This is a genomic window from Klebsiella sp. X1-16S-Nf21 (assembly GCF_002837615.1).
In the GTDB taxonomy this organism is placed as follows: domain Bacteria; phylum Pseudomonadota; class Gammaproteobacteria; order Enterobacterales; family Enterobacteriaceae; genus Klebsiella; species Klebsiella variicola.
Genome location: NZ_PJDK01000005.1, coordinates 1 through 57,671, shown reverse-complemented (window position 1 = coordinate 57,671; position 57,671 = coordinate 1). Strand labels below are relative to the sequence as shown.

At 58.0% G+C, this 57,671-nt stretch carries 52 protein-coding genes and 2 pseudogenes (1 of these 54 running past the window's edge); 29 read left to right on the top strand and 25 right to left on the bottom strand.

The features are described from left to right. The 5 genes and pseudogenes from CW267_RS04020 to CW267_RS04000 all read right to left on the bottom strand — a co-directional run. A pseudogene (locus tag CW267_RS04020) lies at positions 1-281 on the bottom strand (integrase core domain-containing protein) (it extends 319 nt beyond the left edge of the window). A gap of 537 nt (positions 282-818) precedes the next feature. Continuing rightward, positions 819-1,139 (bottom strand): TonB family protein, encoded by a 321-nt coding sequence (locus CW267_RS04015; protein ID WP_100781038.1) that lies wholly within the window; start codon positions 1,137-1,139, stop codon positions 819-821. Between the two features lie 81 nt (positions 1,140-1,220). Then, positions 1,221-1,484: a hypothetical protein gene (locus CW267_RS04010; RefSeq protein WP_023297562.1), complete on the bottom strand. Its 264-nt coding sequence runs from the start codon at positions 1,482-1,484 to the stop codon at positions 1,221-1,223. A gap of 62 nt (positions 1,485-1,546) precedes the next feature. Further along, positions 1,547-1,672: pseudogene (locus CW267_RS04005) on the bottom strand (DNA polymerase III subunit theta); the annotation flags it as partial. A 41-nt stretch (positions 1,673-1,713) separates the two neighbouring features. After that, positions 1,714-2,214 (bottom strand): hypothetical protein, encoded by a 501-nt coding sequence (locus CW267_RS04000; protein WP_044649705.1) that lies wholly within the window; start codon positions 2,212-2,214, stop codon positions 1,714-1,716. A 145-nt stretch (positions 2,215-2,359) separates the two neighbouring features. Here CW267_RS04000 and CW267_RS03995 point away from each other — a divergent pair, with 145 nt between their 5' ends. Next, positions 2,360-2,863: a tyrosine-type recombinase/integrase gene (locus CW267_RS03995; RefSeq protein ID WP_224347701.1), complete on the top strand. Its 504-nt coding sequence runs from the start codon at positions 2,360-2,362 to the stop codon at positions 2,861-2,863. Between the two features lie 147 nt (positions 2,864-3,010). On the opposite strand, the gene dcp is transcribed toward CW267_RS03995, so the two are convergent. Next, on the bottom strand, positions 3,011-5,056 hold the full coding sequence (gene dcp / locus CW267_RS03990; protein ID WP_100781039.1) for a peptidyl-dipeptidase Dcp: 2,046 nt from the start codon (positions 5,054-5,056) through the stop codon (positions 3,011-3,013). Between the two features lie 130 nt (positions 5,057-5,186). On the opposite strand from dcp, the gene ydfG reads away from it, so the two are divergent. Beyond that, positions 5,187-5,936 (top strand): bifunctional NADP-dependent 3-hydroxy acid dehydrogenase/3-hydroxypropionate dehydrogenase YdfG, encoded by a 750-nt coding sequence (ydfG, locus tag CW267_RS03985; protein ID WP_023322556.1) that lies wholly within the window; start codon positions 5,187-5,189, stop codon positions 5,934-5,936. 91 nt (positions 5,937-6,027) lie between these two features. Next, positions 6,028-6,714: a GntR family transcriptional regulator gene (locus CW267_RS03980; protein WP_008805006.1), complete on the top strand. Its 687-nt coding sequence runs from the start codon at positions 6,028-6,030 to the stop codon at positions 6,712-6,714. Between the two features lie 51 nt (positions 6,715-6,765). Here CW267_RS03980 and CW267_RS03975 read toward each other — a convergent pair whose 3' ends face one another. The 4 genes from CW267_RS03975 to CW267_RS03960 form a co-directional block, all read right to left on the bottom strand. Next, positions 6,766-7,197: a universal stress protein gene (locus tag CW267_RS03975; protein ID WP_008805007.1), complete on the bottom strand. Its 432-nt coding sequence runs from the start codon at positions 7,195-7,197 to the stop codon at positions 6,766-6,768. A 266-nt stretch (positions 7,198-7,463) separates the two neighbouring features. Next, entirely contained in the window at positions 7,464-8,927 is a 1,464-nt protein-coding gene (locus CW267_RS03970; protein ID WP_048267884.1) for a mannitol dehydrogenase family protein, read from the bottom strand. Between the two features lie 286 nt (positions 8,928-9,213). Next, positions 9,214-10,497 carry an MFS transporter gene (locus CW267_RS03965; RefSeq protein WP_032735518.1) on the bottom strand — a complete coding sequence of 428 codons (1,284 nt, stop codon included), beginning with the start codon at positions 10,495-10,497 and terminating at the stop codon, positions 9,214-9,216. 114 nt (positions 10,498-10,611) lie between these two features. Beyond that, entirely contained in the window at positions 10,612-10,974 is a 363-nt protein-coding gene (locus CW267_RS03960) for a YnfA family protein (RefSeq protein WP_162493261.1), read from the bottom strand. A gap of 108 nt (positions 10,975-11,082) precedes the next feature. On the opposite strand from CW267_RS03960, the gene CW267_RS03955 reads away from it, so the two are divergent. After that, positions 11,083-11,424 carry a DUF1283 family protein gene (locus CW267_RS03955; RefSeq protein ID WP_004206035.1) on the top strand — a complete coding sequence of 114 codons (342 nt, stop codon included), beginning with the start codon at positions 11,083-11,085 and terminating at the stop codon, positions 11,422-11,424. Positions 11,425-11,502: 78 nt separating this feature from the next. Beyond that, entirely contained in the window at positions 11,503-12,063 is a 561-nt protein-coding gene (gene speG, locus CW267_RS03950; protein WP_008805012.1) for a spermidine N1-acetyltransferase, read from the top strand. Here the strand turns inward: speG and CW267_RS03945 are convergent. Continuing rightward, complete coding sequence (locus CW267_RS03945) at positions 12,057-12,767, bottom strand: YnfC family lipoprotein (RefSeq protein ID WP_008805013.1); 711 nt, start codon at positions 12,765-12,767, stop codon at positions 12,057-12,059. The genes speG and CW267_RS03945 overlap by 7 nt on opposite strands. 101 nt (positions 12,768-12,868) lie before the next feature. Between CW267_RS03945 and CW267_RS03940 the strand changes: the two genes are divergently transcribed. The 6 genes from CW267_RS03940 to clcB all read left to right on the top strand — a co-directional run bounded on the left by CW267_RS03940 (position 12,869) and on the right by clcB (position 19,290). Further along, positions 12,869-13,138: a DUF1161 domain-containing protein gene (locus tag CW267_RS03940; RefSeq protein WP_100781040.1), complete on the top strand. Its 270-nt coding sequence runs from the start codon at positions 12,869-12,871 to the stop codon at positions 13,136-13,138. A 150-nt stretch (positions 13,139-13,288) separates the two neighbouring features. Then, positions 13,289-15,724 carry a selenate/tellurate reductase subunit YnfE gene (gene ynfE / locus CW267_RS03935; RefSeq protein WP_032739849.1) on the top strand — a complete coding sequence of 812 codons (2,436 nt, stop codon included), beginning with the start codon at positions 13,289-13,291 and terminating at the stop codon, positions 15,722-15,724. 10 nt (positions 15,725-15,734) lie between these two features. Then, positions 15,735-16,352: a DMSO/selenate family reductase complex B subunit gene (locus tag CW267_RS03930; protein WP_008805016.1), complete on the top strand. Its 618-nt coding sequence runs from the start codon at positions 15,735-15,737 to the stop codon at positions 16,350-16,352. A gap of 1 nt (position 16,353) precedes the next feature. Next, positions 16,354-17,211 (top strand): DmsC/YnfH family molybdoenzyme membrane anchor subunit, encoded by an 858-nt coding sequence (locus CW267_RS03925; RefSeq protein ID WP_100781041.1) that lies wholly within the window; start codon positions 16,354-16,356, stop codon positions 17,209-17,211. A 41-nt stretch (positions 17,212-17,252) separates the two neighbouring features. After that, positions 17,253-17,861, top strand: a complete 609-nt coding sequence (gene dmsD / locus CW267_RS03920) for a Tat proofreading chaperone DmsD (protein WP_008805018.1) — start codon at positions 17,253-17,255, stop codon at positions 17,859-17,861. Between the two features lie 133 nt (positions 17,862-17,994). Continuing rightward, entirely contained in the window at positions 17,995-19,290 is a 1,296-nt protein-coding gene (gene clcB, locus CW267_RS03915) for a voltage-gated ClC-type chloride channel ClcB (RefSeq protein ID WP_100781042.1), read from the top strand. Here clcB and bioD read toward each other — a convergent pair. The 3 genes from bioD to CW267_RS03900 form a co-directional block, all read right to left on the bottom strand. Then, positions 19,243-19,938, bottom strand: a complete 696-nt coding sequence (gene bioD, locus CW267_RS03910) for a dethiobiotin synthase (RefSeq protein WP_012541855.1) — start codon at positions 19,936-19,938, stop codon at positions 19,243-19,245. The genes clcB and bioD overlap by 48 nt on opposite strands. 127 nt (positions 19,939-20,065) lie before the next feature. Continuing rightward, entirely contained in the window at positions 20,066-21,286 is a 1,221-nt protein-coding gene (gene mlc, locus CW267_RS03905) for a sugar metabolism global transcriptional regulator Mlc (RefSeq protein WP_032691385.1), read from the bottom strand. Between the two features lie 124 nt (positions 21,287-21,410). After that, on the bottom strand, positions 21,411-22,313 hold the full coding sequence (locus tag CW267_RS03900) for a LysR family transcriptional regulator (RefSeq protein WP_008805022.1): 903 nt from the start codon (positions 22,311-22,313) through the stop codon (positions 21,411-21,413). Between the two features lie 130 nt (positions 22,314-22,443). On the opposite strand from CW267_RS03900, the gene CW267_RS03895 reads away from it, so the two are divergent. Further along, on the top strand, positions 22,444-23,694 hold the full coding sequence (locus tag CW267_RS03895; protein ID WP_008805023.1) for an MFS transporter: 1,251 nt from the start codon (positions 22,444-22,446) through the stop codon (positions 23,692-23,694). 30 nt (positions 23,695-23,724) lie between these two features. Here CW267_RS03895 and CW267_RS31205 read toward each other — a convergent pair whose 3' ends face one another. After that, positions 23,725-23,817 carry a KPN_01571 family protein gene (locus CW267_RS31205; protein WP_004206050.1) on the bottom strand — a complete coding sequence of 31 codons (93 nt, stop codon included), beginning with the start codon at positions 23,815-23,817 and terminating at the stop codon, positions 23,725-23,727. Positions 23,818-24,033: 216 nt separating this feature from the next. On the opposite strand from CW267_RS31205, the gene CW267_RS03890 reads away from it, so the two are divergent. Further along, a complete protein-coding gene (locus CW267_RS03890) occupies positions 24,034-25,521 on the top strand; it encodes a carboxypeptidase M32 (RefSeq protein ID WP_012968311.1) in 1,488 nt (495 codons plus the stop codon). 175 nt (positions 25,522-25,696) lie between these two features. Continuing rightward, positions 25,697-26,116, top strand: a complete 420-nt coding sequence (gene asr, locus CW267_RS03885; protein WP_043875352.1) for an acid resistance repetitive basic protein Asr — start codon at positions 25,697-25,699, stop codon at positions 26,114-26,116. Positions 26,117-26,289: 173 nt separating this feature from the next. Here the strand turns inward: asr and CW267_RS30305 are convergent, their stop codons facing one another. Then, on the bottom strand, positions 26,290-26,427 hold the full coding sequence (locus CW267_RS30305; RefSeq protein WP_153690771.1) for a hypothetical protein: 138 nt from the start codon (positions 26,425-26,427) through the stop codon (positions 26,290-26,292). Between the two features lie 626 nt (positions 26,428-27,053). On the opposite strand from CW267_RS30305, the gene CW267_RS03880 reads away from it, so the two are divergent. Then, positions 27,054-27,866: a trypsin-like serine peptidase gene (locus tag CW267_RS03880; protein WP_165787420.1), complete on the top strand. Its 813-nt coding sequence runs from the start codon at positions 27,054-27,056 to the stop codon at positions 27,864-27,866. Here CW267_RS03880 and CW267_RS03875 read toward each other — a convergent pair whose 3' ends face one another. The 3 genes from CW267_RS03875 to kpnE all read right to left on the bottom strand — a co-directional run bounded on the left by CW267_RS03875 (position 27,867) and on the right by kpnE (position 30,809). Further along, the gene (locus CW267_RS03875; protein ID WP_086893131.1) at positions 27,867-30,023 is read right to left on the bottom strand and encodes a putative bifunctional diguanylate cyclase/phosphodiesterase; all 2,157 of its coding nucleotides are present in this window, start codon (positions 30,021-30,023) and stop codon (positions 27,867-27,869) included. Between the two features lie 107 nt (positions 30,024-30,130). Next, positions 30,131-30,460, bottom strand: coding sequence for a multidrug efflux SMR transporter subunit KpnF (gene kpnF / locus CW267_RS03870; protein WP_008805028.1), 330 nt, complete (start codon positions 30,458-30,460; stop codon positions 30,131-30,133). Next, positions 30,447-30,809: a multidrug efflux SMR transporter subunit KpnE gene (gene kpnE / locus CW267_RS03865; protein ID WP_008805029.1), complete on the bottom strand. Its 363-nt coding sequence runs from the start codon at positions 30,807-30,809 to the stop codon at positions 30,447-30,449. The genes kpnF and kpnE overlap by 14 nt, the downstream gene beginning before the upstream one ends. Positions 30,810-31,250: 441 nt before the next feature. Between kpnE and CW267_RS03860 the strand changes: the two genes are divergently transcribed. The 9 genes from CW267_RS03860 (at position 31,251) to mdcH (ending at position 39,570) form a co-directional block, all read left to right on the top strand. After that, positions 31,251-32,285 (top strand): AI-2E family transporter, encoded by a 1,035-nt coding sequence (locus CW267_RS03860; protein WP_100781043.1) that lies wholly within the window; start codon positions 31,251-31,253, stop codon positions 32,283-32,285. A gap of 225 nt (positions 32,286-32,510) precedes the next feature. Further along, the gene (gene mdcA, locus CW267_RS03855) at positions 32,511-34,166 is read left to right on the top strand and encodes a malonate decarboxylase subunit alpha (protein ID WP_032735509.1); all 1,656 of its coding nucleotides are present in this window, start codon (positions 32,511-32,513) and stop codon (positions 34,164-34,166) included. After that, positions 34,166-35,008, top strand: coding sequence for a triphosphoribosyl-dephospho-CoA synthase (locus tag CW267_RS03850; protein ID WP_032735508.1), 843 nt, complete (start codon positions 34,166-34,168; stop codon positions 35,006-35,008). The genes mdcA and CW267_RS03850 overlap by 1 nt, the downstream gene beginning before the upstream one ends. Positions 35,009-35,025: 17 nt before the next feature. Then, positions 35,026-35,325, top strand: a complete 300-nt coding sequence (mdcC, locus tag CW267_RS03845) for a malonate decarboxylase acyl carrier protein (protein ID WP_032735506.1) — start codon at positions 35,026-35,028, stop codon at positions 35,323-35,325. Further along, a complete protein-coding gene (locus CW267_RS03840; protein ID WP_012541866.1) occupies positions 35,318-36,151 on the top strand; it encodes a biotin-independent malonate decarboxylase subunit beta in 834 nt (277 codons plus the stop codon). Before mdcC ends, CW267_RS03840 begins: the two co-directional genes overlap by 8 nt. Next, a complete protein-coding gene (mdcE, locus tag CW267_RS03835; protein WP_022066046.1) occupies positions 36,151-36,951 on the top strand; it encodes a biotin-independent malonate decarboxylase subunit gamma in 801 nt (266 codons plus the stop codon). The genes CW267_RS03840 and mdcE overlap by 1 nt, the downstream gene beginning before the upstream one ends. A 136-nt stretch (positions 36,952-37,087) precedes the next feature. Further along, the gene (locus tag CW267_RS03830) at positions 37,088-38,047 is read left to right on the top strand and encodes an AEC family transporter (protein WP_012541868.1); all 960 of its coding nucleotides are present in this window, start codon (positions 37,088-37,090) and stop codon (positions 38,045-38,047) included. Positions 38,048-38,050: 3 nt separating this feature from the next. Then, the gene (locus tag CW267_RS03825) at positions 38,051-38,668 is read left to right on the top strand and encodes a malonate decarboxylase holo-ACP synthase (RefSeq protein WP_022066048.1); all 618 of its coding nucleotides are present in this window, start codon (positions 38,051-38,053) and stop codon (positions 38,666-38,668) included. Further along, entirely contained in the window at positions 38,668-39,570 is a 903-nt protein-coding gene (gene mdcH / locus CW267_RS03820; protein ID WP_012968320.1) for a malonate decarboxylase subunit epsilon, read from the top strand. Before CW267_RS03825 ends, mdcH begins: the two co-directional genes overlap by 1 nt. Here mdcH and CW267_RS03815 read toward each other — a convergent pair. The 4 genes from CW267_RS03815 to CW267_RS03800 form a co-directional block, all read right to left on the bottom strand. Then, positions 39,560-40,486 (bottom strand): LysR substrate-binding domain-containing protein, encoded by a 927-nt coding sequence (locus CW267_RS03815; RefSeq protein ID WP_072045575.1) that lies wholly within the window; start codon positions 40,484-40,486, stop codon positions 39,560-39,562. The two genes, mdcH and CW267_RS03815, sit on opposite strands and share 11 nt — an antisense overlap. Positions 40,487-40,656: 170 nt before the next feature. Then, entirely contained in the window at positions 40,657-41,841 is a 1,185-nt protein-coding gene (locus CW267_RS03810) for a multidrug effflux MFS transporter (protein WP_032732935.1), read from the bottom strand. 186 nt (positions 41,842-42,027) lie between these two features. Beyond that, the gene (gene mqo, locus CW267_RS03805) at positions 42,028-43,638 is read right to left on the bottom strand and encodes a malate dehydrogenase (quinone) (RefSeq protein ID WP_240615445.1); all 1,611 of its coding nucleotides are present in this window, start codon (positions 43,636-43,638) and stop codon (positions 42,028-42,030) included. A 307-nt stretch (positions 43,639-43,945) separates the two neighbouring features. Continuing rightward, complete coding sequence (locus CW267_RS03800) at positions 43,946-44,869, bottom strand: N-acetylmuramic acid 6-phosphate etherase (protein WP_100781045.1); 924 nt, start codon at positions 44,867-44,869, stop codon at positions 43,946-43,948. A gap of 373 nt (positions 44,870-45,242) precedes the next feature. Between CW267_RS03800 and CW267_RS03795 the strand changes: the two genes are divergently transcribed. Both CW267_RS03795 and dcuR read left to right on the top strand, forming a co-directional pair. Beyond that, on the top strand, positions 45,243-46,859 hold the full coding sequence (locus tag CW267_RS03795; protein WP_100781046.1) for a sensor histidine kinase: 1,617 nt from the start codon (positions 45,243-45,245) through the stop codon (positions 46,857-46,859). Continuing rightward, a complete protein-coding gene (gene dcuR / locus CW267_RS03790) occupies positions 46,856-47,575 on the top strand; it encodes a two-component system response regulator DcuR (RefSeq protein WP_008805043.1) in 720 nt (239 codons plus the stop codon). Before CW267_RS03795 ends, dcuR begins: the two co-directional genes overlap by 4 nt. On the opposite strand, the gene CW267_RS03785 is transcribed toward dcuR, so the two are convergent. Continuing rightward, the gene (locus CW267_RS03785; RefSeq protein WP_072122441.1) at positions 47,556-48,506 is read right to left on the bottom strand and encodes an FAD:protein FMN transferase; all 951 of its coding nucleotides are present in this window, start codon (positions 48,504-48,506) and stop codon (positions 47,556-47,558) included. The genes dcuR and CW267_RS03785 overlap by 20 nt on opposite strands. Before the next feature lie 66 nt (positions 48,507-48,572). After that, positions 48,573-51,350: a flavocytochrome c gene (locus CW267_RS03780; protein WP_100781047.1), complete on the bottom strand. Its 2,778-nt coding sequence runs from the start codon at positions 51,348-51,350 to the stop codon at positions 48,573-48,575. Between the two features lie 641 nt (positions 51,351-51,991). Between CW267_RS03780 and CW267_RS03770 the strand changes: the two genes are divergently transcribed. From CW267_RS03770 to CW267_RS03760, 3 genes are all read left to right on the top strand, one after another. Next, the gene (locus tag CW267_RS03770; protein ID WP_012968326.1) at positions 51,992-53,503 is read left to right on the top strand and encodes an anion permease; all 1,512 of its coding nucleotides are present in this window, start codon (positions 51,992-51,994) and stop codon (positions 53,501-53,503) included. A 54-nt stretch (positions 53,504-53,557) separates the two neighbouring features. Beyond that, the gene (gene fumA, locus CW267_RS03765) at positions 53,558-55,210 is read left to right on the top strand and encodes a class I fumarate hydratase FumA (RefSeq protein WP_023340075.1); all 1,653 of its coding nucleotides are present in this window, start codon (positions 53,558-53,560) and stop codon (positions 55,208-55,210) included. A gap of 164 nt (positions 55,211-55,374) precedes the next feature. Then, complete coding sequence (locus tag CW267_RS03760; protein WP_165787419.1) at positions 55,375-56,991, top strand: mechanosensitive ion channel family protein; 1,617 nt, start codon at positions 55,375-55,377, stop codon at positions 56,989-56,991. The last annotated feature ends 680 nt before the right edge of the window (positions 56,992-57,671 follow it).

Sequence of the window (57,671 nt, the reverse complement as noted above, 5' to 3'; positions counted from 1 at the left end):
CGTTATCGCTAGTTTTAAAGCTTTTTTTCAATAACGTCTTTCAGGGCGCGGCATTCGAGGCTCAGGTCCGCAAACATCTGTTTCAGCCGGCGGTTTTCATCCTCAAGGTCCTTCATCTTTTTGATATCAGAGGCTTCCATACCGCCGAACTTCGCTTTCCAGTTATAATAGCTGGCTTCGGAAATACCGGCTTCGCGGCAGACATCCTTAACGGTACGTCCGGCTTCGACAGACTTCAGAACAGCGATGATCTGGTGTTCGGTGAATCGGGCTTTGCGCATGGCGATCTCCTCCAAGGATATATTCAGTATGCCGGAAGATCTCTAAATGTGAATGGTCCGGTTTACCGGGATGCTTACACTTATATCTCTTGAACCATTATCCCCTCCAGACATTATGTTACGCTCACTCCTTGGATCAACTGTGGAGTTATATGCCCCTTAACTTTCTCTTCAATCTCGCTATGTATGCAACATCGAAAGCGTCGAGAACGTCGTGACCTTGGTCTGCTCGTCTTTAGTTTTGTCTGCAATTTTCCACAGTGATATAACCCCCCCTCTAATGTTGAGGGGATTATAATTTATTTTTGATCAGGAGGGTCGCCTTTGATAAGCAAACTTTCGGGTATAGGTTGAGGTTTTAACCTGTCAATAAGAGCATTAATCTGTACTGAATCTGATGATGCCCCGATAGCAATTGCATATATTTTCCCGTCATACTTATGTTGAACAACGTCAAAACCAAGACTGGCCTAACGATGGCTGGCTCGTTGGCAGACTCAACAGTTAACTCAGTAACCCGTAATTTATCAGGAGCACTTACGGTTGAGACGGCCTAAATCTTATGGTTCCACGGGCAATGCCCGGTCTTCCTGGCTCAAACTTGCATTGCCTGATTGCTGATCTAGTTTCTCTAAAAAAGATCTCAGTACCGGTTGTCTCAACAGAAGTAACCTCCCCTTTTTCATTTACTGTGGCAAAATATGTTACAGTACCGCTAATCTTATTAGCCATAGCAGAAGCTGGATAATAAGGGAAAGGGCAACTTATGCGCACAGGCGATATTTCTTCTTTATTTTCAACAGCAAACGCTACATTTGATATTAGAACAGCACAAACCAGAGGTAATGTTTTTTTCATAAACGATACCAACTTTTGTTTTCCTTGTATCCATAGGCTACTGGAAGTTGAGAGTTCCTGGGCGTTTAGTTGCACGATATTTTATTTAACCCCATACCGTTTTTCCTTGACAAATTCAGGTTCTCTCCAGTTAGGGCCTTTATCGGGAAGAGGTTGACCTGTATGTTTTAGTTTTCCTTCCTTGAACAGTCTCTCATGAGTCCTTAGTAACTCACCATTAGCAACAGCATCAAAGTTATACCTAACATACATACGGTCGATGCTAGGATATGGAGTAATAGGTGAAAAATACAGAAGAACATCTTCCACACTTACATTTTTATAAATGCCTTCAAGATCTAGCATGATTTTTCCTCCCCTGTACTTCCTCACTCGAAATTATAAAACGCCCTTCCCTACCTGATTATCGCTACTTCTTCGGCGACAACCGGCATGTTCATGCGATCTTTGTAGGCGACGCCGGAAGCCACGAGGTCGACGTTGACCTTATCCTGCTCGTCCTTGGTTTTTGTTGCGATGTTATGCTTTGACATAGGCTATATCTCTGATGTAGATGCAGTTATCTTTCAATTCTTCAATCTGCCAGATCAGCATCCGTCGCTATCATTAGGCTGAAAAAATTAATGGCATCATCCCAATGATCTTTAAGCTCAACTGCAGCGTCCCAATCTCCTTTTCCCTTAAATAAAGCTCTAGGAGCATCGTTATGATTCAGCTCTTCGAATAGTTCCATATTAATTTGATTTATAAAGTATTCTTTTAATTCTTCCCTTTCCTTGTTATCACTGTACTCACTATAATCTTGTATTATTTTCATCGCCTGTCGCAGGCTTCTAACAATGTTTGCTCCATCATGGAATGTCCAATCAGAACCTTGCTTCCCTTTGGCATATCCATTAGCCCTCTCTGCACAGTTCTTTAATGACTCATAAGCATTCATTCTGCTTTGCAGTTGAAGAGATTTCGTTGCTGTCTGTCTACTTAAGAATGCTGCATATGCCGCAGCCAAGCCACCAAATGCCGTAACTGCTGCAATAGCCATGTTCCAGTCGGCACTAGTAAATTCCCAATTCATAATTACTCCAAAAACTCCCCTCAGTTTGTGAAGGGAGTATACATCACTGCGCGGCTTTGCGTTTTGCGGGGGATTTAAGCATGCTCCCGTTACTTCTCGTGCTCGTCTTCATTGCTGAAGTCGTCGTCGATGGGCATCAGATACTGTGCCTTCTCCAACGCCTCTACCAGCGCATCAATGCGGTCTTGCTGATAGTTCCACGCTGTTACTACGTCAGACCCATGCGCGCCCCAATCGGCAATACCTGCACGTTAAGCAGCGAAAGACAGGTGTGAAACTTGCTATTCCACTCAATTTGCGCAGTGAGGTGCTGGACATTAGCCTGGCACAAGTGATCAAGCGCTGTAGGGATCGGGTTGTTAGCCCGTGGCTTCTTCACCACGTAACGTCCAGCGGGAAAGTAAAAGCCAGCGATCAGGTTGGCGAGAACAGCCTTAGCGTTTCCTTCAAACTCGCAGTGGATAGCACCAACCTTTCCATTGAAAGAGGGAAAACAATACCTACTTTCCATGAGCAGCGCTCACTGTCCGAACGTCTGTATGAGGCACAGGGAATCAATACCCAACAGCTGTTAGGACACTCATCAGAAAAAATGACAGCACAGTATCACAACGATCGGGGTCTCGATTGGGTGAAAGTAAAGGTGTAGCTACGTGAAAAATTGGGCCGTACCCCCAGGCAAATTTAGCAAAATTTAAAGATTCTTTTTGGGGAAAAGTTTTGGAGGGATTTTGGGGAAGAAACAATCGAAAAAACCGGGCATCGCGCCCGGTTATCTTGTCAGCCCGAAATGGCCCTACGCATTCAACCCGCGATTTTTCAGCATCGGCTCAATCTGTGGATCGTGCCCGCGCCACTGGCGATAAAGTTCAGCTAAATCAGTGCTATTGCCGCGCGACAGAATCGCTTCCCGGAAGCGCTGACCGTTCTCACGGGTCAAACCGCCCTGCTCCACGAACCACTGATAGCCGTCGTCGGCCAGCATCTGGGTCCACAGATAGGCGTAATAGCCTGCCGCATAGCCGCCGCCAAAGATATGGGAGAAATAGCTGCTGCGATAGCGCGGCGGAACGGCCGCCAGATCCAGGTGTTCTTCCTGCAATATCTTCTGCTCAAACCCTTCCACGTCCTCCGGTATTGCCGAGGTCGACAGGCTATGCCAGCGCATATCGAGTAACGCAGCAGCCAACAGCTCGCTCATGTCGTACCCTTTATTGAAGGTTGCCGCACGCAACATATTGTCGCGTAGCGCCTCCGGCATCGGCTCCCCGGACTGGTAGTGCTTCGCGTAGTGGGCAAACACCTGCGGCTGGCTGGCCCAGTGTTCGAAGATCTGCGAAGGAAATTCGACAAAATCGCGCGGGGTATTGGTTCCGGAGAGACTGGCGTAACGCTGGCTGGCGAACAGCCCATGCAGGGTATGGCCAAACTCATGGAACAGAGTGATCACCTCATCCCACGACAACAGCGCGCTCTGCCCTGCCTGCGGCCGGGCGTAGTTGCAGACATTGTAGATAACCGGTCGCTGCTCCCGCAGGGTAGACTGTTCGACAAACACATCCATCCAGGCGCCGCCGCTTTTTGAGTCGCGTGCGTAGTAGTCACCGTAAAACAGCGCCATCCCTTCTCCGTTGTGATCGAAGATCTCCCAGACCCGAACATCCGGGTGATAGACGGGGATATCGAAGCGCTCGACAAAGCGGAGGCCAAAGAGCTGCGTGGCCGTCCAGAAGACGCCATCCTGCAGCACGCGCTCGAGAGCAAAATAGGGTTTAAGCTGCGCATCATCAATGGCAAAGGCAGCTCGCCGCACCTGTTCGCTGTAATAGAGCCAGTCCCATGCTGCGGCGCGAAACGTCCCGCCCTCGTTGTCAATCACCTGCTGGATGTCAGCCAGCTCTCGTTCCGCCCGCGCCCGCGCTGCCGGCGCGATCCGGCGCATAAAAGTTAATGCCTCCGCCGGAGAGGCTGCCATTTGATCGGTCAGCGCCCAGCTGGCGTAATCGGCCGCGCCCAGCAGTTCCCCCTGCTGCGCGCGGATCGCCGCCAGTCGCAGCACCAGGCGACGTGTATCATGCTCATCGCCCTGCTGATTGCGCGTCCAGCCGGCGGCAAAGAGATTCTCCCGCGTCTGTCGGTCGCGCAAAGAGAGCAGCGGCGGCTGCTGGGTGGTATTGGTCAGCGTCAGCAGCCAGCAGTCACTGAGCCCTTTTTCCCGCGCCGCGTCGGCGGCCGCCGCTATCTCCTCATCCGCCAGGCCATCCAGTTGATGTCGGTAATCAACCACCAGTCCACCGCTTTTGGCCGCCCCCAGCAGCCGCTGCTGGAACTGACTTTGCAGGGTCGCCGCTTCGGTGTTCAGCGTGCGCAGCACCGCCTTCTGCGCCGGCGCCAGCGTCGCCCCGGCATGGACAAAACGTTGCCAGGTGAGGGTCAGGAGACGATGAGATTCGCTGTCTAACGCCAGCGCGTCACGCTGCTCATAGACGCTGTTCACTCGCTGAAATAAGGCCTCGTTAAGCCAGATGTCATTCCCCAGCTCGGCGAGCTCAGCAGAAAATTCTTCATCCAGAGACTGGATGAACGGGTTGGTGTGGGCGCCAGCCATGGCGAAAAAGACCCGCGTCACTCGAGCCAGCAGCTGTCCGCTCTGTTCAAGGGCCTCAAGCGTGTTGGCAAAATTCGCCGGCTCCGGGTTGTCGATTATCGCGCGGATCTCCGCGCGCTGCTGCCGGATACCCTCATCAAACGCCGGGCGATAGTGGCAGTCCAGGATGAGATCAAACGGGGGTGCCTGGTAAGGCAGCAAACTGACGCTAAAAAAGGGATTTTGTTCAGACATCTTTCTCTCCTGCACAGGCTAATCCTGTAAGATTAGGCTTATCCTTAAGGGGTCGCAATGATTTCCGTTACCGGTCGCCGTCTGTGCGTGCTATGGTATGAAAACACAAAAAGCGTTGAGGAACAGTAAGATGATTATCATGGTTACCGGTGCCACCGCCGGTTTTGGTGAAAGTATTACTCGCCGTTTCGTCGCTAACGGCCATAAAGTGATTGCCACCGGACGTCGTGAAGAGCGCCTGAAGACGCTGAAAGACGACCTCGGTGATAACCTTTTTATCGCCCAGCTTGACGTCCGTAACCGCGCCGCCATTGAGACGCTGATTGCCGATCTGCCCGCCGAGTGGCAGGCGATTGACGTCCTGGTGAATAACGCCGGTCTGGCGCTGGGTCTGGAGCCGGCGCACCGCGCCAGCGTGGAAGACTGGGAAGATATGATCGACACCAATAATAAAGGGCTGGTGTACATGACCCGCGCGGTCCTGCCGGGTATGGTGGAGCGCAATCGCGGGCATATCATTAACATCGGCTCCACGGCAGGCAGCTGGCCTTATGCCGGGGGCAACGTCTATGGGGCGACCAAAGCCTTCGTCCGTCAGTTCAGTCTGAATCTACGCACCGACCTGCACGGCACCGCCGTGCGCGTCACCGACATCGAGCCGGGTCTGGTGGGTGGCACCGAGTTTTCCAACGTCCGCTTTAAAGGTGATGACGCCAAGGCCGGGAAAACTTATGAGAACACCGAAGCCCTGACGCCGGAAGATGTGACCGAGGCGGTCTGGTGGGTGGCCACCCTGCCGAAGCACGTCAACATCAACACCCTGGAGATGATGCCGGTGAGCCAGAGTTTTGCCGGACTCAGCGTTCACCGCCAGGGCTAACCGTCAGCCACCCGGCCTGCGGGCCGGGTATGGGCGGAACCGCAAAAAACGCGTAAAATAGTGCGCATAATCCCTTAAAAAGTAATCATCAATGGCCGCAGAATCGCAACTGAATCCGACGCAACCCGTTAATCAGCAAATTTATCGCATCCTCCGCCGGGATATCGTTCACTGCCTGATCCCGCCTGGCACACCGCTGTCTGAGAAAGAAGTCTCCGTGCGTTTCGATGTGTCGCGTCAGCCGGTGCGCGAGGCCTTCATCAAGCTGGCGGAAAATGGGCTTATCCAGATACGTCCCCAGCGCGGCAGCTACGTCAATAAAATTTCCTTGTCGCAGGTGCGCAATGGTTGCTTTGTCCGCCAGGCGATTGAGTGCGCGGTGGTCCGCCGCGCCGCCGGCATGATTAACGATGAGCAGGTTTATCAGCTGGAGCAGAATCTCCATCAGCAGCGTATTGCCGTCGACAGACAACAATCAAACGACTTTTTCCTGCTTGATGATGAGTTTCACCAGAAGCTGTCGATCATTGCCGATTGTCAGCTGGCATGGGATACGGTGGAAAATATTAAAGCCGCCATCGACCGCGTGCGCTATATGAGCCTGGACCATATCACCTCGCCGGAGATGCTCCTGCGTCAGCACCATGAGATTTTCACCGCGCTGGAAAAACGCGACGCGGAGGCAGTAGAGCAGGCAATGAATGTCCATCTGCATGAAATCAGCGAGTCCGTGTTACTGATCCGCCAGGAGAACCGCGACTGGTTTAGCGAAGATTAATGGTCAGACGGCTGCCCAGGGTGGCTGACGCAGCCGTCGTCATTGAGGGGATTAACGGACGACCAGCACCGGCGTTTTGGCGTAGCGCAGAATCGACTCGGCGTTGGAGCCCAGCAGATGGGTGGAGATGCCCGGTTTGCGGGAGCCAACCACTATCACATCGAACTCTTCGTTATTACTGATAGCCAGAATTTCGTCGCGCACGTTACCAAAGACCACCCGGGTATGGATCCGCGACATCGGGATGTCGAACAGTCGCGCCACCTCGCGCATCTTTTTCTCCGACTCTTCTTTCATATAGGCTTCAAATTTACGAATATCCGCCGTAAAGCCGCGTAATAGTGAACGACTGCTGTTCGGCAGAACGTTGAGCAATGTGATTTCACCGTTTTCTGCAGTGGCGAGGAATTCCGCGTGACGCACAGCTTTATCGCTTAAATCCATTTCAAAGACATCAACAGGCAATAAAATTTTTTTATACATGGCCCGTACTCCTTTTCCAGAGAAAGTTCTTTTTCAATGACTTAACTATGCCATTATGGCAGTAAATTACCAGCCATTATTCGGAAAAATAACAGCTAATTATCTTTAGTAAATCAGGGAAATATAGAGTTATGTATAGACATTGCGTTCGATCATCTTTTCAGCGCGCCAAAACCGATCGACAGCAAAAAAAAGAAATATCAGCGGAAGGTGGCAGAGATAACAAAATAGCCGGTGCCGACGACGAGGCCGACACCGGAAGCGGATTATTGCTCGGCAGCCCACGCGGCGACAGTGGCTTTGGCCCCCTGCCGCTGCAGCGCCAGATAGGCGCGGGTCACCGCCGAGACGAAACGGGGCTCCTGCGGCAACGCCAGGCCGAAGATCGCCTCAATACCCAGCAGCGCTTTCACCCGCGCTTCACCCTCGGCGCTGGCCGCCACCGCCTGTTGGATAACCGGCAACAGCGGATCGCAAATCTCAATCGCCTGGCCGGCATCGTCAACGCCGCCGACATAGCGCATCCAGCCCGCCACACCGAGCGCCAGCAGCGTGAAATCTTGCTGGTGCGCCAGATGCCAGCGTACGGAGTCCAGCATGCGCTGCGGCAACTTCTGGCTGCCGTCCATGGCTATCTGCCAGGTACGGTGCTTCAGCGCCGGATTGCAGTAGCGGTCAATTAGCAGACTGGCATAGCGCGGAAGATCCACCCCCTGCACTTTCAGCGTCGGCGCCTGTTCGTCCAGCATCAGCGCCAGCGCCGCGCGGCGGTAGTTGTCATCCTGCATACAGTCGTTGATGTGCTGATAACCGGCCAGATAGCCCAGGTACGCCAGGAACGAGTGGCTACCGTTGAGCATCCTCAGCTTCATCTCTTCAAAAGGCACTACATCGGCGACCAGTTCCGCTCCCGCTTTTTCCCACTGCGGACGTCCGGCAACAAAGTTATCCTCAATCACCCACTGACGGAAAGGTTCGCAGGCCACCCCGGCCGGGTCGCGCACGCCGGTCAGTTGCTCAATTTTATCGAGGGTTTCCGCGGTAACGGCCGGGACAATGCGGTCCACCATGGTCGATGGGAAGGTGACGTTCTGTTCAATCCAGGCCGCCAGCTCCGCGTCCAGCGCCCGGGCGTAGGCGCAGACGACATTGCGCATCACGTGACCGTTTTCCGGCATGTTGTCGCAGGACATCACGGTAAAAGCCGGCAAGCCTGCCGCCCGACGGCGAGCCAGAGCCTCCACCACCACGCCCGGCGCCGATTTTGGCTGGTGCGGGTTGTGCAGATCGGCGACGATCAGCGGGTGATCGAGCTGCAGCTCGCCGCTGGCCGGCGAATGACAATAACCTTTCTCGGTAATGGTCAGGGAGACAATGGCTACCTGAGGCTCACACATCGCCGCCAGCACCGCGTCGAGGCCATCAACCTGGGCGTGCAGCGCCTGCTTCACCACCCCAACCACGCGTGCGGTCCAGGCGTCGGCGGACATTTCGGCCACAGTGTACAGCCGATCCTGCTGGCGGAGGTCGGCGATCTGCTGCTCGCCGCCGATGAGATTGACTTCGGTATAGCCCCAGTCGCTGCCATGTTCACTGGCAAGAATATCGGCATATACCGCCTGATGGGCGCGGTGGAATGCGCCAAAACCAAGGTGCACGATACGGGGGATCAGCGCGCTGCGATCGTAGCCTGGCAGCATGGCGTTGGCGGTTAAAAGGGTGTTTTCCATGATGACTCTCGTTGTTATGTGTCTCATCAACCATTCTCGGGGAGAACTCTCGAGGAGAATGCCTTTGTGTCCCAACCATCGCACGCAATTGGTATAACATCTTTGATTTCTGTCAACTACCATACAAGAAGATATGACCGGTTCGCTGCCGGGAGTGAACCGTCACAAGATCATCGCTGATGGAATGGGAAACAGGCGCCGCGAGGAAATAAAAGAAGTCGACGAATGACACACCGGCCACGCGTCCCTGCGGGCCTGTCACTTAACCGGCAGTCCGGTCTGGCGGTTAGTCGATACGGGTTTTAACGATAAAGAAGTAGCACAACGCCCCGGTGAAGGTCACGCCGGCGGCGATCACCAGCGCCAGATTAAAAGAATGAGTGGTATCCACCACCCACCCGGTGACGATCGGCGCAAAGGAGGCAAACACAAAGCTGCCAAAGTTCTGGATCGCTGCCACCGAAGCCACTTTATGCTCTGCCACCAATACCTGCACCAGCCCCCAGGCCGACGTCCCGGCAAAATGGACGCAAAACAGCGCCATGGAGATAAAAGCCACCGCCTGGGTCGGCGTGGAGGATTGCACCACCAGCAGGGTGCCCAGGGCCGACAGCACCAGACCGATCACGATCGCCATTTTCCGGGTTTTCGCCAGATCGTAACCTCTGCGCGCCAGGGCATCGACCACCAGGCCATTGACCCACATCCCCACCGCCGCCGCAAGGAACGGGATCGCCGCCACCCAGCCGGTACGGGCCAGGCTTAACCCCTGCTGTGCCTGCAAATAGCCGGGCAACCAGGCGATATACAGCCAGCCGGTGTAGTTCACACCGGAAAAGCCCAGAATCATCCCCCAGGTGGTGCGCCGTTTAAACAGAGCCAGCCATTCGCTAAATTTCAGCGCCGGGCGGGCCACCTCCTCGCTGGCCAGATACTGCTGCTCCTCTTCCTGAAGGGTGAAGTGCCGGCGATTTCGGTAGCCCACATACCAGCACAGACCGACCAGGATACCGGCTAAGCCAATCACCACAAACATCGTTCGCCAGCCCCAGGCCAGTTGCATAATAACCAGAGCCGGTGGCGCAATGGCCTGCCCCAGCACCGTCGAGGAGTTAAATATCCCCACCGCCGTACCGCGCTCTCTTTGCGCATACCAGTCATTGATTGATTTCACACCGGCGGGCATAAATGGCGCTTCACCAATCCCGAGGCCAATGCGCAGCAGAATAAAATGCGAGAACGAATTGACCATCCCGGTCAGGGCCTGCATTGCGGACCAGAAAATCAGTCCGGCGCCGAGCACAATGCGCGGTCCAACGCGATCCAGCAATATTCCCGACGGCAATTGTGCGAAGCCGTAGGAGAGCGAAAAGGCGGAGAGCAGCACCCCAAACTCGGTGGCGCTGAGTCCCAGGTCGGCGCGTATCGCCTCCCCGGCGACGCTCAGCGAAGAGCGGTCAAGAAAGTTGACGATACCGGCGATAAACAGCAGCGTCAGGGTGATCTTCTGCACCCGACGGATACGCAGCGGCGTCGCCCCCGTCCGGGCGGCAAGTGTCTCGATAGCCATCGTTGTTCCTTACAGAGTCATAACAAAAGAGAATGTCTGATAAGTAAGGCAACAGGTCGACTACCATACAAGAATTAAGGTTTAAAAAAGTGGCAGCGATCACACAAGGCGAGCTCAGGCCCGCCCCCAGCCCGCTACGATGATCAGCATGCCGCACAGGGCGATGATCGCCCCGGCCCAGTCGTAATGGCTGAGCTTGACGCCATCCACGACCCGCAGCCAGAGCAAGGCGGTACAGACGTACACCCCACCGTAGGCGGCATAGACCCGCCCGCTGGCGGCAGGATGGAGCGTCAGGAGCCAGACAAACAGCGCCAGCGCCAGGCCGGTGGGGATCAACAGCAGCGGCGTGGCCCCGCGCTTTAACCATAGCCACGGCAGATAGCAGCCGATGATTTCGCACAGGGCGGTGGCAAAGAACAGGAGCGTTGTTTTGAGCATTAAAAGATTCGTAAATGAGACAAAGCGTTGAACCATTCTACGCGATAATGGCTTCTGCCCCACGCTGTTTTGTCGGCTATGCCCGGCAAAAGAGCTGTAGTAAACTTAGCCTGAGGGTTAACCTATCACTTAAAGGAAATCGTGATGAACATGACACTGAACAAACGCTGGTGCCTGACCGCCATTCTGGCGTTGAGCGCCGTGGTCTATACCTCCAGCTCCTTCGCCGCCACCGACCGGCTGGTGATTGAATCTGGCGACAGCGCGCAAAGCCGTCAGCAGGCGTCGATGGAAAAAGAGCAATGGAACGACACCCGCAGCCTGCGCCAGAAGGTCAATAAACGGGCGGAAAAAGAGTGGGACAAAACCGATGTCGCCTTCGACGCGCAGGATAACTGCCAGAAGAGCGCCAACGTCAATGCCTACTGGGAGCCGAACACCCTGCGCTGCCTTGACCGCCGCACCGGCCGGGCAATCAATCCCTGATCCGCTTCCTGTCAACGCTGGCGCCTGCGGGCGCCGCCTTTCACAACGCTCTGTTCAGCTTTAACCACAGGATTACCCATGACCGACGCGCTACACGTCAAACTTCGCCCCCTCGAACGGGAAGATTTGCGCTTTGTCCACCAGCTCGATAACAACGCCAGCGTCATGCGCTACTGGTTTGAAGAGCCGTACGAGGCCTTCGTTGAGCTCTCCGATCTGTACGACAAACATATCCATGATCAAAGTGAGCGTCGCTTTGTCATCGAATGCAATGGCGATAAAGCCGGGCTGGTAGAGCTGGTTGAAATCAACCATGTTCATCGGCGGGCCGAGTTCCAGATCATTATCTCACCGGACTTCCAGGGAAAAGGCCTTGCCACTCGCGCGGCGCGGCTGGCCATGGACTACGGTTTTACGGTTCTTAATCTGTATAAGCTGTATTTGATTGTCGATAAAGAGAATGAAAAAGCGATCCACATTTACCGCAAGCTCGGCTTTATCGTCGAGGGTGAACTCATCCATGAGTTTTTCATTAACGGCGAGTACCGCAACACCATTCGCATGTGTCTGTTCCAGCACCAGTATCTGGCCGAACACAAAACCCCAGGACCGGCGCTGCTGAAGCCGACGGCTCAGTAATAATCAATGCGGTTCTTGATGGTGTAATGGCGTGTCAGCGGCGGCTGCACGCTTTCATCAATCACCTGCAGCTCACAGCTCAGCGGATTGTCGTGGCGATCGTAGTCGCAGGTCTGGCGTACCGTGCCCAGCGTGCGTTCGTTGAAGGTGCTGATGGCGGTGTAGTCCATTTTCTTGCGCGGATCTTTCGACGGCGTGGAGGCGACGGTAAATTGCTCTTCTTTGGCGGTGGTGGTTTTTCCCAGCGGATAGCCATCGCTGTCATAGCGGTAGGTGGCGGTGGTCTCTTTGCCACGGGCGCGAATAATAAAACCGTTATCATCCGTCTCCCAACTCACCCCCGTGGCGGGCATCTCTGCCAGCTGACACTTGCCCTGCAGGCGCAGTCGCTTCTCGTGGGTGCGCCCATCGACGTAATAGTTGGCATCCAGCAGCAGCGTGGCGCCGGTATTGTTCTCCACATCTTCCAGGGTCAGCAGATCGAAACATCCCTCTTTTGACAGCTGAGCGCTCACCTTCTTGACCACCACATCGTGTTCATCCAATAGCGTCTGGCTAAAATCTTTCACCGGCCCGCGCAGCGGATCGAACTCAAACTCATTGGAAAAACTCGCCATCTCCGGGGTGAAGGCTTCCGGGGCGCTTTGGCGGTCGCACGCCGTCAGCAGCAGCGCTGCCGGGATCAGCCAATACAATCTTTTCACAGGCGATTCCTTTTGTGTACATCAGATCATATTAGCAAATACAATTGTTTACACCAGTTCTGCTATGCTTAATTCTGGATAACATCGATAAGGAGTGTAAGATGAAACTATCCCTCTGGACAGGCGCTGCGCTACTGCTGTGCTCCACGGCCGTGCTGGCGGCCCCCGACTCTTGTGAACGGGTCAAAAGCGACATCCAGCAGAAGATCATCAACAATGGCGTACCGGAAACCGCCTTCAACCTGGCCATTGTGCCAAACGATCAGGCAGACCAGCCCGGGGTTCAGGTGGTAGGTCATTGCGCCAATGACACCTTCAAAATCACCTATACGCGTAACAGCGACAGTCCCGCCGAAAACGACGCTCAGTAAGCCCACTTCGGTTTCAAATGAAAGATCTTATCCCTGCATTGACCAGGGATAAGATCTGCTGGCTACCCATAACGTATTATCGCTCACCCCTGCGTCTGTTAATGACGTGGCGGCCCTTCTCCGCACAGCATAACTATCATGGAGTGAGCAATGTCGAATCAGGAATCCCCCGGCGGCGTCTCCCGACGCGCGCTACTCAAATCCACAGCCCTCAGCTCTCTGGCGCTGGCCGCCGGCGGGCTTACCCTGCCCTTTACACTGCGCAGCGCCGCGGCAGCAGTACAACAGGCTACTGGCGACAACACCCGCATTGTCTGGGGCGCCTGTTCGGTCAACTGCGGTAGCCGCTGCGCCCTGCGGCTGCACGTGCGGGATGATGAAGTGGTTTACGTCGAAACGGATAATACCGGCGACGACCGCTACGGCGACCACCAGGTCCGCGCCTGCCTGCGCGGGCGCTCTATTCGTCGGCGCATCAATCATCCGGATCGCCTTAACTATCCCATGAAGCGCATCGGCAAGCGTGGGGAAGGCAAATTTGAACGCATCAGCTGGCAGGAGGCGCTGGATATCCTCGCTGACCGTCTGAAAAGCACCGTTGCCCAGTATGGCAATGAAGCCGTGTACATTAACTACTCTTCGGGGATCGTCGGCGGCAACATCACCCGTTCGTCGCCTTCAGCGTCGCCGGTAGCGCGGCTGATGAACTGCTACGGCGGCTCGCTTAACCAGTACGGTACCTACAGCACCGCACAGATTGCCTGCGCGATGCCCTATACCTACGGCAGCAACGACGGCAACAGTACTTCGGATATTGAAAACAGCAAGCTGGTGGTGATGTTCGGCAATAACCCGGCGGAAACCCGGATGAGCGGCGGCGGCATTACCTGGTATCTGGAGCAGGCTCGCGAGCGCTCTAACGCGCGGATGATCGTTATCGACCCGCGCTACACCGATACCGCCGCCGGTCGGGAAGATGAGTGGATCCCTATTCGTCCCGGCACGGACGCCGCGCTGGTCGCCGGTATCGCCTGGGTGCTGATAAACGAGGATCTCGTCGACCAGCCATTCCTCGACAAATACTGCGTTGGCTACGATGAGAAAACGCTGCCGGTCGGGGCGCCGGCAAACGGCCACTACAAAGCGTATATTCTTGGCGAGGGTGACGACGGCGTCGCCAAAACACCGCAGTGGGCCTCGCGTATTACCGGCATCCCCGCCGATCGCATCATTAAGCTGGCGCGCGAAATCGGCATGAGTAAACCGGCTTATATTTGCCAGGGCTGGGGACCGCAACGCCAGGCCAACGGCGAACTCTCCGCCCGGGCGATCGCCATGCTGCCGATCTTAACCGGCAACGTCGGCATCAACGGCGGCAACAGCGGCGCCCGCGAATCAACCTACACCATCACTATCGAACGTCTGCCGGTGCTGGAAAATCCGGTGAAGACCGCCATCTCCTGCTTCACCTGGACCGACGCCATCGCTCGAGGCCCGGAGATGACCGCCACCCGCGACGGCGTGCGCGGCAAAGAGAAGCTGGATGTGCCGATCAAGTTCCTGTGGAACTACGCGGGCAACACCATCATCAACCAGCACTCCGACATCAATAAGACCCACGAGATCCTGCAGGACGAAAGCAAGTGCGAGACCATTGTGGTTATCGACAACTTTATGACCTCGTCGGCGAAATACGCCGACCTGCTGCTGCCCGATCTGATGACCGTTGAGCAGGAAGATATTATTCCCAACGACTACGCCGGCAATATGGGCTATCTCATTTTTATCCAGCCTGCTACCTCGGCGAAGTTCGAACGCAAACCGATTTACTGGATCTTAAGTGAAGTGGCGAAACGGCTCGGCGACGACGTGCATCAACGTTTTACCGAGGGGCGCACGCAGGCGCAGTGGCTGCAGCATCTGTATGCCAAAATGATGGCGAAAGACCCCGCGCTACCTGGCTACGACGACCTGAAACAGATGGGCATCTACAAGCGTAAAGATCCGAACGGCCACTTCGTCGCCTATCGCGACTTCCGCCGCGATCCTGAAGCGCATCCGCTCAAAACCCCGTCCGGAAAAATTGAAATCTACTCCAGCCGGCTCGCCGAGATTGCCGCCCACTGGCAGCTGGAGAAAGACGAAGTTATCAGCCCGCTACCGGTCTACGCCTCCACATTTGAAGGCTGGGACGATCCGCTGCGCAGCCAGTATCCGCTGCAGCTGTTTGGTTTCCACTATAAAGCGCGCACCCACTCCAGCTACGGCAACGTCGATGTATTACAAGCGGCCTGTCGCCAGGAAGTGTGGCTCAATCCGCTTGACGCAGAAAAACGCGGGATTAAAAACGGCGATATGGTGCGCGTCTTTAATCAGCGCGGCGAAGTCCGTCTTCCGGCGAAAGTGACGCCACGCATCATGCCGGGCGTGTCGGCGATGGGCCAGGGCGCCTGGCACGACGCGAATATGGCCGGAGACCGGATCGACCATGGCGCCTGCATGAATACGCTGACCACCCACCGCCCATCGCCGCTGGCGAAGGGGAATCCACAGCATACCAACCTGGTCGACATCGAAAAGGTTTAAGGAGTAAACCATGAGCACGCAATATGGATTCTTTATCGATTCCGCTCGCTGTACCGGGTGTAAAACCTGCGAACTGGCCTGTAAGGACTACAAGAATCTCACCCCGGAGGTCAGCTTCCGCCGCATCTATGAGTATGCCGGCGGCGACTGGCAGGAGGACAACGGCGTCTGGCAGCAGAATGTGTTCGCCTACTACCTCTCCATCGCCTGTAACCACTGCGAAGATCCGGCCTGCACCAAGGTCTGCCCAAGTGGGGCGATGCACAAGCGCGACGATGGTTTTGTGGTGGTCAACGAAGCGGTGTGCATTGGCTGCCGCTACTGCCATATGGCCTGCCCGTACGGCGCCCCGCAGTACAACGCCGACAAAGGCCACATGACCAAGTGCGACGGCTGTCACGAGCGCGTCGCCGAGGGGAAAAAGCCGATCTGCGTCGAGTCCTGCCCGCTGCGCGCGCTCGATTTCGGGCCGATTGCCGAGCTGCGCGCCAAGCACGGCCAGCTGGCCGCAGTGGCCCCGCTGCCGTCGGCGCACTTTACCAGGCCGAGTATCGTTATTAAACCTAACGCCAATGCCCGTCCGTGTGGCGATACCACCGGTTATCTGGCAAATCCAAAGGAGGTGTGAGATGGGAAGCGGATGGCATGAATGGCCGCTGGTGCTGTTTACGGTACTGGGGCAATGCGTGGTCGGCGCGACCCTCGTCAGCGGGCTGGGCTGGCTATCGCTGACAAACCAGCGCGAAGCGCAGCAACGGCTGGTGCGCAGCATGTTTTTTATCTGGCTGCTGATGGGCATTGGTTTTCTGGCTTCGGTGATGCATCTCGGTTCGCCGCTGCGCGCGTTTAACTCGCTGAACCGCGTCGGCGCCTCGGCGCTGAGCAATGAAATCGCCAGCGGCGCCTTGTTCTTCGCCGTGGGAGGATTCTGGTGGCTGCTGGCGGTAGTGGGCAAAATGCCGGCGGCGCTGGGTAAAGTCTGGCTGGTGATCGCCATGCTGTTGGGGCTGCTGTTTGTTCTGGCGATGACCCGGGTTTACCAAATCGATACCGTGCCAACATGGTACAATGGCTACACTACCAGCGCGTTCTTCCTGACGATGCTCCTCAGCGGGCCGCTGTTCGCCGCCCTGCTGCTGCGGCTGGCGAAAGTCAACTTTAACGGCTGGTTTTTTGCCGGACTCAGCGTGGCCGCGCTGGCGATCGGCGCTGTCGTTATCATCATGCAAAGCGCCGGACTCAGTACCATTCACAGTTCAGTCCAGCAGGCAGCCACCCTGCTGCCAGATTACGGCAAACTCCAGGCGTTACGCCTGATACTGCTGGCTCTCGGTCTTGGCTGCTGGTTGTGTCCGCTGATCCGCCGCCAACCGCCGCGCGCTACGGCGCTGCTGATCGGCCTGCTGTTGGTCTTGATCGCGGAATGTATTGGTCGCGGCCTGTTTTATGGTCTGCATATGACCGTCGGTATGGCGGTTGCCGGTTAATGAGACGGCGCGCTGGCGCGCGCCGCAGAAAGGAATAAGTAATGATGCCGATCCCAAACCGCGACGCTGTCGCGTTAAGCGCCCGCACCCTGGGCGCGCTGTTCTCTTATGCGCCGAATAGCGCGCACATTGCGCCGCTGGTCGCCGCCTTCCAGGACGGCAGCTGGCAGCAACAGTGGCCCTTCCCGGTAACCGCCCCACTGGCGTCAGCCTTTGCCGCGTCGACGGAAGAGTCATTACCGGAAGCCTGGCAACGCCTGTTTATCGGCCCGTGGGCCCTGCCGGCGCCGCCATGGGGATCCGTCTGGCTGGATAAAGAGTCAGTGCTGTTTGGCGATTCCACGCTGGCCCTGCGCGAGTGGATGCGCACGAACGGCATCGCACTGGACGCCGAGCGTAACGAACCGGAAGATCATTTCGGCACCCTGCTGCTGCTGGCGGCATGGCTGTGCGAGACAGAGCAGGATGCGTTGTTTGCCCAGCTGCTGGCCTGGCACCTGCTGCCGTGGTCCGGGCGCTTCCTGAGCGTCTTTGTCGACCATGCCGCCCACCCCTTCTACCAGGCGCTGGGTCAGCTGGCGCAGGCAACGCTGGCGCAGTGGCAGGAGAATCTGCCGATCGCCGTGGCGGAAAAAGCGCTCTATCGTTAACCCTTCACCGCGCCGGTATCCGGCGCGGTTTTATTTCGTCGCATCCCAGCCCATCACCCGCACTTATCGCTTTTGCATCTAAGGTTATTCCCTATCACAATAAGACCATGTTTTCCGAACCTCGCCGTGACTGATGCACCGTCTTCATCCCTATCCTGATGTGCAGGTGATGTTTCGCCGCCTGCTGATCGCCACCCTGATTGGCCTTCTCGCCGCCCTGGCGGTGGCGCTGTTTCGCCATGCGATGGTGGTGCTGGAAACGCTGTTTCTTGGCAATGACAGCGGGAGCCTGGTCAACGCGGCGCAGTCGCTTCCGGCGTGGCGGCGGCTGATTACCCCGGCGCTGGGCGGCCTGGCGGCAGGGACACTTCTCTGGCTGTGGCAGCGACGCAGCATCGCGCGCCCGCATGCCGCCACCGATTATATGGAAGCCCTGGAGACCGGCGACGGTTGCTTCGATACGCCGGCAAGCCTGGTGAAATCGCTGGCGTCATTGCTGGTCGTGGTCACCGGCAGCGCGATTGGCCGGGAAGGCGCCATGATCCTGCTGGCCGCGCTGGCGGCGTCGCTGTTCGCCCGCCGCTTCACGCCGCAGACTGAATGGAAGCTGTGGGTCGCCTGCGGCGCCGCTGCCGGGATGGCCAGCGCCTATCATGCCCCGCTGGCCGGCAGCCTGTTTATTGCTGAAATTCTCTTTGGCACGCTGATGCTGGCCTCGCTCGGGCCGGTCGTTATCTCGGCGGTGATCGCCCTGCTGTTGACGCAGTTTCTCAACGGCGGCGCCACGCCGCTGTACCACGTCGTCCTGCAGCAGAACCTCAGCGCGCTGCACTATGGTTTAATGCTGGCGACTGGCCTGCTGGCCGGGGTATGCGGCCCGCTGTTTATCTGGCTGATGGACTCCAGTCATCGCGGCTTCGTCAAACTGAAACTGACGCCGCCGTGGCAGCTGGCGCTGGGTGGGCTGATTGTCGGCGGCTTATCGCTCATCACCCCGGCGGTGTGGGGCAACGGCTACAGCGTGGTGCAAAGCTATTTGCAGATACTGCCGTCCGGCGTACTGCTGGCCGGCGTTTTCCTGTGCAAACTGCTGGCGGTGCTGGCCAGCAGCGGCTCCGGTGCGCCGGGCGGGGTCTTTACCCCCACGCTGTTTGTCGGCCTGGCGATGGGCATGCTGTTTGCCAGCGTCAGCGGGCTATGGCTGCCGGGGAATGAAGAGATGGCTATGATGATCGGTCTGACCGGCATGGCGGCGTTTCTGGCTGCCACCACCCATGCGCCAATCATGTCGACCCTGATGATTTGTGAGATGACCGGGCAGTATGCGCTGCTGCCCGGCCTGCTGATCACCTGCGTGGTGGCGTCGGTGCTGTCGCGGACGTTACGCCGGGATTCGATCTATCGCCATCACGTTGCCGAGCATGTCTAAGTCGACGTAGCGGCTCAGCTCACGCTGTTCGGCGCGCGGCAGGTACGGCAGCTCGCCAATCAGCGGCGCCGGCAGCTTCTTACTGAGGACATCGATGATTTCAGCGTAGTGCGCGAGACCGGGGTTGATGCGGTTGGCCACCCAGCCGATCAGCGGCAGCCCGTCATTGGCGATCGCCTGGGCCGTCAGCAGCGCATGGTTGATACACCCCTCCTGGATCCCCACCACCATCAGCACCGGGAGCTGCTCCTGTACCACCCATTCGGAGAGCGGTCGCAGGTCGTTCATCAGGCTGCGCCAGCCGCCGGTGCCTTCAACCACCACGTGATCGACCTGACCGGCCAGTCGCTGCAAACCATCCGACAGCAAACCGTAGTTGATCGGGCAGCTGTGCGCCACGCTGCTTTCGTCTTCACTTAACGCTATGGGATTGACAGCCTCATACGGCAACGCCAGCGTGGAGACGCTCTGCAGCACCAGCGCGTCTTTGTTACGCAAACCGTCTGGCGTCTCTTTGCTGCCCTTCGCCACAGGCTTGTACCCGGCCACGCTTTTGCCTCTGGCAGCAAGTGCCTGCAACAGCGCACGGGAAACCACTGTCTTCCCGACAGAGGTGTCTGTACCTGTAATAAAGAAACGCTTAAACATCACTAACCCCACAGTTTTGTCGATGAAATATACGGGAGAGAAATAATCAACAGTGGGCAAAGTCTACGTGATGCCGCCAGAGGTCGGCTTGAGATAGCGCAATTTTTGGTGCGACTATGAAAAAATGTTAACCCTGTAACAGTCGTATGAGTAAGGATCCGTTATAGAGCGCATCCTTGACCAGCGCCGCGCCAGCCATCGTGCCACGATTGGAAAACTGGGTGCTTTCAACCGCGATATGCTGGCTGTAGGCCGGGAGCGATTGTTGCCGAATGCAGCTGGAAATTGCCGGAAAAAGGATATCTGCCGCCAGATTAAACGGCGAGCCAATCAGAATTTTCTGCGGGTTAAACAGATTGACCATGATCGCCAGAATCCGGCCGACGTGGTTACCCACGCCGCTGATAATGTCTCTGGCCAGCAGATCGCCCTGCAGCGCGGCCTGGCACAGCCACTCCACGCTCAGCGGACGCTGGTGCAGCAGCGAGCTCATCGACTGGGCCATGCGCATCTGCGCCAGCTCCAGCACGCTCTCTACGCTGGCAATGGTTTCCAGACAGCCATGGTTGCCGCAGTAGCAGCGCTTGCCGTAGGGATCGACCTGAGTATGGCCGATCTCCACCAGGCTGCTGCTGCCAGCATGCAGCAGGCGTCCGTCGGTGATAACCCCGGCGCCGACGTTATGATCGATGACCACCTGAATGACATCCCGGGCGCCGCGCGAGGCGCCGAACAACGATTCCGCCATAGTCCAGGCGCTGATGTCATGCTGAATGTAGACCGGCACCCCGGTATGGTTGGCCAGCACATCGCCCAGCGGCACATCTTTGACATCCTCATAAAACGGCATGCGATGAATAATGCCATTTTCGGTATCAATAATACCCGGCATCGTCATGGCGATGGAGGTGAGCCGTTCCAGCTTCTTCTGGTGGCGAATAAAGAACCGATCGATATGATCAATAATACGGGTCAGAAACGGCGTGCTGTCGGTGAGGGCCAGCTCCAGCTGATCCTCCACCACCAGCTGACTGCTTAAATCACGCAGCGAAAGGTGGATTTCGCCGCGGCTGATGCGCACCGCAAGATAGTGCCAGGCCTCGGTTTCTACCATCAACCCCACCGCCGGGCGGCCACGGCTGCCGGGCTCCTGGATCTCCGTCTCCTGCACCAGATGCGCTTCCAGCATCTCGCGGACAATCTTGGTGATGCTGGCGGGAGCCAGTTGCGCAAATCGGGAGAGGTCGATACGCGATACCGGGCCGAGCTGATCAATCAGGCGATACACGGCGCCCGCATTGGTCTGCTTAATTTGATCGATATGGCCTGGTTGACTATCCGCTACCACCATTGACTCCCTTTATTTTCGCGCTTCGAAATAAACTTTCGGCTATGGTGAAGCACTTCGATGGTGAACGTCAAATTTTTACTTAGCCTTGTGATTTACCGCACATTTCCAGCCTCTTTTCGCCTCAATTGTGCTCGGTTTTCCAGGCCAGCAGCGACTCGCGAAAGCGTTTTGCCAGCGCTCCCTGTTCATGATGTTTCGACCACACCAGCCACATCTCCGACACCGCATCCTGTTCGTCGATCGGCAGCCAGCGCATTTCACTGAGCTGTACGCGCTGAAAGGAGGCCGGCAGGATAGACACCCCCAGTCCGGCGGCCACCAGACCAATAATGGTCATCGCCTCCCCCACCTCCTGGGCAATCACCGGCGTATGGCCGTAACGACGCAGCAAGCCGAGGATATCGTCATACAGGCCGGTACCCACGTGCGGGTCGAAAAAGACGAAGGGTTCGCGCGCCAGCGCCGCCAGGCTGACCGAGGGCTGGCGGGCCAGCGGATGGTCGGCCGGGACCATCGCCAGCAACGGCTCGCGCAGCACCCGCTCCCACGCCAGGGTGTCCGGCAGTTGGGTATTGCGCAGGAGCCCCAGATCGAGAGCCCCCTCGCTCAGTGGCACAATCTGTTCGCGAGTGTTGGTCTCGCGGGTCAAAATATGCACATCCGGGTAGCGCTGACGAAACATCGACAACGTATCGGATACCGCCTTGATAAAGGGGGCCGAGGAGGTAAAGCCGATACGCAGTTCGCCGGTTTCACCGTGATGCAGACGCGCAGCGCGGGCGGCCGCGTCATCCACCTGGGCAAGAATTTGTCGGCTATCGGCGAGAAACTGCTTTCCGGCCGCCGTCAGACTGACGCTGCGATTGGTGCGCGCGAACAGGCGGGCGCCGGTCTGCTGCTCGAGGATCTGAATTTGCTGGCTTAACGGCGGTTGAGAAATATTCAGTCGCGCTGCGGCCCGGCCAAAATGTAATTCCTCCGCGACGGCGACAAAATAGCGCAGATGACGCAACTCGATATTCATATTTAAAACGTCTTATTTGAGATTATTAATATATTAGACAGAATATTTACATTTTCATACCCTAAAAATGTGAGCTGAATGGTCACAACATTCTGTTGGTAAGCAGCAACTTCTACGCAAGGAATTCTCTGTGAGTCGTACAACAACCGTTGACACCGTGCCGGCGGGCGAGGTCAGCGTCGCTGGTGCATCCCGCCCGGATCAGTTTATTAAGCGCGGCACCCCGCAATTTATGCGCGTCACCCTCGCGCTGTTCTCCGCCGGTTTGGCCACCTTTGCTCTGCTCTACTGCGTGCAACCGATCCTGCCGGTGCTGTCGAACGAGTTCGGCGTCTCCCCGGCCAGCAGCAGTATTTCACTCTCCATTTCCACGGCGATGCTTGCGGTGGGCCTGTTGTTTACCGGCCCGCTGTCCGACGCCATCGGGCGCAAGCCGGTGATGGTCACCGCCCTGCTGCTGGCCGCCTGCTGCTCGCTGCTGTCGACCATGATGACCAGCTGGCACGGCATCCTCATTATGCGTGCCCTGATCGGCCTGTCGCTGAGCGGCGTGGCGGCGGTCGGCATGACCTACCTGAGTGAGGAGATCCACCCCAGTTTCGTCGCCTTTTCGATGGGGTTATATATCAGCGGCAACTCCATCGGCGGCATGAGCGGCCGCTTGCTGACCGGGGTCTTTACCGATTTCTTCGGCTGGCGCGTGGCGCTGGCGGTGATCAGTGGCTTCGCGCTGGCCGCGGCCATCATGTTCTGGCGCATTCTGCCCGAGTCGCGCCATTTCCGCTCGACCTCGCTGCGACCGAAAAACTTGCTGATCAACTTCCGTCTGCACTGGCGCGACCGCGGTCTGCCGCTGCTGTTCGTCGAAGGTTTTCTGCTGATGGGCGCTTTTGTCACCCTGTTTAACTATATTGGCTACCGGCTGATGATGTCGCCATGGTCGCTAAGCCAGGCGGTGGTAGGCCTGCTGTCGGTAGCTTATCTCACCGGGACCTGGAGTTCACCGAAGGCAGGGGCCATGACCGTACGCTTTGGCCGCGGACCGGTGATGCTCGGCTTTACCGCTGTCATGCTCTGCGGCCTGCTGCTGACGCTCTTTTCTTCCCTGTGGCTTATTTTCATCGGTATGCTGCTGTTTTCCGCTGGCTTCTTCGCCGCGCATTCCGTCGCCAGCAGCTGGATTGGCCCACGCGCCCGCCGCGCCCGCGGTCAGGCGTCATCGCTGTATCTGTTCAGCTATTATTTGGGTTCAAGTCTTGCCGGGACGTTAGGCGGGGTATTCTGGCATCACTACGGCTGGAACGGCGTCGGTGGGTTTATCGCGCTGCTGCTCCTTGCCGCGCTGTTGACCGGCACCTGCTTACATCAACGACTGAAATAGTCGCGTGTGACGTGGCCTGCGGGCCACGGTTCACCACATGCCCATAATGGAAGACAAGCCCATCAACTCTCTGACGGCATCAACGGACAGCAGTGCAATAAACAGCCAGGTGAACGGATTCATAAACCACCCCCGAACCTCCAGACCTGTGTAATCGATCACAGTTTAGTACCGATATGTTACCGTTTTCTGTCACACCGATCACAGAGGTGAGCTTATTCTCCCGCCATGTGTCTTTCCCTTCCCCTGTGCGCAACGCTCGACCCGCCGGGCGTATCAGGATAGTGTAGAAGGATACCGATAACCTGTTCATTCACCTGTCACGGACCGAACGCCACTATGACTGAAAATACGCCTTATCAGCAGCTTACTCGTACCTTTCAGCGCCTGTCGCGCTTTTCGCATCTCTCCGCCATCGCTGGCTGGGATATGTTTGCGATGATGCCCCCAGGTGGCAGCGCCGCCCGGAGCGAAGCGCTGGCGGAGCTCGGCGTGCTGCAGCATCAGATCCTGACCGATAAAAAAGTGGGCCAATGGCTGCAGGAGGCCCGCCAGCAGGACCTCAACGACGTCGAGCAGGCCAATCTGCGGGAGATGCAGCGTCAGTACGATCAGGCCGCGCTGCTGCCGGAGAGCCTGGTGGAAGCAAAATCTCTTGCCGGCAGCCGCTGTGAGCATGCCTGGCGCAGTCAGCGTCCCGCTAACGACTGGGCTGGCTTTGCCGACAATCTTCGCGAGGTGGTCAAGCTGAGCCGTCAGGAAGCGCAGATCCGCGCCGATGCCAGAGGCGGCTCACGCTACGACGCGCTGCTCGATATTTTCGAACCAGATATGACCAGCACCCGGCTGGATAGCCTGTTTGCCGACCTCAAGTCCTGGCTGCCTTCCCTGCTGCGGCAAGCGGTCGCTAAGCAAGCGACGCAGACATTACTCGCCCCGCAGGGACCTTTCCCGATTGCCGCTCAGCGCGAGCTGGGCCTGCAGGCCATGCGCATCCTCGGCTTTGACTTCGACGGCGGGCGCCTCGACATCAGCGCTCACCCGTTCTGCGGCGGCGTCCCCCAGGATGTGCGCATCACCACCCGCTACAACGAAAACGACCTGCTCAGCGCCCTGTTCGGCGTGATCCACGAAACCGGCCACGCCCGCTATGAACAGAATCTGCCTCGCCCGTGGGTCGACCAGCCGGTAGGACTCGCTCGCTCCACCGCTATCCACGAGTCGCAGAGCCTGTTTTTTGAAATGCAGCTGGGACGTAGCGAGCCTTTCCTCAACCGCCTGTTACCGGCGGTGCGTGAGCGTTTTGGCGATCAACCAGCCTTTAGCAGCGACAACTTTGTCGCCTGGAATCAGCGGGTGAAACCGGGCTTTATTCGCGTCGATGCCGATGAGGTCAGCTACCCGGCGCATGTGATCCTGCGTTATGAAATTGAACGCGCGCTGATTGACGGCGAGATTGAAGTAGATGATATCCCGGCGCTGTGGGACGAGAAGATGCAGCACTGGCTGGGGCTGTCGACCACCGGCAACTACCGGGACGGCTGCATGCAGGATATTCACTGGACCGACGGCGGATTCGGCTATTTCCCTTCCTATACGCTGGGTGCGATGTATGCCGCCCAGCTGATGGCCGCCGCCCGGCGCGCGCTGCCGACGTTAGACCGCGATATTGCGGAGGGCGATTTCAGCGCCCTGTTCGACTGGCTGCGGCAGAATATCTGGCAGCATGGCAGCCGCTTCTCCACCTCGCAGCTGATCCAGCAGGCCACCGGCGAGGATCTCAACAGCCGCTACTTCCGCGAACACCTTACCGCTCGCTATCTGTGATCGTACGCGCCGGGCTACCCGGCGCGTCCTTCCACTCCCCACGGCCAGGCGTGTTGTACATTCGGTTACACGCCGATACCAAACACTCACGGAAAGCTCGAAAAGACAAGCATATAGTGATTTCACCGGCCCCGCAGTGGGGTTGAAATTAAGAAAACTTTTCGAGGATATCAGAATGAAAAAAGTATTAGCTCTGGTCGTTGCCGCTGCTATGGGTCTCTCTTCTGCCGCTTTCGCTGCTGACGCAGTAAGCACCACTCAGGCACCGGCTGCTACCCACAGCACTGCTGCCAAGACCACCCATCACAAAAAACACCACAAAGCCGCGGCAAAACCAGCTGCAGAGCAGAAAGCTCAGGCTGCCAAAAAACACAAAAAAGCAGAAGCTAAACCAGCCGCTGCCCAGAAAGCCCAGGCCGCTAAAAAACACAAAAAAGTAGAAGCTAAACCCGCTGCTCCGCAGAAAGCTCAGGCGGCTAAAAAGCACCACAAAGCTGCGGCTAAACCGGTAGCACAGAAAGCGCAGGCTGCAAAAAAACACCACAAAACCACTAAACACCAGGCCGCTAAACCTGCTGCACAGCCGGCAGCATAATTCCTCCCGGTGAACTAACCTTCTTAATAATCGGCGCTGTTTCAGCGCCGTTTTTTCTGGAGAGCACTATGCTGCGGCGCTATCGTTTCGAGCTCATCCTGATCCTGTTAATCATTTGCGCAGTGGTTGCTACCCGCTTTTTCCTCTATTAATCATTTCCGCCACGCTCTCATTTACTGCTTCTGCTGGCTTTGCAGAATAATAAATACCGTACGGCGATCGCTGACGACACCTTCCCGCGTCTCATTACCCTGAAATTCCTGCGGCACAAAAAATGCCCGGCGTCCGAAGACGCCAGACACTGTAGTCATAAACTAGCGCGCGCCGGCCACCTCGCGGTGACCAGACGCTTCACAGTACGCGCACCGCTTCCATCACCAGATAACCGGTCGCGCCCCAGATAGCAACTGAGACCAGGGAAACATAAACCAGTGCGCGAATACCTTTTTTAGACATATACCCTCCCAACGTCGGGGAAATAGAATTCAGGCTATCATCGCCGGTATTACCTCTCTATTTACTCAACGGCGGAGTGACGGTAACAACGTTTTCGGTGAGAAAATGTTTCGCATTGAAAATAATTACGAGAGGCGTAAAGAAGTGCGAATTCTGGTGAAGTTATGGCGGGCAAGCGCATTATTTTTCAGCGAATCGCTGGCAAACCAGGAATAATCTTAATGTCCGATTGGTGAATTGTTCACCGGGTTCAGTACGTTCTGATACACGAATTTTGTTGCGTCGGACGTCGCTTTCTGCGGAAATAGCAACAGCGTTCAGCTGGTATTAACCGCTTGAAATCAGACGGTTTTGCCAGCGGCAGCGTCAGCCCGTCTCGCCTGATGGCAACGGTTTGGCCTGCTTAGAATTATTGTTTACTTTCAAAAACTTAAATCTCCTGCTACTGTCAATAGACATCATAGCCTCCCCAGAGAGTGATATGCGTAGAGACGTTCTGTTATTGCTGTGTTCATTTTATCTGTTACCTCTGGGCGCACATGCCGATGATAGCGGACTGAGCGCCAAAGATATTAAGACGCTGTTTTTCGGCCATGATGACCGAAAAGCGGTGAGCCACCCCGAGGAAAGCCCGTGGGATGCGATCGGCCAACTGGAAACCGCCAGCGGCAATCTGTGCACAGCGACGCTTATCTCCCCTCACCTGGCGCTGACCGCTGGCCACTGTCTGTTGACGCCTCCGCGCGGCAAACCGGACAAAGCGGTTGCTCTGCGCTTTATTTCGCGCAAGGGCGGCTGGGTATATGAAATTCACGGCATTGAAGGGCGAGTGGATCCGGCCTTAGGTAAGCGCCTGAAGGCCGATGGCGATGGCTGGATCGTGCCCTCCGCCGCGGCGCCGTCAGATTTTGGCCTGATCGTACTGCGCTATGCTCCCTCGGGCATCACGCCGATCCCACTCTTCCCGGGTAGCAAGACCGATCTCACCGCTGCGCTGAAGGCAGCGGACCGTAAAGTGACCCAATCGGGATATCCGGAGGATCATCTGGATAATCTGTACAGCCATCAGGATTGCATCGTGACCGGCTGGGCGCAAAACAGCGTGCTGTCGCATCAGTGCGATACGCTGCCTGGTGACAGCGGGTCGCCGTTGCTGATGAAAACGGAGGACGGCTGGCAAGTGATCGCCGTGCAAAGCTCCGCTCCCGGTCCGCAGGATCGCTGGCGGGCTGACAACCGCGCCATTTCGGTTACCGGCTTTCGCGATAAGCTGGAAGCACTGGCCGGAGAGTAATCACCCCTGCGACTGACGCCGCTGCAGCAGATCGGCGATCGGCATCGGTTTACTGAAATAGTACCCCTGAAGCCGGTCGCAGCCGGCCCGCCGCAGCAGCGTCAGCTGCTGCAGATCCTCAACCCCCTCCGCCACGACCGTCATCCCCAGCGCGCGGGCAATGCGCACCGTCCCGCGCACCATCTCCGCCGCCTGTTCATCGCTGTCCACCCGCCCGGCGAGAGATTTGTCGATCTTCAGGCTATCAAAGCGAAAGCGGCGTAAATAGCCAATACTTGAGTAGCCAGTGCCAAAATCGTCCAGCGCCACGGCAATACCCTGGGCCTTCAGATTCTCCACCACCGCCTGCGAACGTTCCGGATTTTCCAGCACATAGCTCTCCGTCACCTCCACCTGCAGGCGCGACGGCGGAAAGCGGCAGGCCGCGACGGTCTTCATCACCCGGTTTTCAAAAGCCGGGTCGCGAAATTGCGCTGGCGAGATGTTCACCGACAAAAGGAGATCGTCAACCGGCTGCAGGTCGCTGCAGGCGCGTTGCAGAACGAACTGCCCGAGGGCATCAATCAGGCCGCTGCTCTCGGCGATGGCAATAAACGCATCCGGCGCCAGCGCCCCCTGCGGGCGTCGCGGCCAGCGCAGTAGCGCCTCCACGCCGGTCATCGCCAGGGTATCGGCATCGACCACCGGCTGATACCAGACCTCAAATTCATCCTGCTCCAGCCCCTGGCGGATGCCGTTCTCAATCATCAGTTGATGACGCCGCACAGCATCCAGCGCATCGTCATACCAGGCCGTCCGCCCCTTCCCGCTCTTCTTGGCGTGGTACATGGCGATGTCGGCCCGGCGAAACAGCTCGGTACTGGAACATTCCGCCGGGGCGCCGCTGGCGATGCCAATGCTGGCGCCGATATAAATTTTGCGTTTGCTGAGCGTCACTGGCGCTTTCAGCAGCTCCAGCGCTGCCCAGGCGAACGCCGCCGCCCGGTCAATCGCCTTTGCGCCGCTCACCGCCATGGCGAACTCATCCCCGCCCATCCGCGCCAGCATGGCCCCCGTCGGTACCCGCGTCTGTAGGGCGCTGGCGATATGGCGGATCAGGGCGTCGCCGACATCATGACCATAGTTATCATTGACGTCCTTAAAACCATCCAGATCGATAAACACCACGCACTGAATATCGTGTTTCCCCGTCTCGCATACCTGGCTTAACCGCAGCAGAAGCGCTCGCCGGTTAGGCAGTCGGCTCAGCCAGTCAATCATGGCTATCTCCCGCGCCTGACGCTCCCCGCGCGCCAGCTTATACATGCCCAAACTGCTAAAAAGGATAAACAGCAGGATCAGGCTGGCCGCCATCCCGGCGATCAGTCCCATGCTGCCTGACGAGGCCTGCGCCGCTTCAGCGCCAGGCAGGCGCGGCTGCCAGGCCAGGTATCCCAGCACCTCACCCGCCTGCGTTCGCAGCGGAATACGGTAGGCGCCGGGACCCTCGGCGAGATGCAGATGACGAATCTGAAAGGTGTCACCCAGGCGCTCCAGCAGTTGGGGGTTGATATGCCGGGTAATCACCAGATAGCGCCGCGTCGCATCAAATACCTGAAGCCGCTCTGTCGTTGGGCGTATCAGGCCGATGCCGACAAAGGCGATCCCGGCCTCCGTGCGCGTGATACCGGCAAAGGCGTTTTTTCCCTCACGCAATGCCTGTGCGTGAGAGCGGATCAGACTGGTCAGCCCAGCCCCAAGAAATGAGAGGTCAGTCCGGGGCAGCACCTGGCTCTGAAAGGCGCCCCATAGGATACGATAATGTTCATCGAGGACAAAGGTGCCATCGTACAGGTTATTGATTTTGAAGCCTGATCCCCAGGAATCGTACAGCCATTTCTGATCGAGTGACGGGGCGTAGGTCTGCGTTACCGCGTCATCCCAGATGGCATTGTCCAGCACCAGCGACAGCACCCGATTGACCGAGGTCTGTACCGCCCCTTCCACCGACAGCACCGAACGCTGCTGATCGATTTCATTAGATTTGCTGGCAATCAGGTGTTGTGAGAGATACAGCAGAGAAATGACCGACGCGGTGAGTCCAAGGCCGGCGAGGAATATCATTATTGACAACGTCCTGGCGGAAGGAATTTTCCGCCAGCCGAAAGCAGTGAACATGCGCAGTCCTCATCGTCACCAGGCACACTATCAGCGAGGGGCTGATCTTGAGTTAAGCATACTACAGAGGACCTGTTTTGCCGCCTGGCTTTGCAGGCGGCGAGACGTCAGGCGAGTTTAATTAACACCATGCCGGCCACCAACAGGATGAGCCCCGCCCAGCCTTTGTTATTCAGGCGCTGACCAAACAGCACCCAGCCGGCGGCGATGGTCGCCGCGATACCGAAGCCGCCCCACAGCGCATAGGCGACCGAGAGATCGATCCCTTTAACCGCCTGCGACAGGGCGCTGAACGCGCCCAGCACCGCCGCCAGGGACAGGATGCCGTAGACTTTGCGGCGGAAGCCATCGGAAAACTTCAAAAAGACGTTGGCAATGATTTCAAGCACGATGGCGACGGCCAGCCACGCGGCGTGGATCCACTCAAACTGCTGCATGGGCCACCTCCTGCTTTGACGACGCTTTTTTCTGGGTGCCGGACTTAATTAAGACGATCCCCACCACCAGGGTGGTCAGGCCGGCGATCTTCAGAGGCGACAGGCTTTCATCAAACAACAGCACGCTAAACACGGTAATCAGCAAAATGCCGATCCCTTCCCATAGCGCGTAGGCCACACCCAGGGCAATTTTTTTAACCGCAAAGGCAAGAAAAATATATGACAGAGCAATCATGGCCAGCATTAAAATAAAACCGGTATGACCACCGCTCACGCTCGCCCATTTCATCGACAAGGTGCCGGTAATTTCAGCAACAATAGCTAAAGCTAATAAAATCCAATAAAACATGATCCCTTCTCCTGCTTGAGAATATAATCCATTACCGTTTACGCGAGGCGTAAACAGGAAAATTTCTGACGTAGATTTCGCTGTGCGCTTGGCGCCAGCTCAGGCAGAGAGAAGGTGACTATAGCGCCGAATGCCAGTGCTGCTCGCCGGCAAAACGGGAAAAAGAGAGAGAGACTGCGGGGTGGTTTAAAATATACATCCTGAACTGATTGTCCATAAAATTACAATTATCCGCGGTGTTGCTTCTCGTCCGTTGCGGATGAAAATTGTCCTCAGTAGTTATACACAGATAAATTTGTAGCATAGTGCTACATTTAATTCAAAGAATTTGCAATTCTTTACGCCGCCGTTTTGCTTCAATGCGTTTTTTCTGCAAAAAAACGTCATTATGCTAATGTAACGCAACCTGTTAATAGGCAAGGAAGATTGAGGTCGGGACCTATGGCTAAACCCATTATTACACTTAACGGATTAAAGATGGTCATCATGCTGGGCATGCTGGTGATCATCCTTACCGGCATTCGCTTTGCGGCGGACATTATTGTCCCCTTTATTCTCGCCCTCTTTCTGGCGGTGATCATTAATCCGCTGGTACAACTGCTGGTCCGCTGCCGGGTCCCGCGCGTGCTGGCGATCTCGATGCTGATTGGCCTTATCGTCATGCTGGCCATTGTGCTGCTGGCCTCGCTGGGGACCTCGCTTAACGAGCTGGCGCGCACCTTACCGCAGTATCGCAACTATCTCTACGAGCCGATGCAAACCATCGCCCCCTGGCTGCAGCGCATGGGGTTCACCATCTCGGTGGTGGAGCTGAATAAATACATCGACCCTAACGCGGTGATGACGCTGGTCACCAGCCTGCTCACTCAGCTGTCGAACGCGATGTCCTCGATTTTTCTGCTGCTGCTGACGGTGGTATTTATGCTGCTGGAGGTCCCCCAGCTTCCCGCCAAGCTGCAACAGCTGATGTCCCGTCCGGTTGAAGGGATGGGCGCCATTCAGCGGGCCATCGACAGCGTGTCGCATTATCTGGTGCTGAAAACCGCGATTAGCCTGGTTACCGGCCTTGTGGTCTGGGGCATGCTGGTGCTGCTGGACGTGCGCTTCGCCTTCATGTGGGGACTGCTGGCCTTCGCGCTCAACTATATTCCCAATATTGGCTCCGTGCTGGCGGCCATCCCGCCGATCCTGCAGGTACTGGTGTTTGGCGGGCTGTACGAGGCGCTGGTGGTCCTGGCCGGCTACCTGATCGTCAACCTGGTGTTCGGCAACATTCTGGAGCCACGGGTGATGGGACGTGGCCTGGGGCTCTCCACGTTGGTGGTGTTTCTGTCCTTGATCTTCTGGGGCTGGCTATTGGGCCCGGTCGGCATGCTGCTGTCGGTGCCACTGACGATTATCGCCAAAATTGCCCTCGAGCAGACCAGCGGCGGTCAGAGTATTGCTTTCTTATTAAGTGATGTCAGTAAAGAATAACCCCTTCCCACGGCCGGCCGTGTACCGGCCGGCTTGCTCACCTGCGCTCTTCCCGTAGACCACTACGCCTTTCGTATTATTGATCCCTATCACAAACGGTAAGACCCAATCGTTACTCTAAAGCTAACAATCAGCCGCCGTGCTTAATTGATGCGCAGCGCCGCGCATCGCACACTAACTTCCACCAGGACAAACGAAACGATTTGTCGAATCAGGAGGTTAACAATGAATGCTGAACAAACGACGGGACGGCTCTGGAACCGTCGCCGGACGGAAAAACAGCGGCGGCTGGCCGAAGCGAAGATCGCCGGCAAAGTCATCCCCACTGACCAGCTGGTCAGCGTAATGGAAAATCTGCTCGCCCCGGGCGATCGGGTGGTGCTGGAAGGCAACAACCAGAAACAGGCTGATTTCCTCTCCCGCATGCTCGCCGAGGTCAATCCGCAAAAAATTCACGACCTGCATATGATTATGCCCAGCGTCGGGCGCAGCGAGCATCTGGACCTGTTTGAAAAAGGCATTGCCCGTAAACTGGATTTCTCTTTCTCCGGCACCCAGAGCCTGCGCATTTCGCAGCTGCTGGAAGATGGCCTGCTCGAAATCGGCGCCATCCACACCTATATCGAACTCTACTCCCGCCTGTACGTTGATCTGTCGCCAAACGTCGCGCTGATCGCGGGCTATAAAGCCGACCGCAAAGGCAACCTGTACACCGGGCCAAGTACTGAAGATACCCCGGCGCTGGTCGAAGCCGCCGCCTTCCACGATGGCATTGTGATAGCCCAGGTCAACGAACTGGTGGACGACGAATGCGATCTGCCGCGCGTGGATATTCCCGGCTCGTGGATTGATTACGTGGTGGTCGCCGACAAACCGTTCTTCATTGAACCGCTGTTCACCCGCGACCCGCGCCTGATTAAGCAAGAACACATTCTGATGGCGATGATGGCGATCAAAGGCATCTACGCGGAGCATCAGGTGCAGTCGCTTAACCACGGTATCGGCTTTAATACCGCTGCTATTGAACTGCTGCTGCCCACCTACGGCGAACAGCTCGGCCTGAAAGGCAAAATCTGTAAACACTGGACGCTGAATCCGCATCCGACCTTAATCCCGGCCATCGAGAGCGGCTGGGTGGAGAGCGTGCACTGTTTCGGCGGCGAACTGGGGATGGAAGAGTACATCCGCGCCCGCCCGGATATCTTCTTTACCGGCCCGGATGGCTCAATGCGCTCTAACCGCGCCTTCTGCCAGCTGGCAGGTCAGTACGCGGTAGATATGTTTATCGGTTCGACCCTGCAGGTTGATGGCCTGGCTAACTCCTCCACCGTCACCCGCGGCCGCCTATCCGGCTTCGGCGGCGCGCCGAACATGGGCCACGACCCGCACGGTCGCCGCCACGCCACCCCGGCCTGGCTCAATATGATCACTGAACCAGACCCGATGCAGCGTGGGAAAAAACTGGTGGTGCAGATGGTCGAAACCTTCCAGGCCGGCGTGAAACCGACCTTCGTTGAAACCCTCGACGCGGTTGAGGTGGCGAAAACCTCCGGCATGCCGCTGGCGCCGGTGATGATTTATGGTGATGACGTGACTCACGTGCTGACCGAAGAAGGTATCGCTTACCTGTACCGCGCGGAGAGCCTTGAAGAGCGCCGGGCGATGGTCGCCGCGGTGGCCGGGATCACCGATATTGGCCTCGGGGTGGACGCCAAACGCGTCGCCGCCCTGCGCCAGAGCGGCAAAGTGGTCTACCCGGAAGATATCGGCATTCGCCGTAGCGATGCCACCCGCTCGCTGCTGGCGGCCGGCAGCGTCGCCGACCTGGTGGAGTGGTCCGACGGACTGTACAACCCACCGGCAAAATTCCGGAGCTGGTAATGAAAAATCTCTCCCCCCTGCACGCAGAAAGCCGCATCAGTTGGCTGGCGCATACCGCCAGCGCGTGTCTGATTGACGAAGCCCGCCTGAGTCCGAAACCGGGTCTGGTCGATAGTCGCGGCAACGGCGCGCATCAGGACCTGACGCTGGCACTCATGGAACGCTCCGCCCGCAGCCTGCAGCCGACCTTTCACGCGCTGGCGCAGCAAAGCTGGCAGCGTCCGGCGGATATCGCCCTGCGCGAAACCGTCGGCCGCCTCGGTCGCGAAGGTGAAGCGCAGATGATGATGGCGACAGGTGGAGTTAACACCCACCGCGGCGCCATCTGGGCGCTGGGCCTGCTGGTCAGCGCGGTGGCGATGTTGGGTGGAGAGGGTCAATCACAGGCGATCGCCGCCGCCGCCGCCGCCCTCGCCCGCCTGCCTGACGGTTTCGCGCCGAAAAGCTTTAGTAAGGGTCTGCGCGCCAGCCGCCGCTGGCAGGTGCCGGGCGCACGCGAGGAAGCGCAGCGCGGATTTCCGCATGTTACCACCCTGGCGCTGCCGCAACTGCAGCAAAGCCGGGCGCGAGGCGCCAGCGAGCCGCAGGCGCGCCTTGATGCGCTGATGGCCATCATGACCTCGCTGAGCGATACCTGCGTGCTGTCGCGCGCCGGCATGAACGGCCTGCACGCTATGCAGCAAGGCGCTCGCGAGGTTCTGGCGGCGGGCGGTTGCGCCAGCGTCGCCGGTCGCGCCGCGCTGGCGCGCCTTGATGCGCAGATGCTGGCGCACAACGCCTCGCCGGGTGGCGCGGCCGATCTCCTTGCCGCCACCCTGTTTCTCGACCGGGTTGCCGGCTAACGCATTCAGAGGATGTTATGGAACAGATTACATTGTCATTTCCTGCCAACCGCGCCCTCAGCGGCAAAGCATTGGCAGGGGTCGTAGGTTCAGGCGATATGGAAGTGCTTTATACCGCCGCACAGAGCGCCACGCTCAACGTACAGATCACTACCTCCGTGGATAACAGCCAGGCGCGCTGGCAGGCGCTGTTCGACAGGCTGAACCTGATCAACGATCTGCCCGCCGGGCAGTTGATTATCCACGACTTCGGCGCCACGCCGGGCGTCGCCCGTATTCGTATTGAACAAGTCTTTGAGGAGGCCGCTCATGCGTAACGATCGCAGCTTTATCGAACTGCGCGCTCGCGAACGCGCCCACGCCCTGCTGGACGACGGCAGCTACCGCGAACTGCTGGATCCGTTTGAAGGCATTATGTCGCCGTGGCTCGGCGCACAGGGAATCGTCCCGCAGTCCGACGACGGTATGGTGGTCGCCAAAGGCACGATCAACGGCCAACCTGCGGTGGTGATTGCCATCGAAGGCACCTTCCAGGGCGGCAGTATGGGTGAAGTCTCCGGTGCCAAAATGGCCGCCGCACTGGAGCTGGCGGCGGAAGATAACCGCAACGGTATCCCGACCCAGGCGGTACTGTGCCTCGAAACCGGCGGCGTACGTCTGCAGGAGGCCAACCTCGGTCTGGCCGCCATCGCCGATATTCATGCCGCGATTGTCGACCTGCGCCGCTACACCCCGGTCGTCGGGATCATTACCGGTACCGTCGGCTGCTTCGGCGGCATGTCCATCGCCGCGGCGCTGTGCAGCTACCTTATCGTCACCCGTGAAGCCCGTCTCGGCCTCAACGGCCCGCAGGTTATCGAGCAGGAAGCCGGCATTGAAGAGTACGACTCCCGCAACCGGCCGTTTATCTGGAGCATGACCGGGGGTGAAATTCGCGCCGCCAGCGGCCTGGTCGACGCGCTGGTTAACGATGGCGTTAATGCCGTTAAAACCGCAATGAATGAGGCGATCGCCAAAGGCGTACCGGCCCAGCACCGTAGCGACAACTATGACGATTATCTGCGTCGCTTGAGCCAGTTCGATACCCGCCAGCAGGCGGATACCGCGCAGATTAAACAGCTTTTTGCCCGGGAGGATAAATAATGAGTCAGTTCCCAAACCGCGCCGCGCTGTGGCTGAATAAACTGGCGCCCGACGCGCCGCTGATGAGTGGTCTGTGCCCGTCGGTGCAGGTCGCAGATGGCCAGATTGATGGCGAAAGCGTCCGCTTTATCGCCGTGGTGCCAGACGCCAACAACCACTACCCGCGCGCCGCCGGCGGCGAAGTCGGCTTGCTGGAAGGCTGGACGCTGGCGAAAGTGGTCAATGAAACCATCGCCGCTGACGCCGACCAGCCTGTCAAACGGCCGATCGTCGCGGTAATTGATGTCCCGAGCCAGGCCTATGGCCGCCGCGAAGAAGCTTTCGGCATCCACCAGGCGCTGGCCGGGGCGGCAGGCGCCTATGCCAAAGCCCGTCTTGCCGGCCACCCGGTGATTGGCCTGATTGTCGGAAAAGCGATGTCCGGGGCGTTTCTGGCCCACGGCTACCAGGCCAACCGCCTGATCGCCTTTAACGATAGCGGCGTGCTGGTCCACGCGATGGGGAAAGAATCGGCGGCGCGCATTACGCTGCGTACCGTAGAGGCGCTGGAGAAACTGGCGGCGACGATCCCGCCGATGGCCTACGACGTCAGCAACTATGCGACGCTCGGCCTGCTCTCCGCCCTGCTCGATATCAGCCATCCGGATGCGCCAGACGAAGGCGATCTGTCGCTGGTCAGCCGTACCCTGCGCGACGCCATCGCTGACGCGCGCAAAGATACCTCGCTGAAGTGCCGCCTGGGCGCGGAAAACCGCCGTAGCTCACAACTGGTTCGCGATCGCATGCGCGCCAGCTGGTAAGACGTTCGTACGTAAGTAGTAGAAGAAAACCTGCCGGAAGCTGTCCCCCGGAGCGCGGAATACACGCTCCGGGAAGGGACGGCTTTTAGAAAAAATAACAATCGCGCCAGTACTCTATTTTATTTACAGGTGATTTATGACTTATGTGATTATTCATGCTCTTGCCCCGATTTTCGTCATTATGCTGCTGGGCTTCTGGGCCGGTAAGGCCGGGATGGTAGATAATAAAAATGTCTCCCTGCTCAATATCTTTGTAATGGATTTTGCCTTACCCGCCACGCTGTTTAGCGCCACGGTACAAACGCCGTGGGCCGGTATCGTCGCCCAGTCGCCGCTGGTGCTGGTGCTGACCGGCGCGATGTGGATCACCTATGCCGCGATCTACTTCCTCGCCACCAGCGTGTTCAAACGCACGCCGCAGGATGCCGCGGTGCTGACCCTCACCGTCGCCCTGCCAAACTATGCCGCGTTGGGTCTGCCGATCCTCGGCAGCGTGCTGGGTGAAGGCGCGTCAACCTCGCTGTCGGTGGCGGTCTCTATCGCCTGCGGCTCGGTACTGATGACCCCGTTCTGCCTGCTGATTCTGGAACGTGAAAAAGCCCGCGCCGCAGGTGAAAACAGCGGTTCTACGCTGGCGATGTTGCCGGTGCTGATGTGGCGTTCGGTGAAAAAACCGATCGTCTGGGGCCCACTGCTTGGGGTGGTGCTTTCCGCGATCGGCATAAAAATGCCGGAAATGCTGCTGGCCTCCATTAAACCGCTGGGCCTGGCCGCCACCGCCGCCGCGCTGTTCCTCACCGGGGTGATCCTGTCGGCACGTAAACTGCAGCTCAATGCGCTGATCGCCACTTCCACCATCGTGAAACTGCTGGTGCAGCCGTTTATTGCCTGGGGTCTGGTGATGCTGCTGGGTCTGCACGGCTCTATCGCCATTACCGCGATCCTGATGATTGCCCTGGCCGCCGGCTTCTTCGGCGTGGTCTTCGGCAACCGCTTCGGCGTCCAGTCTCCTGATGCTGAAGCCGTGCTGCTGTTAAGCTCGGTTCTGTGTATCCTGTCGCTACCGCTGTTTATCTCTTTGACTTCAGGACTGTAAACCATGTCATCAACGCCGCGTCCCCACGATTTACTCTGGTTAAACCACGCCAGCGCCCTGGAGGCTATTGCCGAGCCGTGGGTGGCTCAGCAGTGGCGAGCCGCGCTGCCGGTGGTGGTGAGACGCGACGTTGATAACCAGGCCCGCATCCCGGTGGGGGTGCGGGGCATGAAGCGCGAGCAGCGCGCCGCCGGTTGGGTCCAGGCGCACAATATCGTGCGCTGCGTGACGCCGGAAATGCTGGTGGAGCGCGAGCGTCTGCTGGGCTCCCCTTTTGTTTCACAGCCGCCGGTTCAGGCGGCTATCGCCCTTACCTTATACCCCTGGTCCTGGGGCTGGGGCGTCACCGGCAGTACCGGCTATGCGCTGGCCACTGAGATCCCGGTACTCCATGCGGCAAGCGATCTGGATCTGCTGATCCGCGCGCCGCAGCCGCTGGATCGCGAGGCGCTGCGCGAGTGGCAAGCCCGTGTGGCCCAACTGCCGTGCCGCGCCGATACCCAGGTAGAAACGCCCTACGGCGCCTTCGCCCTTAATGAGTGGCTGCGCGATGGCCGTGCGCTGCTGAAAACATCCCATGGCGCACGCTTAACCGCGACGCCGTGGCACAGGGAGGAATGATGAAGATTTTATTTACTTTTCCCGGTCAGGGCGGCCAGCGCCCCGGCATGCTGGCGGCCATCCCCGATCGCGAGGCTATCTTCACCCAGGCGCGCGCCGTGCTGGGGGATGAAGTCGCTACTCTCGATAGCGCCGACGCGCTAAAACACACCCGTGCGGTACAACTCTGTCTGCTGATCGCCGGGGTCGCCTGGGCGCGCGAGCTACAGCGCCAGGGCGTGGATCCGCAGATGGTCAGCGGCCTCTCTATCGGCGCGTTTCCGGCCGCGGTGATTGCCGGCGCGCTCGATTTCGCCAGCGCGTTGCGGCTGGTGGCGCTGCGCGGCGATTTAATGGAGCAGGCTTATCCCGAAGGTTACGGGCTGACAGCGATTATGGGGCTGACCCGCCCGCGGGTTGAGGCGCTGATGCAGGGCCACGAGGTTTATCTCGCCAACCTCAACGCCGAAACGCAGATCGTGATCGCCGGGCGCGATGAGGCGATGGCCGAGGTGGCGCAGCTGGCGCTGCGGGCTGGCGCCAGTAAAGCCCAGCGGCTGGCGGTCAGCGTACCCTCGCACTGCGCACTGCTGGATAAACCCGCCGCAGCGCTGGCAAAAGCCTTTGCCGACGTCACCTTAACGCGCCCTCAGCGCGCCTATTTAAGCGGCTCGACGGCGCGCGTGCTATGGGATCCGCAGCGGATCGCTGACGATCTGGCGATGAACATGGCGCGCACCGTGCACTGGCAGGAGGCGATGATCGCCGCCGATGAACGCGACGCCAGGCTGGCAATCGAGATGCCGCCCGGCGGGGTGCTCACCTGCCTGACCCGCCAGGCGGGCTGGCGCGGCGAGACCATTTCGCTGGAGCGCAGCGGCGTAGACGTCGCCCGCCATCTGGCGCAGCGGCTTAGCGATTAATACTGCGGGCGTACATCCGCCCTTCCGCCGCCAGCGCCAGCAGGTCGGCATCGCGCTCGCGATGGTGCGAATAGACGATAGAGATCAGCTGGCGCATCTGATAGGGTTCCGCCAGCTTTAACAGCTGCACATCGTTTTCATAGACTTTCTTCATGCGTCCCGGCAGCAGCGCGAAGCCGACGCCCGCCTGCACCAGACTTATCATCGAAAAGATATCATTCACCCGGGTCACAATTTCCGGCTCAAAACCGGCCACCTGAAAGGCCTCCTGAAACCCGGCATAAGTCGCAAACCCTTCCGCCAGCGAGACAAATTTACGATCGGCGTAATCGCGTAGATCGGCGAGCTGAGTGGTATCGAGCTGTTCCGTCGCCGGCGCGGCGAGGAAGATATCATCTTCAAATAGCGGCACCACGTCGAAAGCCGAATGATTGTACTCGCCTTCATTGGTGGCGATTAAGATAGCATCCAGCGCATCGTCCTCCAGCATATCCAGCAGCATCTGGTTAGAGCCCATGGTCAGATCCAGCTCCAGCTCCGGGCGACGCAGCTTCATCCCCATAATGATGCGCGGAACGGTTTCCAGCGTCAGCGAATAGAGGGTACCGATGCGCAACCGCCCCTGACCGACGCCAGCGACTTTGCGCGTCGCCTCAAGACCACGGCTCATCAGACTCATCACATCCTGGCAGTATTCAAGCAGCGTCCACGCCGCCTGCAGCGGCAGCAGGTTGCGCCCTTTGTGGACAAACAGCGGGCAGCCGACCCCCTCTTCGAGCGTATGCAGCGCGCGGTGCACGCTAACGCTGCTGAGCTTCATGGCTTCGGCGGTTCTGGCGATATTGCCCTTCGCCATAAACATCATAAAGACCGATAGCTTGCGGAAGGTGATCTCCTGGTTGATATCGTCTTTCATAGCCCTTCCACACTCCTGGTTATCGTTTTTCTTCAGTAATTCAAGGCAGTATAACAATAACCCTCACGTCCGTTTTGACCGCAACCGCTAATTATCGTCAATATTCTCCGCGTTGCCGGTTCGCTTACTCGCCAGCCGGGAAATCAACTTGTCTCTATGAACTCAATTCATTAATCGACGCGCCGATGGAGCCACGCCAAAAGCAGGCTGGCGAGCGTAAAAGCGGCCATGATCCACGCCATCGTCCACGGCGTACCGTCGTGGAGCCATGCCAGCAACAGCGAAGAGATAATGCCGCTGCCATACTGCAGCGAGCCGATCAGCGCCGAAGCGGAACCGGCATATTCACCGGCCTCATCAAGCGCCGCGGCGGTTGAGGTGGCGGCAATCACCCCATTCATTGAGAAGAACAGGAAAATACTCACCACAATCAGCGCCACGCCGCCGATATGCAGACGCACGCCGGCTGCCAGCACGACGACGGCAATCGCCGATACCGCCAGCGCCGCCTTCAACAGCGAACCTAACGCATGGCGCTGCACCAGACGACGATTGACCACGCTCATCAGCATAACCCCAACGATATTGACCGCGAACAGCCAGCCGTAGTGCTGCGGCGCAACGCCGTAATAGCGAATATAGACATCCGGCGAACCGGTGATAAAAGCGTAAGCCGCGACGTAAAAGAAAGTCAGACTGAGGGTATAACGCATAAACGTCCGGTTTTTTACCAACGCGGCGTAATTGCGAAACGCGCTAAGCGGCGATCCTTTCTGCCGACGCTCTGGCGGCAGAGTTTCCGGCAGCCAGCACAAGGCGATAAACATCAGAGCGCCAATCACCACCAGCAGCCAGAAAATAGTGTGCCAGCTGGTGAATTTAATCATCTGCCCGCCGATCAGCGGCCCGGCAATCGGCGCAATCGCCATCACGATAGTCAGCGTCGAGAGCATCTGCGCGGCGCGGGTACGAGCAAACAGATCGCGAACCATCGCCCGCGCCAGCATCGGCCCAGTGCAGGCGCCAAGCGCCTGAAACACGCGCCAGAAAACAATCTGATCGATGGTGGTCGACAGCGCGCAGCCGGCGGAGCCGATAATAAATAGCACCATGCCGATGAACAGCGGCGTGCGACGCCCCAGCCGGTCGCTTATTGGCCCCCACACCAGTTGCGCCAGTGCAAAGCCAATCAGAAATCCGGTGATCGTCAGTTCGGCATCACCGTGCAGTTGCGCGGCCATCATCGGCATGGCCGGCAGATAGATATCGGTGGAGAGCGAAGTAAAGGCCATCAGGCCGCTTAAAATCAAAATAAAAAGCGCCCCGCTGGTGGCGCGCTGATGCGATGAAGTCATTATGGTATCCGTTAAGGAGAGGAAAGCGGTGAAGTGACTGGCTATTTTAGCCGTTTCGGGGTAACGGATAATCCCCGGAAATCATAACAGGGTTATGAGCATCATTCATAAATAGCGGCAGGGAAATGTGGATGTAAAAAAGGGAAGACCGTGGTCTTCCCTTTTGTTCACTGCACGAATGTGCTTTTAAAGCGCCATATCGTGCTGCGGCGAGGCGTCGCGCTGCGGTTCAGCCGGTTTGGCGGTCGCGGTTGGCGCAGCCGCTGGCATCTGGATCACCGGCGGTTTCGTCAGCTGCAGGGTCGCAGCGGTGTCATCCCAAACCTGCTGGGTCAGCGCCACGTTACCGTTCAGCTTCTGGCCGTAGCTCGGCACGATAGCGTGAATACGGCTCTGCCACTCCGGCGAGTTAAACTGCTGCGGGAACATCTGCTTGAGTACGTTCAGGGTGATCGGCGCGGCGGTGGAAGCCCCCGGCGACGCGCCGAGCAGCGCAGAAATCGTTTTCTGCTGATCGACCACCACTTCGGTACCGAGCTTCAGAACGCCGCCCTTCTCCGCGTCTTTCTTGATGATCTGCACGCGCTGACCGGCCTGGATCAGTTTCCAGTCTTCTTTACGCGCGTCCGGGTAGTACTCTTTCAGCGCAGCAAAACGGTCATCATCACTGAGCATCACCTGGCTGACGAGATATTTCACCAGATCGAAGTTGTCGAGACCGACGTGGGTCATCGGCAGCACGTTATCGGTGGTGGTGGTGCTGAGCAGGTCAAAGAACGAACCATTTTTCAGGAACTTGGTCGAGAAGGTGGCGAATGGCCCGAACAGCACCACGCGCTTCCCGTCGAGATAACGAGCGTCAAGATGCGGCACCGACATCGGCGGCGCGCCGACCGAAGCCTGACCGTAGACTTTCTCCAGATGCTGCGCGGTGACCGCCGGGTTCTCGGTCATCAGGAACGAGCCGCCCACCGGGAAACCGGCATAGTTATCCGCTTCCGGAATGCCGGTTTTCTGCAGCAGCTTCAGCGCGCCGCCGCCGGCGCCGATAAAGACGTATTTGGCGTCAATAGTCTGCGCGTCCCCGCTCTGCACGTTCTTAATCGTCACGTGCCAGGAGTTGTCGGCATTGCGTTTGAAATCGGTCACCTCGGAGGAGGTTTGCAGGGTGAAGTGGTTATTTTTCTTCAGGCTGCCGATCAGCTGGCGGGTAATTTCGCCGTAGTTGACATCGGTACCCACCGGCGTCCAGGTGGCGGCCACTTTCTGCTGCGGATCGCGACCTTCCATCACCAGCGGCGCCCACTGTTTAATTTGCGCGTGATCGGTGGAGAATTTCATCCCCTGGAATAAGGTAGTCTGCTGCAGCGCGTTATAACGTTTTTGCAGGTAATCCACATTATCGCCCCACACGAAACTCATATGCGGTGTGGAGTTAATAAAGGAGTGCGGGTCGTGCAAAATACCGCGTTTCACCTGTGCCGACCAGAACTGACGGGAAATCATAAACTGTTCGTTAATATCCAGCGCTTTGCTGACGTCAATCGACCCGTCCGCTCGTTCCGGGGTATAGTTCAGCTCCATATTCGCTGAGTGGCCGGTACCGGCGTTATTCCAGCCGTTGGAAGATTCCAGGGCCACGCCGTCCAGTTTCTCCACCATGGTCAGGTTCCAGTCCGGCTGCAGCGCCTGCAGCCAGGTGCCGAGCGAGGCGCTCATGATCCCGCCGCCAATCAGCAGGAAGTCGGTCTTTTTAGAGGTATCCGCTTCAGCATGCGTCGCCGCGCTGACGAACATCGCTAATGCGGTAAAGGAAATAATCGTTTTTTTCATTGCAGGCATAATAGAATTATCACGTAGCACACGGTAATAAGAGGCAGCATATTAACGCACTTTTACTTTATTTTAAAATATCATTTACACTCTGGCATTTTTAATCAAATACTTATTTAACTTAAAAAAGCAAAGCGAGACATCAAAATGATACCTGGTGAAAAATAAGATCGAAAATTCAGCCTGATTGCTGAGAAAAATAAAAAAGAGAGATTTTTTTAGTTAATAAAGCCCAGGCGCGTACGACAATCGCGCGCGCCTGGCTGAAGGGTTAATGGGCGGGAGTAGTCGTGCTGCTGCGGTGTGCTTCGCGCAGGGCGAGACGCAGGTGATTGTGATGTTGCGTCAGCAGCTCGCGCGCGTGCCAGGCATCCAGCCCGCTGAGCAGCATCAGGATCGCGGTGCGGCAGTGCTGATGGCAGCTGGCCAGTGCCGCTTTTGCTTCACTGCGCGTGCAGTCGGTGGCCGCCATGACAATCGCTATCTGCCGCTCCGCCCAGTGCGAATTGTCAGCCTGCACGTCCACCCGCAGATTGCTGTACACCCGACCGTCACGGATGGCGAGCGCGGTCGTCAGCATGTTGACGATCTGCCGCTGGGCCAGTTGAGCCTTCGGATTGGCTAAGCCTGCCACCGCTTCCGGCCCGGTCTGTGGGGCAATAATGATATCCGCCAGCTGCGCCGCCTCGCTGGCCGCCTGCTGAGTGACGACAGCGATAGGGGCCCCCAGCGACCAGGCGTGGCGCATCGCGCCCCATACCCATGGCGTCTTGCCGCTGACGGTCAACGCCAGCAGCATATCGTGGTTGGAAAAGTCCAGCGACTGCAGTTCAAAGGCGCCCAGGTCATAATTATTTGCTGCGGTTTCCCGCTCGGCCATCGCCGCCGTCTGCCCACCGGCAATCAGTCCCACCAGCGCGTGTTCGCCTTCCGGCGAATAGTCGCTGACCGCCTCGATGGCCGTCCGGCCTGACGCTCCAGCGCCGATAATGACCAGGCGCCCTCCCCGGCCCATCGTCGCGGTGGCGACATCAATCAGCCGGGCGATGTCCGGCAGGCAGGCGCCAACCGCCTCCGATATCTGCTTATCATCCTGATGCAGCATCGCCAGCATGTCGGCCGTGGCGAGACGATCGATGTGAGTGGTATCCGGGTGACGGCGGGCCTGCATTGCAGCGGTTAGCGAACTGTTCATAACAACCTCCATTTACAACAGAAAAAGCGCATCTCGGCGAAATCAGCGGCCTGATGCATATCCTTATATTCATCAGGCCTATTTAACCTCTGCCGCCACTATAAGTGGAATGTTCTGTGCTTTACCGCCGTCGGGGTCACAGTTTACCCTCCCGACCGCCCTGTCAGGGGGCGATTGCCGGTTATCTGAGCAATCCTGTCTGAGGTCTCATCTTCGCCGCCCGCTGGCATGGCCAGCCAGAAGGATTGCTGGCAGAGCATGTGAAACGGTTTACGTATCGGCTAAACCGCCTCGATTGGCTTTGATTACACGGCTTTATGAAAACCGTCCTATCGGCGATAATATGCCTTCACTGAATCTATCCGGGATCGTCATGAAGGCATCAGAGCAGCAGCCTCGCGTTCGCCAACGCGCCTTACCGTTAAAGCTGAGCACCGCAGTGTCCTTGATGATCGGCAGCGTCATCGGCGCCGTGCTCCTGCTGGTCTATGCCCTGTGGTATATGCAGATAAGCAATGCCACCCGCGACGGTCTGAAAGAGACCGCGCTGGCGGTGGCGCGCACCATGGCCGATATGCCGCAGGTGAAGCGCGGACTGGAGGCGCCCCCGCAGCAGCAGATCATTCAGCCGCTGGCGCAGGCCATCACCCGGCGCAACGACCTACTGTACGCTATCGTCACCGATATGCACGGTATTCGCTATTCGCATCCGGATACCTCTATCATCGGAAAGCGGTTTATCGGCCGGGATATCCTGCCCACGCTGCAGGGAAAAGAGAACGTTGCCATTAACCACGGCGTGCTGGCCCCGGCGCTGCGGGTATTCACCCCGGTGTTCAACGACCAGCACCAGCAAATTGGCGTGGTGGTGGTCGGCATTTCGCTGAGTAAAGTGGACGAACAGATCGCCAACAGCCGCTGGGACGTACTCCTGACAATCCTGTTCAGCGCGCTGGTCTGCGCGCTGGGCACCTGGAGCCTGGTACGCGGTCTGAAGCGCATCCTGCTGGGGCTGGAGCCGCAGGAGATTTCCACCCAGTTTCAACAGCGTCAGGCCATGCTTCACGCCCTGAAGGAGGGCGTCGTTGCCGTCGATGCCCACGGCGAAGTCAATTTGATCAACCCGGCGGCGCAGGAGATCCTCTTTTCCGGCCCGGACAAAACCCTCGCCCACACGCCGCTACTGGCCGACCTGCAGACCGTCTTGCAGAGCGGCGAGCCGATGTACGACCGCGAACTGGGATGCAATGGCCTGTTGCTGATCGGCAATACGGTGCCCATTCGCAACCAGGAATCGGTGGTCGGCGCCATCTGTACCTTCCGCGATAAGACCGAGGTGAGCCAGCTGCTGCAGCGGCTGGATGGCATGATGAGCTATGTGGATGCCCTGCGCACCACCTCTCATGAATTTATGAATAAACTGCACGTGATCCTCGGCCTGCTGAATATGAAAAGCTATGGCAAACTCGAGGAATACGTGCTGCAGACCGCCCACCGCTATCAGGCGGACATCGGCGACATTCAGCACCGTATTAAATCCCCGGTGGTGGCGGGCTTCCTGATAAGTAAAATTCAGCGCGCCACCGAGTGCGGCTTTACGCTGACGCTGGCGGAAGAGAGCCTGGTGCCGGATTGCCCGAACGAGAAGCAGGTCACGGTACTGGTGACGGTGCTGGGCAATCTTATCGAGAACGCGCTGGACGCCATGAGCGGCCAGGCGGAGGGTGAGATCGGCCTGCTGCTGCACTACCAGGACGGCTGGCTAAGCGGTGAAGTGAGCGATGACGGACCGGGGATCCCGGAAAATAATATCGACGCTATCTTTAACAAAGGCTTCTCCACCAAAGGCGAGAATCGCGGCGTCGGGCTGTTTCTCGCCAACCAGCAGCTGCGCGAACTGGGCGGCACCCTCGCCGTCGAGTCGGAACCCGGCGTATTTACCCAATTTTTTGTTCATCTCCCCTGGGATAGTAAAAGGAAACGTGCGTGATAAATGTGTTGATTGTTGACGATGATGCGATGGTGGCCGAACTGAATCGCCTGTACGTGGCAAGAGTTCCCGGCTTTCGTTGCAGCGGGAGCGCTTCGACGCTCAGTCAGGCCCAGGAGATGATTAACGATAAGCAGCGGGAGATCGATCTGGTGCTGCTGGATGTCTACATGCAACAGGACAGCGGGCTGGATCTACTGCCGACCATCCGCGAGTCGGGGCGCGCTATCGATGTCATCATGATCACCTCGGCGGCAGACGCCGCCACGGTGCAGACCGCGATGCATTACGGGGTGGTTGATTACCTGATCAAACCTTTCCAGTTTCCGCGCTTTGAAGAGGCGCTCACCACCTGGCGGGAGAAGCGTAAACTGATGACCGGCCAGCCGTATTACGAACAGGCCGACGTCGACCGTCTGCTGCACGGCGGCGCGCCGGAGGCCAGCGACGCGCGCAAGCTGCCCAAGGGGCTAACCGCGCAAACGCTGCGTACGCTCTGCCAGTGGATTGACGCCCATCCGGACGTTGAATTCTCTACCGATGAGCTGGCGGCGGCCGTAAATATCTCCCGCGTCTCGTGCCGCAAATATCTGATTTGGCTGGCGCAGATCAATATCCTCTACACCACTATCCACTACGGCGCTACCGGGCGACCGGTCTATCGCTACCGCCTGGTCGCCGAACAGTACAGTTTGCTTAAGCAGTACAGTCAATAACCTGATAGCCGCTGTCCAGCGGCGCAAAACGCAGCCGCTGCCGCGATGAGAGAATGATGTCGCGATTTTTGGTGACGAAAATCGCGTCGATATCCTCACGCTGACGCAGTGCTGCGCAGCCCTTCTCTACGCCGAGGCCGAACAGCAGCGTAGTCCAGATATCGCCGTCTAAAGAATCCGTGGAAATCACTGTCACGCTGTCGAGTTCGTTATCCAGCGGATAACCGCTGCGCGGGTCGAGAATATGGTGCCAGCGTTTGCCGTCCTGCTCAAAATAACGTTCATAGGTTCCGGAAGTGACCACCGACTGTCCGTTGATCGTCAGGGAGCCGATCAGCGCCTGCGCGTCGGCAAACGGTTTTTTCAGGCCAATGGTCCATTCACCGAGGGTATGCACATTGCCGCCGAGATTGATCAGCGCCTTCTCCACCTGCTGCTGACGGAGATAATCGCGCACGCGGTCAGCGATATAGCCTTTGGCGATCGCCCCGAGATCCAACTCCATCCCCGGCTGCTGGAGAAACACGCTGCAGGTTGCCTCATCAAGGATCACCTCCTGTGGGCGGGTCAGCGCCAGTCGGGCTCTGATATCAGCCGCGTCAGGCACGCTGTGCCCCTGAAAGCCAATTCGCCACAGCTTCACCAGCGGGCCGATGGCAAGATTAAAGGCGCTGTCGCGCACCATGCTGGCGGCTTTGGCGCACTGAATCAGCTGAAAGACCGGGCGACTGACCGTGACCGGATGGCGTCCGGCGGCATGGTTGATATCCATCACCTGCGACTCGGCACGGTTAACGGTAAGCAGATCTTCGTAGCGTTTAATTAACTGAAATACGCGGGAGGCCAGCGCCTCATCGTGGGAATAAAGTTTGAGCAGAATGGGGGAACCCATCAGGACGGCGGAGTAGCTATAGACGCGGTTATCGGACATCGGGCTCTCCTTCAGAAGGGATAAGCCGGGCGGCAAAAGCACCAGCCCGGCATCAGCAATTACCTGTTATCCTCTGGCACGTTTCGCCGCCTGGTGGCCCGCGAGGGTACCGAAGATGATGATATCCGCGACCGCGTTACCGCCGATGCGGTTGCCGCCGTGGATCCCGCCCACCACTTCACCGGCGGCGTAGGCGCCGCGGATCGGCTGCTGGTCAACGTTCAGCACTTCGCCATCGGTGTTAATGGTCACGCCGCCCATGGTGTGGTGCACCCCGGGGGCGATGCGAATGGCATGGAACGGGCCTTCGTTAATCGGCGCGCGCAGCGCGGTGGTCCGGCCAAACTGTTCATCATGCTGTTTTTCCACTGCCCCGTTGTAACACTCGAGGGTGGCGAGGAAGGCATGGTAATCCATCCCCAGTTTCTCCGCCAGTTCACGCGGCGAGCTGGCGCTGGTGACGAAGCCTTTGGCGATGTACTCATCGGCAGCTTTGTTTTTCGCCCGCACATGCTCGTCAAAGACAATGTACGCATAGTGTTCCGGCAGGGCGATAATCGCCGCCGAGACTTTATCGCGGGTCTCCATTTCGTTAAAGAAGCGGTTCCCCTGCTGGTTAACAAGAATAGCGCCGCCGCCGCGAATCGATTCGGAAATCAGGTACGAAGTCTGCTGTTCGACGGTGGGGTGAATCTGAATTTCGCCCATATCCACGGTGCCAGCGCCGATGCGTTCCAGCAGCGCGATACCGCTCCCGGTCGCCCCTTTGTGGTTGGTGGTCACGAAGCCTTCGAGGTCCGGACGATACTTCACCACCATCGCGCTGTTGGCGCTGAAGCCGCCGGTGGCCACTACGATGCTTTTGGTCTGCACTTCGATGACTTCTTTTTCGTCGTTGACCAGACGTACACCGCTCACCTCATCCCCGCTCATCAGGATCTCTTCCACCGAGGTATCCAGCAGGACGTCGATGCCGCGTTTGGTGATGTTGCGCACCAGGCCGCTAATCAGATAGCCGCCGACCGCTGATCCGTCGCGCGGACGGTGGGTACGGTCAATGCTCATCCCGCCGGTGGTGGTGATGTCGTTGAGCATAATGCCGCGGTCCGCCAGCCACTCAATGGCTTGCGGCGCATTCTCCACGAAGCGATGCAGCAGCTGCGGGTTGTTTTTGTTGTGGCCGCCCTTCAGGGTTTCCTGATAGAACAACTCTTTACTGTCCTGAATACCTTTGACCCGCTGGAAGCGAGTTTCCGCGGCGTTCATCCCGGCGGAAGCCTTGATGGTGTTGCCGCCAATGGTCGGCATTTTTTCGACGATCAGGACGCTGGCGCCTTCGTCGTGAGCCTGAATGGCTGCCGCCAGGCCGGCGCCGCCGCTGCCGACCACCACCACGTCATAACTTTTCGGCGCGGCGTCATTGCCGCCCTCTTCCGCTGCCAGCGCTTTGCTGGATTTCAGCATCGCTTTAGCGACCGCTTTTTTCACCGCTTCGCTCTGGCTGGTAGCACCGGAAATGGCGTCCACGTGCGGGGTGTTGGCGGTCAGAATACGTTCGCGGATCTCTTCGAAGCTGGTGGTGAACTCGACGGTCTGCACCGGGCTCGCCGCCAGTTCAATATCGGCAATATGATCATTTTCGAGGCTAACGTTGATCACCAGTTCATTGGCGTCATCCTGAACGGTTTCAACAAACATCCCCGGCTTAAATTTAGCGTCGCCCATGCTCATGTCGCGGATCATCGCTTCCACCAGCGAGAAGCGCCACAGCGGTTCCGGAATATGCAGCGCCTCGCGCTGGGTGCTGTCGATAAACAGCTCCAGCTCTTCACCGGCGGCGATACGAGCCGCCCAGTCCGGATAGGCGATGCAGGCGCGGCCCACGGCGATCAGGTCATAACCGTGATCGAGGCCCAGCTCGGCATCAGCAACGTTCACCACCCCGCCGACGCCCATCACCGGCACCTGGGCGAGGGTTTCAGAGCGCATCGCGCAGTATTTCTCGATCAGCGGTGTTGGATCGCTGGTATCGACGATAGAGGGACGCAGGGTCGCGCCCACCGAGAAGTGCAGATAATCGACACCGCGGGCAGCCAGCTTTTCCAGCAGATACATGGTGTCGTCGAAGCGGATCCCCGGGACCTCCATCTCTTCCGGCGAGAAGCGATAGCCGATGATAAAGGCATCGTCAGCGTACTGGCGGGCCATTTTGTGGGTGATGTCGAGGACCGCCAGCGGGAAACGGGCGCGATTGTCGCGGCTACCGCCCCACTCGTCGTCGCGCTGGTTGGAGTTCGGTGAATAGAACTGCTGGATAAGGTAGGTGTTGGCGCCGTGAATTTCGACGCCGTCGAAGCCGGCGAGAATGGCGCGACGGACGCCGTCGCCAAACTTGGCGATCATCCCTTCCACTTCTTCTCCGCTCAGCGCCCGCGGCATCGCGGCGCCCTCACGCGGCGCGGCAATAGCGCTTGGCGCCACCGGCTGGCGCCCCCCGATCAGCTGCGGGTCGACCATGCGTCCGCCGTGATAGATCTGCAGAATCGCTTTTGAACCTTGCGCTTTGATCGCCTCGGCGATTTTCGCCAGGCCGGCAATTTTTTCATCATTATCGATGCCGATCGCGCCCGGGAAGGCCAGGCCGTAGTCATCAATAAAGCAGCACTCGACAATAATGGTGCCGATGCTGCCGGCGCGAGCGCGATAGTACTCCACCAGCTCGCTGGTGACAGTCCCATCGAAATAACCGGTGCAGGTGGTCATCGGCGCCATGAGCAAACGGTTTTTCAGCTCCGTACCATTTGGTAAAGTAAATGGCTGCAGAATTCGTTCGTTACTGGTCATAAGTTACGCTCCAGATTTTAAAATATTAAAAACTCAGAATGGGGTGACGGAATCATTAATGGTTTTGGTTTTTTAATTCCTGTTGTCATGCCAATAATATAGCGTGTTTTTTAGCTACTAAATCAATTACGTTAGTTATAAAACTATTTAACCCCAACAATAACATCGCTACCTCTATTGTATTATTAAAATAATAAATAGCATTTACATAATACAAATGCACGATAACATTTTAGATACTTATGTTAACATTAAAAACGATCGCAAATTTCAATAAAAACATTTATTTTCATGCGGTTACGAAAATAATGGATAAATTCAGCATTAAATGTTCATTTTTATTTTAACATTTATCGATATTTTAGCCAAATTAACACCTCATCATATAGGGTTATGCTGATAATAAAAAAATAGTGAAATCACCTGCTTTTCTTGATCTCGATCAATTGCAACGGCCATTGAAAGCGCAATATATAAATAACCAACAAATTTAATTTAACGCCCAGACAAACGCGTTAAATAAACGCCCTGACGATACTCAGAAACGAAAAATAAAAACTAAAGTAACTTTTGTAATTAAAGAAATCACTGAGCATGTCGCTGGCGTAAACGCTATTTTCAACAACTTGCAGATACTCATTATGAAAGAGAAAAAGACAACCATACCGCCTGCCGGTGCAGTCAATCCAACGACTGCGACTAAAAAACGTCTCCTGATGATGGCGCTGCCGATTATCGTTGCCGTACTGTTATTGTTCGTTCCGGTCCCGGACGGCCTGCCGCCGTACGCCTGGCACTACTTCGCCATCTTCGTCGGGGTGATCGTCGGGTTAATTTTTGAACCGCTGCCTGGCGCCGTTATCGGCATCACCGGCGTGGTGGTGATCGCCCTCTGTAGCCAGTGGCTGTTGTTCAGCCCGGAACAGATGGCCGCCCCGAGCTTCAAGCTGGCCGGCGCCTCCTTTAAATGGGCGGTGAGCGGCTTCGGCAACTCCACGGTCTGGCTTATCTTCGGCGCCTTTATGTTCGCCGCCGGCTACGATAAAACCCAGTTTGGCCGCCGCCTGGCGCTGATCCTGGTGAAATATCTTGGCCGTCGCAGCCTGACGCTGGGCTACGCCATCACCTTCGCTGACCTGTTGCTGGCGCCGTTTACGCCGTCTAACACCGCGCGCAGCGGCGGTACCATCTACCCGATTATTGCCAACCTGCCGCCGCTGTACGGTTCAAAACCAAACGACCCGAGCGCGCGTAAAATCGGTTCCTATCTGATGTGGGTGGCGATCACCGCCGCCTGTATCACCAGCTCGATGTTCCTGTCAGCGCTGGCACCGAACCTGCTGGCCCTGGCGCTGGTAAAAAGCATCGTCGGTATCAACATCTCGTGGGGGACCTGGTTCATCGCCTTCCTGCCGCTCGGTGTCCTGCTGATCCTGACCATGCCGCTGCTGGCTTACTGGTTCTATCCGCCGGAAGTGAAAATCAATAACGAAGTGCCGCTGTGGGCCGCGCGTGAGCTGGAAAAACTGGGCAAACTGTCGCGCAATGAAATTCTGCTGCTGGTGTTCGTCTGCTTCGCGCTGATGATGTGGATCTTCGCCGCCGACTGGATTGAACCGGCGCTGGCCGCCCTGCTGGTTATCGTCCTGATGCTGTGGACCGGCGTGCTCTCCTGGAGCGACATCACCAACAACAAAGCGGCGTGGAACACCTTTGTCTGGTTTGCCACCCTGGTGGCGCTGGCCGACGGCCTCTCCTCCACCGGTTTCATCGCCTGGCTGGGTAAAGAGGGCGGCGCGCTGATGGGCGGTATCTCCCCAGGCGTGGCGACTATCGTCCTGCTGCTGGCGTTCTACCTGCTGCACTACCTGTTTGCCAGCACCACCGCGCACACCACTGCCCTGCTGCCGGCCATGCTGACTATTGCGGCCACCATTCCGGGTATGAATATGGAAGTGTTCGTCCTGCTGATGGTCACCTCGCTGGGCGTGATGGGGATTATCACCCCGTACGGTACTGGCCCAAGCCCAATCTACTACGGCAGCGGCTACCTGCCGACCAAAGACTACTGGCGCCTCGGCACCATCTTTGGCGCCATCTTCCTGGCCGCCCTGCTGCTGATTGGCTATCCGTGGATGTCCATGATGTTCTGATTCATAACCGCCGGGACCACCCCGGCGGTTTTTATCTTTATGGAGTAAGTGACTATGTCGACTAAACCGTTTGTTTATCAGGATCCGTTCCCGCTGGCGCACGACGATACCGAATACTATCTGCTCAGCAAAGAGCACGTCTCTGTCGCCGAATTTGACGGCCAGCCGGTTCTGAAAGTAGAGCCGCAGGCGCTGACCCTGCTCGCCCAGCAGGCCTTCCATGACGCCTCCTTTATGCTTCGCCCGGCGCATCAGCAGCAGGTCGCCTCGATTCTGCTCGACCCGGAAGCCAGCGAAAACGACAAATACGTGGCGCTGCAGTTCCTGCGCAACTCCGAAATCGCCGCCAAAGGTATTCTGCCGACCTGTCAGGATACCGGCACCGCCATCATCATGGGTAAAAAAGGCCAGCGCGTCTGGACCGGCGGTGGCGATGAAGCCGCCCTGGCGCAGGGCGTTTACAACACCTATACCGAAGATAACCTGCGTTACTCACAGAACGCGCCGCTGGATATGTATAAAGAGGTCAACACCGGCACCAACCTGCCGGCGCAGATCGATCTCTACAGCGTCGACGGTGACGAATATAAATTCCTGTGCATGGCGAAAGGCGGCGGTTCCGCCAATAAAACCTATCTCTATCAGGAAACCAAAGCGCTGATCACTCCGGCGAAGCTGAAAAACTATCTGGTCGAGAAGATGCGTACCCTCGGGACCGCCGCCTGCCCGCCATACCATATCGCGTTTGTGATCGGCGGTACCTCTGCAGAAGCGACGCTGAAGACCGTGAAGCTGGCCTCCACCCGCTACTACGACGGCCTGCCGACCGAAGGCAACGAGCACGGTCAGGCGTTTCGCGACGTCCAGCTGGAGCAGGAGCTGCTGCAGGAAGCGCAGAACCTCGGCCTCGGCGCGCAGTTTGGCGGGAAATACTTCGCTCACGATATCCGGGTGATCCGTCTGCCGCGCCACGGCGCCTCCTGCCCGATCGGCATGGGCGTCTCCTGCTCCGCCGACCGCAACATCAAAGCGAAAATCAACCGCGACGGCATCTGGATCGAGAAGCTGGAGAGCAATCCGGGGAAATATATCCCTGAACATCTGCGTCAGCAGGGTGAAGGCAATGTCGTCAGCATCAACCTGAATCAGCCGATGAGCGAAATCCTGGCGCAACTGTCGGCGCACCCGGTCTCCACCCGCCTGAGCCTCAACGGCACCATTATCGTGGCCCGCGACATCGCCCACGCCAAGCTGAAGGAGCTTATCGATAACGGCGAGGCGCTGCCGCAGTACGTCAAAGATCACCCGATCTACTACGCGGGCCCGGCGAAGACGCCGACCGGTTATGCCTCCGGCTCCCTCGGTCCGACCACCGCAGGCCGCATGGATTCCTACGTCGATCTGCTGCAGTCGCACGGCGCGAGCATGGTGATGCTGGCGAAAGGCAACCGCAGCCAGCAGGTGACCGATGCCTGCCATAAACACGGCGGCTTCTACCTCGGCAGCATCGGCGGCCCGGCAGCAGTGCTCGCCCAGCAGAGCATTAAGAGCCTCGAGTGCGTGGCCTATCCGGAACTGGGGATGGAAGCTATCTGGAAAATCGAAGTGGAAGATTTCCCGGCGTTTATTCTGGTTGATGATAAAGGTAACGACTTCTTCCAGCAGATCCAGAATAAGCAGTGTGCCGGCTGTCAACAGCACGGCTAACGCTCACTTCTGACGCTGATATCAGGCCGTCGCCGTTTGGGCGACGGCTTTTTTTATGCCCACGCCGCGCCAGCTTGAATTCATTTCGCGCCAGGCTATGCTCAACTACAAGCCGTCCGTTGTTTGCTGAAAAATAACAATAATTCTCTTTCTCAGGTGCCTCTATGAACAGGATGAGCGTGGTGATCCTCTGGGCGCTGGCGCTGCTGGTGCTAAAGCCGGCGCTGGCTGCCGAACCGAGACAGCAGCCGACCGCCCGCGAGCAGGCACGCACAGTCACGATTTTCCATCAACCTGTCGTCATGTTGCAGGCTACTTTCGGCCAGACCACGCCCGAAGAGCGCGTCCTGCGTACCCGCAGCGCCTTACGCGCCTTTACTGAAGACGATATTCGCCAACCGCTGCGGGTCGTTGCGGTCAACCGCTATGGTCAGCCGGGCCGGCTGTTTCTGATGAACGGCAAACCGGTGCTGCTGCTGAGCCAGGCGGATCTCGATGAGGGCGATGATTTAACCCTCGACCAGGCGGCCCAGCGGGTGCTGGCGCGAATGGAGGCCCAGCGCACCAGCCTGCAGGAACAGTTCAACGACCGTTATCTGCTGCTTTCAGCCGGCAAAGCGCTGGCCGGAGGGCTGCTGCTGGCGCTGTTTTACTACGGCGCCTTCCGCGCCTGGCGGCGGGTGCGGCGCTTTTTCCTGCTGCGGATCCTTGAAAAACGCAGCGCCATCCCGCAGCACTGGCGGCGCTATCTCGGCAATATTGAAGTTCGACTCTATGCTGTGCTGGTCATTCTCGTCGGCATGCTGGCCAGTTATCTCTGGCTGAGCTGGGCCTTCAGCCTGTTTCCCTGGACACGGGTGTGGAGTGAATCGCTGGGTGACTGGTCGCTGGACGTGATCCGCGATCTCTCCCTGTCGATTGTCGCCTCCCTGCCGGGGCTGATGATCGTGGTGCATATTTTCCTGATCACCTGGCTCATCATTCGCCTGGTGAAAGTGGCTCTCGACCAGGTCGCCGCCGGCCGCATTCAGGTGCCGGGCATCCATCCGGAAACCGTCAGCGCCACCCGCCGGTTGATCTCGGTGGTCATCTGGCTGTTTGCCCTGTCCGCCGCCTACCCGTTCCTCCCCGGCGCCAACTCCCTCGCCTTCAAAGGCATTAGCGTGTTCTTCGGCCTGATGCTGACTCTCGGGTCGACCGGGGTGATGACCCATGCGATGAGCGGCCTGGTGCTGATCTACTCCCGGGCGCTGCGCAAAGGCGACTGGATCCGCCTCGCCGACAATGAGGGACAGGTCAGCGAGATTGGCGTGCTGGCGACCAAGATCCTCACCCGTGAGAATTACATTGTCACCGTCCCGAACGCCGTGGTGGTGAGCGGGAAAATTATTAATCTCAGCGCCGAGAGCACCGACGGCGGGTTCAATCTCACCACCAGCGTCACCATCGGCTACGATACGCCGTGGCGTCAGGTGCATGCGCTGCTGGAGCTGGCGGCAAGACGCACCCCTGGGGTGGATCAACAAATCGCCCCGATAGTTCGCAAGCTGGGGTTGCTTGACTGGTACACCGCGTATGAGCTGCAGGTGCGCTTGCTCCCCACAACTAAGCTGCCGGATGGCCGCAACGCGTTGCATAGCAGTATTATTGATGTGTTTAACGAATTCGGCGTGCAGATTATGTCGCCGAACTTTGTGATGCAGCCCAAGGCGGCGGTGGTGGTGCCGCAGGAGGCCTGGTACGCCGCCCCAGCCGTCGCGCCGCAGGAGCCTGAGAAATAAGGGCTAATATAGCGGCATTTCCGCCGGGTGGCGGCTTCACCGCTGAGCAAGAACAGCCAGCGCAGAGCCGCGTTTGTGCCGGGCGGTGGCTAACGCCTTGCCCGGCCTGGGGTTCGTGCGACCTGTCACTCATTTACCCACTTGCGCGACTGAAACTGCCGGTGCTGGCGGCCTCAAAATCGCTGAGACGTTCCCGGAAGGCCGGGGCAGCCCGCATGGATGCGGGCTGAGGGCCGTGTCTTGCAGGGACGCTGCCTCGGCCCGACCCGCAGCCTGCAGGGATAAGTCGAAGGGACCGCGCAGCGGCGATTTTGCTGGCCGGAGCCCGGGGGTACAGGGGGCGGCGGCGACTGGCCGCCCCCTGTGCGCTCCCTGCGCCATAAGAGACATAACGCAGAAGATCAACCGGGAGCGCAATCTGCCCGGAATTAACATAGAAGTTGTCGCCCTGCCAAACATAGTGCGAACAGGGACATTTCCGGTTGTGCCGTGATTTCGCCGGGTGGCGGCTACGCCTTACCCGGCCTGGGGTTCGTGCGACCTGTCACTCATTTACCCACTTGCGCGACTGAAACTGCCGGTGCTGGCGGCCTCAAAATCGCTGAGACGTTCCCGGAAGGCCGGGGCAGCCCGCATGGATGCGGGCTGAGGGCCGTGTTTTGCACGGACGCTGCCTCGGC

Coding starts and splice junctions, on each gene's coding strand:
- fumA (WP_023340075.1), top strand. CDS start 53,558: ATGTCGACTAAACCGTTTGTTTATCAGGATCCGTTCCCGCTGGCGCAC.
- CW267_RS03955 (WP_004206035.1), top strand. CDS start 11,083: ATGAACATGACACTGAACAAACGCTGGTGCCTGACCGCCATTCTGGCG.
- bioD (WP_012541855.1), bottom strand. CDS start 19,938: ATGTTTAAGCGTTTCTTTATTACAGGTACAGACACCTCTGTCGGGAAG.
- CW267_RS03970 (WP_048267884.1), bottom strand. CDS start 8,927: ATGGAAAACACCCTTTTAACCGCCAACGCCATGCTGCCAGGCTACGAT.
- CW267_RS03770 (WP_012968326.1), top strand. CDS start 51,992: ATGAAAGAGAAAAAGACAACCATACCGCCTGCCGGTGCAGTCAATCCA.
- CW267_RS04010 (WP_023297562.1), bottom strand. CDS start 1,484: ATGCTAGATCTTGAAGGCATTTATAAAAATGTAAGTGTGGAAGATGTT.
- CW267_RS03880 (WP_165787420.1), top strand. CDS start 27,054: ATGCGTAGAGACGTTCTGTTATTGCTGTGTTCATTTTATCTGTTACCT.
- ydfG (WP_023322556.1), top strand. CDS start 5,187: ATGATTATCATGGTTACCGGTGCCACCGCCGGTTTTGGTGAAAGTATT.
- mdcA (WP_032735509.1), top strand. CDS start 32,511: ATGAATGCTGAACAAACGACGGGACGGCTCTGGAACCGTCGCCGGACG.
- asr (WP_043875352.1), top strand. CDS start 25,697: ATGAAAAAAGTATTAGCTCTGGTCGTTGCCGCTGCTATGGGTCTCTCT.
- CW267_RS03825 (WP_022066048.1), top strand. CDS start 38,051: ATGTCATCAACGCCGCGTCCCCACGATTTACTCTGGTTAAACCACGCC.
- CW267_RS31205 (WP_004206050.1), bottom strand. CDS start 23,817: ATGAATCCGTTCACCTGGCTGTTTATTGCACTGCTGTCCGTTGATGCC.
- CW267_RS03860 (WP_100781043.1), top strand. CDS start 31,251: ATGGCTAAACCCATTATTACACTTAACGGATTAAAGATGGTCATCATG.
- mdcE (WP_022066046.1), top strand. CDS start 36,151: ATGAGTCAGTTCCCAAACCGCGCCGCGCTGTGGCTGAATAAACTGGCG.
- CW267_RS03785 (WP_072122441.1), bottom strand. CDS start 48,506: ATGTCCGATAACCGCGTCTATAGCTACTCCGCCGTCCTGATGGGTTCC.
- CW267_RS03940 (WP_100781040.1), top strand. CDS start 12,869: ATGAAACTATCCCTCTGGACAGGCGCTGCGCTACTGCTGTGCTCCACG.
- CW267_RS03965 (WP_032735518.1), bottom strand. CDS start 10,497: ATGGCTATCGAGACACTTGCCGCCCGGACGGGGGCGACGCCGCTGCGT.
- mqo (WP_240615445.1), bottom strand. CDS start 43,638: ATGTTCGTCAGCGCGGCGACGCATGCTGAAGCGGATACCTCTAAAAAG.
- CW267_RS04000 (WP_044649705.1), bottom strand. CDS start 2,214: ATGAATTGGGAATTTACTAGTGCCGACTGGAACATGGCTATTGCAGCA.
- CW267_RS03890 (WP_012968311.1), top strand. CDS start 24,034: ATGACTGAAAATACGCCTTATCAGCAGCTTACTCGTACCTTTCAGCGC.
- CW267_RS03850 (WP_032735508.1), top strand. CDS start 34,166: ATGAAAAATCTCTCCCCCCTGCACGCAGAAAGCCGCATCAGTTGGCTG.
- kpnE (WP_008805029.1), bottom strand. CDS start 30,809: ATGTTTTATTGGATTTTATTAGCTTTAGCTATTGTTGCTGAAATTACC.
- CW267_RS03875 (WP_086893131.1), bottom strand. CDS start 30,023: ATGTTCACTGCTTTCGGCTGGCGGAAAATTCCTTCCGCCAGGACGTTG.
- CW267_RS03840 (WP_012541866.1), top strand. CDS start 35,318: ATGCGTAACGATCGCAGCTTTATCGAACTGCGCGCTCGCGAACGCGCC.
- mdcH (WP_012968320.1), top strand. CDS start 38,668: ATGAAGATTTTATTTACTTTTCCCGGTCAGGGCGGCCAGCGCCCCGGC.
- kpnF (WP_008805028.1), bottom strand. CDS start 30,460: ATGCAGCAGTTTGAGTGGATCCACGCCGCGTGGCTGGCCGTCGCCATC.
- clcB (WP_100781042.1), top strand. CDS start 17,995: ATGCACCGTCTTCATCCCTATCCTGATGTGCAGGTGATGTTTCGCCGC.
- dcp (WP_100781039.1), bottom strand. CDS start 5,056: ATGTCTGAACAAAATCCCTTTTTTAGCGTCAGTTTGCTGCCTTACCAG.
- CW267_RS03810 (WP_032732935.1), bottom strand. CDS start 41,841: ATGACTTCATCGCATCAGCGCGCCACCAGCGGGGCGCTTTTTATTTTG.
- CW267_RS03930 (WP_008805016.1), top strand. CDS start 15,735: ATGAGCACGCAATATGGATTCTTTATCGATTCCGCTCGCTGTACCGGG.
- CW267_RS03975 (WP_008805007.1), bottom strand. CDS start 7,197: ATGTATAAAAAAATTTTATTGCCTGTTGATGTCTTTGAAATGGATTTA.
- CW267_RS03760 (WP_165787419.1), top strand. CDS start 55,375: ATGAACAGGATGAGCGTGGTGATCCTCTGGGCGCTGGCGCTGCTGGTG.
- CW267_RS03960 (WP_162493261.1), bottom strand. CDS start 10,974: ATGGTTCAACGCTTTGTCTCATTTACGAATCTTTTAATGCTCAAAACA.
- CW267_RS03925 (WP_100781041.1), top strand. CDS start 16,354: ATGGGAAGCGGATGGCATGAATGGCCGCTGGTGCTGTTTACGGTACTG.
- CW267_RS03830 (WP_012541868.1), top strand. CDS start 37,088: ATGACTTATGTGATTATTCATGCTCTTGCCCCGATTTTCGTCATTATG.
- CW267_RS03815 (WP_072045575.1), bottom strand. CDS start 40,486: ATGAAAGACGATATCAACCAGGAGATCACCTTCCGCAAGCTATCGGTC.
- CW267_RS03780 (WP_100781047.1), bottom strand. CDS start 51,350: ATGACCAGTAACGAACGAATTCTGCAGCCATTTACTTTACCAAATGGT.
- CW267_RS03900 (WP_008805022.1), bottom strand. CDS start 22,313: ATGAATATCGAGTTGCGTCATCTGCGCTATTTTGTCGCCGTCGCGGAG.
- CW267_RS03980 (WP_008805006.1), top strand. CDS start 6,028: ATGGCCGCAGAATCGCAACTGAATCCGACGCAACCCGTTAATCAGCAA.
- CW267_RS03800 (WP_100781045.1), bottom strand. CDS start 44,869: ATGAACAGTTCGCTAACCGCTGCAATGCAGGCCCGCCGTCACCCGGAT.
- mdcC (WP_032735506.1), top strand. CDS start 35,026: ATGGAACAGATTACATTGTCATTTCCTGCCAACCGCGCCCTCAGCGGC.
- CW267_RS03795 (WP_100781046.1), top strand. CDS start 45,243: ATGAAGGCATCAGAGCAGCAGCCTCGCGTTCGCCAACGCGCCTTACCG.
- CW267_RS30305 (WP_153690771.1), bottom strand. CDS start 26,427: ATGACTACAGTGTCTGGCGTCTTCGGACGCCGGGCATTTTTTGTGCCG.
- CW267_RS04015 (WP_100781038.1), bottom strand. CDS start 1,139: ATGAAAAAAACATTACCTCTGGTTTGTGCTGTTCTAATATCAAATGTA.
- dmsD (WP_008805018.1), top strand. CDS start 17,253: ATGATGCCGATCCCAAACCGCGACGCTGTCGCGTTAAGCGCCCGCACC.
- ynfE (WP_032739849.1), top strand. CDS start 13,289: ATGTCGAATCAGGAATCCCCCGGCGGCGTCTCCCGACGCGCGCTACTC.
- speG (WP_008805012.1), top strand. CDS start 11,503: ATGACCGACGCGCTACACGTCAAACTTCGCCCCCTCGAACGGGAAGAT.